General features: G+C 59.1%; 51 protein-coding genes (2 of these 51 cut by a window edge). 22 read left to right on the top strand and 29 right to left on the bottom strand.

Translation table 11 applies throughout. The features are described from left to right. Positions 1-1,044 carry the 5' portion of an epoxide hydrolase family protein gene (locus KGB21_RS04490; RefSeq protein WP_223503845.1) on the bottom strand. It extends 162 nt beyond the left edge of the window, so the window shows 1,044 of its 1,206 coding nt (coding positions 1-1,044); its start codon is at positions 1,042-1,044; its stop codon lies off the left edge, out of view. A 387-nt stretch (positions 1,045-1,431) separates the two neighbouring features. On the opposite strand from KGB21_RS04490, the gene KGB21_RS04485 reads away from it, so the two are divergent. The 5 genes from KGB21_RS04485 (at position 1,432) to arsH (ending at position 5,296) form a co-directional block, all read left to right on the top strand. Next, positions 1,432-2,349, top strand: a complete 918-nt coding sequence (locus tag KGB21_RS04485; protein ID WP_223503843.1) for a LysR substrate-binding domain-containing protein — start codon at positions 1,432-1,434, stop codon at positions 2,347-2,349. A 92-nt stretch (positions 2,350-2,441) separates the two neighbouring features. Further along, positions 2,442-2,789, top strand: coding sequence for a metalloregulator ArsR/SmtB family transcription factor (locus KGB21_RS04480; protein WP_223503842.1), 348 nt, complete (start codon positions 2,442-2,444; stop codon positions 2,787-2,789). Positions 2,790-2,812: 23 nt separating this feature from the next. Further along, positions 2,813-4,096 (top strand): arsenic transporter, encoded by a 1,284-nt coding sequence (locus KGB21_RS04475; RefSeq protein WP_223503840.1) that lies wholly within the window; start codon positions 2,813-2,815, stop codon positions 4,094-4,096. A gap of 25 nt (positions 4,097-4,121) precedes the next feature. Continuing rightward, the gene (locus tag KGB21_RS04470; protein WP_223503837.1) at positions 4,122-4,592 is read left to right on the top strand and encodes an arsenate reductase ArsC; all 471 of its coding nucleotides are present in this window, start codon (positions 4,122-4,124) and stop codon (positions 4,590-4,592) included. 11 nt (positions 4,593-4,603) lie between these two features. After that, positions 4,604-5,296 (top strand): arsenical resistance protein ArsH, encoded by a 693-nt coding sequence (gene arsH / locus KGB21_RS04465; protein ID WP_034150488.1) that lies wholly within the window; start codon positions 4,604-4,606, stop codon positions 5,294-5,296. A gap of 10 nt (positions 5,297-5,306) precedes the next feature. On the opposite strand, the gene KGB21_RS04460 is transcribed toward arsH, so the two are convergent. Continuing rightward, positions 5,307-6,080: an AraC family transcriptional regulator gene (locus tag KGB21_RS04460; protein WP_223503954.1), complete on the bottom strand. Its 774-nt coding sequence runs from the start codon at positions 6,078-6,080 to the stop codon at positions 5,307-5,309. Between the two features lie 118 nt (positions 6,081-6,198). On the opposite strand from KGB21_RS04460, the gene KGB21_RS04455 reads away from it, so the two are divergent. Both KGB21_RS04455 and KGB21_RS04450 read left to right on the top strand, forming a co-directional pair. Continuing rightward, positions 6,199-7,410 carry an MFS transporter gene (locus KGB21_RS04455; RefSeq protein WP_223503835.1) on the top strand — a complete coding sequence of 404 codons (1,212 nt, stop codon included), beginning with the start codon at positions 6,199-6,201 and terminating at the stop codon, positions 7,408-7,410. 196 nt (positions 7,411-7,606) lie between these two features. Continuing rightward, entirely contained in the window at positions 7,607-8,674 is a 1,068-nt protein-coding gene (locus KGB21_RS04450; protein ID WP_034150486.1) for an alpha/beta fold hydrolase, read from the top strand. A 132-nt stretch (positions 8,675-8,806) separates the two neighbouring features. On the opposite strand, the gene KGB21_RS04445 is transcribed toward KGB21_RS04450, so the two are convergent. The 5 genes from KGB21_RS04445 to KGB21_RS04425 all read right to left on the bottom strand — a co-directional run bounded on the left by KGB21_RS04445 (position 8,807) and on the right by KGB21_RS04425 (position 14,886). Beyond that, positions 8,807-10,879 (bottom strand): pyridoxamine 5'-phosphate oxidase family protein, encoded by a 2,073-nt coding sequence (locus tag KGB21_RS04445; protein WP_223503833.1) that lies wholly within the window; start codon positions 10,877-10,879, stop codon positions 8,807-8,809. Between the two features lie 242 nt (positions 10,880-11,121). After that, positions 11,122-12,033 carry a LysR family transcriptional regulator gene (locus tag KGB21_RS04440; RefSeq protein ID WP_223503831.1) on the bottom strand — a complete coding sequence of 304 codons (912 nt, stop codon included), beginning with the start codon at positions 12,031-12,033 and terminating at the stop codon, positions 11,122-11,124. After that, positions 12,033-12,953 carry a LysR family transcriptional regulator gene (locus KGB21_RS04435; protein WP_223503829.1) on the bottom strand — a complete coding sequence of 307 codons (921 nt, stop codon included), beginning with the start codon at positions 12,951-12,953 and terminating at the stop codon, positions 12,033-12,035. Before KGB21_RS04435 ends, KGB21_RS04440 begins: the two co-directional genes overlap by 1 nt. Before the next feature lie 208 nt (positions 12,954-13,161). Next, a complete protein-coding gene (locus KGB21_RS04430; protein ID WP_223503828.1) occupies positions 13,162-13,791 on the bottom strand; it encodes a glutathione S-transferase family protein in 630 nt (209 codons plus the stop codon). Positions 13,792-13,962: 171 nt separating this feature from the next. After that, on the bottom strand, positions 13,963-14,886 hold the full coding sequence (locus KGB21_RS04425) for a LysR family transcriptional regulator (protein WP_223503826.1): 924 nt from the start codon (positions 14,884-14,886) through the stop codon (positions 13,963-13,965). Between the two features lie 148 nt (positions 14,887-15,034). On the opposite strand from KGB21_RS04425, the gene KGB21_RS04420 reads away from it, so the two are divergent. The 4 genes from KGB21_RS04420 (at position 15,035) to KGB21_RS04405 (ending at position 17,623) form a co-directional block, all read left to right on the top strand. Next, positions 15,035-15,703 (top strand): type 1 glutamine amidotransferase domain-containing protein, encoded by a 669-nt coding sequence (locus tag KGB21_RS04420; RefSeq protein ID WP_223503824.1) that lies wholly within the window; start codon positions 15,035-15,037, stop codon positions 15,701-15,703. A gap of 108 nt (positions 15,704-15,811) precedes the next feature. Continuing rightward, the gene (locus KGB21_RS04415) at positions 15,812-16,114 is read left to right on the top strand and encodes a DUF1330 domain-containing protein (RefSeq protein WP_034150478.1); all 303 of its coding nucleotides are present in this window, start codon (positions 15,812-15,814) and stop codon (positions 16,112-16,114) included. A gap of 62 nt (positions 16,115-16,176) precedes the next feature. Beyond that, complete coding sequence (gene yghU / locus KGB21_RS04410) at positions 16,177-17,016, top strand: glutathione-dependent disulfide-bond oxidoreductase (RefSeq protein ID WP_223503822.1); 840 nt, start codon at positions 16,177-16,179, stop codon at positions 17,014-17,016. Between the two features lie 157 nt (positions 17,017-17,173). After that, positions 17,174-17,623: a hypothetical protein gene (locus KGB21_RS04405; protein ID WP_223503820.1), complete on the top strand. Its 450-nt coding sequence runs from the start codon at positions 17,174-17,176 to the stop codon at positions 17,621-17,623. A 100-nt stretch (positions 17,624-17,723) separates the two neighbouring features. Here the strand turns inward: KGB21_RS04405 and msrA are convergent, their stop codons facing one another. The 4 genes from msrA to KGB21_RS04385 are packed head-to-tail and all read right to left on the bottom strand — an operon-like array spanning position 17,724 to position 22,265. Then, positions 17,724-18,191 carry a peptide-methionine (S)-S-oxide reductase MsrA gene (msrA, locus tag KGB21_RS04400; RefSeq protein ID WP_223503818.1) on the bottom strand — a complete coding sequence of 156 codons (468 nt, stop codon included), beginning with the start codon at positions 18,189-18,191 and terminating at the stop codon, positions 17,724-17,726. Further along, positions 18,188-19,108 carry a homocysteine S-methyltransferase family protein gene (locus KGB21_RS04395; RefSeq protein WP_223503817.1) on the bottom strand — a complete coding sequence of 307 codons (921 nt, stop codon included), beginning with the start codon at positions 19,106-19,108 and terminating at the stop codon, positions 18,188-18,190. Before KGB21_RS04395 ends, msrA begins: the two co-directional genes overlap by 4 nt. Then, positions 19,105-20,166, bottom strand: a complete 1,062-nt coding sequence (locus tag KGB21_RS04390) for a glycine betaine ABC transporter substrate-binding protein (protein ID WP_034150473.1) — start codon at positions 20,164-20,166, stop codon at positions 19,105-19,107. The genes KGB21_RS04395 and KGB21_RS04390 overlap by 4 nt, the downstream gene beginning before the upstream one ends. A gap of 2 nt (positions 20,167-20,168) precedes the next feature. After that, positions 20,169-22,265, bottom strand: a complete 2,097-nt coding sequence (locus tag KGB21_RS04385; RefSeq protein ID WP_223503815.1) for an ATP-binding cassette domain-containing protein — start codon at positions 22,263-22,265, stop codon at positions 20,169-20,171. Positions 22,266-22,587: 322 nt separating this feature from the next. Between KGB21_RS04385 and KGB21_RS04380 the strand changes: the two genes are divergently transcribed. Beyond that, a complete protein-coding gene (locus tag KGB21_RS04380) occupies positions 22,588-22,881 on the top strand; it encodes a hypothetical protein (protein ID WP_223503813.1) in 294 nt (97 codons plus the stop codon). Between the two features lie 11 nt (positions 22,882-22,892). Here KGB21_RS04380 and KGB21_RS04375 read toward each other — a convergent pair whose 3' ends face one another. From KGB21_RS04375 to KGB21_RS04355, 5 genes are all read right to left on the bottom strand, one after another. Next, positions 22,893-23,741 (bottom strand): ureidoglycolate lyase, encoded by an 849-nt coding sequence (locus KGB21_RS04375; RefSeq protein ID WP_223503811.1) that lies wholly within the window; start codon positions 23,739-23,741, stop codon positions 22,893-22,895. A 38-nt stretch (positions 23,742-23,779) separates the two neighbouring features. After that, entirely contained in the window at positions 23,780-24,520 is a 741-nt protein-coding gene (locus KGB21_RS04370; RefSeq protein ID WP_223503809.1) for an SDR family oxidoreductase, read from the bottom strand. Next, positions 24,517-25,899 (bottom strand): MFS transporter, encoded by a 1,383-nt coding sequence (locus KGB21_RS04365; RefSeq protein ID WP_034150468.1) that lies wholly within the window; start codon positions 25,897-25,899, stop codon positions 24,517-24,519. Before KGB21_RS04365 ends, KGB21_RS04370 begins: the two co-directional genes overlap by 4 nt. Before the next feature lie 96 nt (positions 25,900-25,995). After that, positions 25,996-27,576 (bottom strand): aldehyde dehydrogenase (NADP(+)), encoded by a 1,581-nt coding sequence (locus KGB21_RS04360; RefSeq protein WP_223503807.1) that lies wholly within the window; start codon positions 27,574-27,576, stop codon positions 25,996-25,998. Between the two features lie 232 nt (positions 27,577-27,808). Next, on the bottom strand, positions 27,809-28,759 hold the full coding sequence (locus tag KGB21_RS04355) for a LysR family transcriptional regulator (RefSeq protein ID WP_223503805.1): 951 nt from the start codon (positions 28,757-28,759) through the stop codon (positions 27,809-27,811). A gap of 114 nt (positions 28,760-28,873) precedes the next feature. Here KGB21_RS04355 and KGB21_RS04350 point away from each other — a divergent pair, with 114 nt between their 5' ends. Continuing rightward, positions 28,874-30,055 (top strand): fumarylacetoacetate hydrolase family protein, encoded by a 1,182-nt coding sequence (locus KGB21_RS04350; RefSeq protein WP_223503804.1) that lies wholly within the window; start codon positions 28,874-28,876, stop codon positions 30,053-30,055. Positions 30,056-30,102: 47 nt separating this feature from the next. Beyond that, a complete protein-coding gene (locus tag KGB21_RS04345) occupies positions 30,103-31,890 on the top strand; it encodes an IlvD/Edd family dehydratase (protein WP_034150463.1) in 1,788 nt (595 codons plus the stop codon). Between the two features lie 90 nt (positions 31,891-31,980). Here KGB21_RS04345 and KGB21_RS04340 read toward each other — a convergent pair whose 3' ends face one another. Continuing rightward, on the bottom strand, positions 31,981-32,979 hold the full coding sequence (locus KGB21_RS04340) for a bile acid:sodium symporter family protein (RefSeq protein WP_223503802.1): 999 nt from the start codon (positions 32,977-32,979) through the stop codon (positions 31,981-31,983). A 217-nt stretch (positions 32,980-33,196) separates the two neighbouring features. Between KGB21_RS04340 and KGB21_RS04335 the strand changes: the two genes are divergently transcribed. The 3 genes from KGB21_RS04335 (at position 33,197) to KGB21_RS04325 (ending at position 35,437) form a co-directional block, all read left to right on the top strand. Continuing rightward, a complete protein-coding gene (locus KGB21_RS04335; protein WP_223503800.1) occupies positions 33,197-34,231 on the top strand; it encodes a sensor domain-containing diguanylate cyclase in 1,035 nt (344 codons plus the stop codon). 131 nt (positions 34,232-34,362) lie between these two features. Next, positions 34,363-34,767 (top strand): hypothetical protein, encoded by a 405-nt coding sequence (locus tag KGB21_RS04330; protein WP_223503798.1) that lies wholly within the window; start codon positions 34,363-34,365, stop codon positions 34,765-34,767. Between the two features lie 88 nt (positions 34,768-34,855). After that, on the top strand, positions 34,856-35,437 hold the full coding sequence (locus KGB21_RS04325) for a hypothetical protein (RefSeq protein WP_223503796.1): 582 nt from the start codon (positions 34,856-34,858) through the stop codon (positions 35,435-35,437). A gap of 178 nt (positions 35,438-35,615) precedes the next feature. Here KGB21_RS04325 and KGB21_RS04320 read toward each other — a convergent pair whose 3' ends face one another. The 3 genes from KGB21_RS04320 to KGB21_RS04310 form a co-directional block, all read right to left on the bottom strand. After that, positions 35,616-35,906, bottom strand: a complete 291-nt coding sequence (locus KGB21_RS04320) for a hypothetical protein (protein WP_223503794.1) — start codon at positions 35,904-35,906, stop codon at positions 35,616-35,618. A gap of 150 nt (positions 35,907-36,056) precedes the next feature. Further along, positions 36,057-36,881 (bottom strand): alpha/beta fold hydrolase, encoded by an 825-nt coding sequence (locus KGB21_RS04315; protein ID WP_223503792.1) that lies wholly within the window; start codon positions 36,879-36,881, stop codon positions 36,057-36,059. 58 nt (positions 36,882-36,939) lie between these two features. Further along, entirely contained in the window at positions 36,940-38,385 is a 1,446-nt protein-coding gene (locus KGB21_RS04310) for a mechanosensitive ion channel family protein (protein WP_223503790.1), read from the bottom strand. Positions 38,386-38,800: 415 nt separating this feature from the next. Here KGB21_RS04310 and phaC point away from each other — a divergent pair, with 415 nt between their 5' ends. Continuing rightward, positions 38,801-40,477 (top strand): class II poly(R)-hydroxyalkanoic acid synthase, encoded by a 1,677-nt coding sequence (gene phaC / locus KGB21_RS04305; RefSeq protein WP_223503789.1) that lies wholly within the window; start codon positions 38,801-38,803, stop codon positions 40,475-40,477. Positions 40,478-40,583: 106 nt separating this feature from the next. Here phaC and KGB21_RS04300 read toward each other — a convergent pair whose 3' ends face one another. Beyond that, entirely contained in the window at positions 40,584-42,443 is a 1,860-nt protein-coding gene (locus KGB21_RS04300; protein ID WP_223503787.1) for an ABC transporter ATP-binding protein, read from the bottom strand. 197 nt (positions 42,444-42,640) lie between these two features. On the opposite strand from KGB21_RS04300, the gene KGB21_RS04295 reads away from it, so the two are divergent. Next, complete coding sequence (locus KGB21_RS04295; RefSeq protein ID WP_223503785.1) at positions 42,641-43,315, top strand: NADPH-dependent F420 reductase; 675 nt, start codon at positions 42,641-42,643, stop codon at positions 43,313-43,315. Positions 43,316-43,363: 48 nt separating this feature from the next. On the opposite strand, the gene KGB21_RS04290 is transcribed toward KGB21_RS04295, so the two are convergent. From KGB21_RS04290 to KGB21_RS04270, 5 genes are all read right to left on the bottom strand, one after another. Further along, on the bottom strand, positions 43,364-45,490 hold the full coding sequence (locus KGB21_RS04290) for a TonB-dependent siderophore receptor (RefSeq protein WP_223503783.1): 2,127 nt from the start codon (positions 45,488-45,490) through the stop codon (positions 43,364-43,366). Positions 45,491-45,642: 152 nt separating this feature from the next. Continuing rightward, entirely contained in the window at positions 45,643-46,614 is a 972-nt protein-coding gene (locus tag KGB21_RS04285; RefSeq protein ID WP_223503782.1) for a threonine dehydratase, read from the bottom strand. Positions 46,615-46,765: 151 nt separating this feature from the next. Further along, the gene (locus tag KGB21_RS04280) at positions 46,766-47,119 is read right to left on the bottom strand and encodes a hypothetical protein (RefSeq protein ID WP_223503780.1); all 354 of its coding nucleotides are present in this window, start codon (positions 47,117-47,119) and stop codon (positions 46,766-46,768) included. Between the two features lie 41 nt (positions 47,120-47,160). Further along, positions 47,161-51,561 (bottom strand): response regulator, encoded by a 4,401-nt coding sequence (locus KGB21_RS04275; RefSeq protein WP_223503778.1) that lies wholly within the window; start codon positions 51,559-51,561, stop codon positions 47,161-47,163. 56 nt (positions 51,562-51,617) lie between these two features. Beyond that, the gene (locus KGB21_RS04270; protein WP_034150449.1) at positions 51,618-52,775 is read right to left on the bottom strand and encodes a two-component system response regulator; all 1,158 of its coding nucleotides are present in this window, start codon (positions 52,773-52,775) and stop codon (positions 51,618-51,620) included. Positions 52,776-52,990: 215 nt separating this feature from the next. Between KGB21_RS04270 and KGB21_RS04265 the strand changes: the two genes are divergently transcribed. Together KGB21_RS04265 and KGB21_RS04260 are read left to right on the top strand one after the other, a co-directional pair. Further along, on the top strand, positions 52,991-53,842 hold the full coding sequence (locus KGB21_RS04265; protein ID WP_223503776.1) for a helix-turn-helix transcriptional regulator: 852 nt from the start codon (positions 52,991-52,993) through the stop codon (positions 53,840-53,842). A gap of 119 nt (positions 53,843-53,961) precedes the next feature. Beyond that, complete coding sequence (locus KGB21_RS04260) at positions 53,962-54,471, top strand: YkgB family protein (RefSeq protein ID WP_223503774.1); 510 nt, start codon at positions 53,962-53,964, stop codon at positions 54,469-54,471. 44 nt (positions 54,472-54,515) lie between these two features. Here the strand turns inward: KGB21_RS04260 and KGB21_RS04255 are convergent, their stop codons facing one another. Both KGB21_RS04255 and KGB21_RS04250 read right to left on the bottom strand, forming a co-directional pair. After that, positions 54,516-55,361 carry a helix-turn-helix transcriptional regulator gene (locus KGB21_RS04255; RefSeq protein ID WP_223503772.1) on the bottom strand — a complete coding sequence of 282 codons (846 nt, stop codon included), beginning with the start codon at positions 55,359-55,361 and terminating at the stop codon, positions 54,516-54,518. A 109-nt stretch (positions 55,362-55,470) separates the two neighbouring features. Further along, positions 55,471-55,929 (bottom strand): DUF6130 family protein, encoded by a 459-nt coding sequence (locus tag KGB21_RS04250; protein ID WP_223503770.1) that lies wholly within the window; start codon positions 55,927-55,929, stop codon positions 55,471-55,473. A 220-nt stretch (positions 55,930-56,149) separates the two neighbouring features. Between KGB21_RS04250 and KGB21_RS04245 the strand changes: the two genes are divergently transcribed. Next, complete coding sequence (locus KGB21_RS04245) at positions 56,150-56,389, top strand: hypothetical protein (protein ID WP_223503768.1); 240 nt, start codon at positions 56,150-56,152, stop codon at positions 56,387-56,389. 97 nt (positions 56,390-56,486) lie between these two features. On the opposite strand, the gene KGB21_RS04240 is transcribed toward KGB21_RS04245, so the two are convergent. Then, on the bottom strand, positions 56,487-57,550 hold the 3' portion of the coding sequence (locus KGB21_RS04240; protein ID WP_223503767.1) for an aminotransferase class V-fold PLP-dependent enzyme. Its footprint extends 70 nt past the window's final position; the window shows 1,064 of its 1,134 coding nt (coding positions 71-1,134); its start codon lies off the right edge, out of view; the stop codon is at positions 56,487-56,489.

The raw sequence follows: 57,550 nt of genomic DNA, 5'->3' as shown, positions 1-57,550 counted from the left end.
CACGCTCACCGCCACCGGAATGTTGACGCCCTTCACCGCGAAGAATGTCGACTTGTTCTCCCAATACAGCCGCCCCGAAGAAACGGCCGTGTTGGTCAGCCAGAACAGCGTGATGTTGTCGAGGACGTCATCCGGCGTGAGGCCTTCCGGTTGTCCGTCAATGGAACGCGCAATCATCTCGTAGCTTTTGGGATCGTGATCCAGCATGAACGCCGCCAACCCAATCGGTGAATCAGTGAGGCCTGTCAGCGACTGAGGTCGATCCCCCATCATGATGGCGTAGCCGATGTGCTTGTAGGTGTTGGCGAGTTGAACCGCCGCCTGCGTCTCTTCCTCGGAGAGCCCACTGGGTATCGGCTCGCCGCAAAACAACGCTGCATCGATTTCAGGCGGGATAACCCCCGGCATGTTCGAATGAATACCGATCAGGCCAGGTGGTGCTTTTACCGCCATCAAATCGACGACGATAGCCCCCCAATCACCCCCTTGTGCCCCATACCGGGTGTATCCGAGTCGCTTCATCAATTCGATGTAGGCATCGGCGATACGATCGGGATTCCAACCGGCCTCGGTCGGTTTCTGCGAGAAGCCGTAACCCGGCATCGATGGAATCACCAGGCTGAACGCGTCGGCAGCATTGCCACCGTGCGCCGTTGGATCGGTGAGTGGCCCGATGACTTTCATCAACTCGATGACCGAACCAGGCCAGCCGTGCGCCATCAGCAGTGGCAAAGCATTTTCGTGTCTGGAGCGGATATGCATGAAATGGATATCCAGACCATCAATATGGGTGATGAAGTTTGGAACGGCGTTTATTTTCGACTCGATGATTCGCCAGTCGTATTTAGTCGCCCAGTGATTGGCCAGTTTCTGGATGGTCGCCAGTTGTACGCCTTGAGATGAATCATTGACTGTTTCTTTGTCCGGCCATCGGGTTGCTTCAATGCGTCTGCGCAACTCGGAAAGTTCTGCCTCTTTGGCGCTGAAATGAAAGGGACGTATTTCAGAAGAAACACTATTTGTTTTATTTGGAGTAATAGGCATAGCGTCAGTCCTGATTGAAAAACCGAGTAATTATTCTTTCGAGATTCAGCTAGAACAAAGGTCTGTAACTAGCTGACGAGATTGATTTTATAAGGGCATTTACGGCGCCGAATAGAACGGAAAAACCGATCACCTTCGGCTTTTCCGCCCGCCAAACTGCGCCGACCGCTGGTCGCTGAGGCGAAACATTGGCTTTGACATCAAGGTGCTATTTCGTTGACTATTTATACATCGCATACGATCTAGTCGATTGCGCTACGAATTAAACCCTTTGGAGATTCAGCCCTTGAGTATCGCAACCCACCACCTAGCGTTTAACGCGGCTCAACACACCGCTCACGGGCACAACGGCAACAACTGGATCATCAGTTCCAGCGACTGTGTTTCATGAAGCTGATTCAGCTCCGGGCCTTCTGCTCGGTGGTCGACAAGGGCAGTTTTCGCTCGGCGGCACGCGCACTGGACGCTGCCCAAAGTACGTTGACAGAGTCGATTAAAAGTCTGGAAAGAGAACTGGGGGTCACCTTGCTGGTGCGCTCCAGTCAAGGCATCAGCCTGACCCTGGCGGGCAAGGTTTTCCTGACCCGGGCACGCTCGATCGTTCTGGATTGCGATCGTGCTGTGCAAGACGTTCGGCAGTGCGATGGCATGCCCGAAGGTCAGATCGCACTGGGTGTCACAGCGGAACCCTTGGCTGCGTGCCTGATGCCGGTCTTCAGCAGTTTTACCCGCCGATTTCCTAACGTAAAACTGCATGTCGCCGGTGGACAGACGAAGAGGCTGATCGAGATGATTCGCGCTGGCCGGCTCGACTTCGTGATGGGTCCGTTGAGTCCCAATGTCTGTGATATCGACTTGCACATCGAGCGGCTTTACCGCTCGAAAACCAGCGTGATTGCGCGCAAGGGGCATCCCTTGGCGGATGCTCGTTCACTGAGTGATTTGGCCGATTGCCAGTGGATCAGTGTCCGGCCGGCCGGGGTGGCAGGTAGCGCAGAGAATCATCTGATCGATCTGTTCAAAGCCCAAGGCTTGCCGCCGCCAAATATCGTGGTCACCACCGAGTCGATGCTGGAAATTCTGCAGATCATTTCCGAGACGGATTACCTGACCGTCGAGCCGAGCAGGCTTCAAGGCATGAAACTGTTTTCCTCATCGCTTATCAACATTCCGATTCAGGAATCGTTGGAGACGAGTGAGGTGTGCCTGATTAGCCGTCGAGTGGCACCGTTCACTCAAGTGACACAAGAACTGACCAGCATGCTGATTTCCTACTCGCGCTTGCGTCACCGAGCCAAGGGATAAATCCCCCAAATCTTCAGCGCTAATATTTTGCCTTGCTCATCACATATGGAAAACCGTATATTCGGATATCCATATGTATCGAAGACACCACCGTGTTGAATCCCGCCGCCGTATTCAAATGCCTATCCGACGAAACCCGCACTCGGGCGACCTTGCTGATCACCCGCGAGGGCGAGTTGTGCGTTTGCGAGCTGGTCTGCGCGCTGGAGGACAGCCAGCCGAAAATCTCCCGCCACCTTGCCCAGCTCCGGGCATGCGGCCTGCTTCTCGATCGTCGCCAGGGTCAGTGGGTTTACTACCGGATCAACCCTGAGTTGCCAGAGTGGGTACGCACCGTTCTTGACACCACGTTGGCCGCCAACAGCGCCTGGCTTGAGGCCAACACGGCTCGACTTCATGCGATGGGCGACCGCCCTCTCAACACCGCCACCTGCTGCTGACCCTACGCCCGCCGAGATTTTTTATGCTTATAGCGTTCGCGATTTTCCTGTTCACCATCGTGTTGGTCATCTGGCAGCCCAAAGGCCTGGGCGTTGGTTGGAGCGCCACCTTGGGCGCCGTTTTGGCACTGATCACCGGTGTCGTGTCGCTCAACGATATTCCACTGGTGTGGAACATCGTCTGGAACGCCACCGCAACGTTCATTGCGCTGATCATCATTAGCCTGCTGCTCGACGAGGCCGGGTTCTTTCAATGGGCCGCATTGCACGTCGCCCGCTGGGCCAAGGGCAATGGCCGTCGACTGTTCGCCTTTACCGTTCTGCTGGGGGCCGCAGTCTCCGCGCTGTTCGCCAACGACGGCGCGGCGCTGATTCTGACGCCCATCGTTATTTCCATTTTGCTCGCCCTGCGTTTTTCTCCTGCGTCGACCCTGGCGTTTGTCATGGCCGCAGGTTTTATCGCCGACACCGCCAGCCTGCCGCTGGTGGTGTCAAATCTGGTCAACATCGTTTCGGCGGATTACTTCAACCTGGGCTTCAACGAGTACGCCTCCATCATGGTGCCGGTCAACTTCGTTGCCGTGGGCGCGACGCTGGCGATGCTGTACTGGTTTTTCCGCCGCGACATCCCGGAGCGTTATTCACTGGACGACCTGCAAGATCCGCGACATGCCGTGCGCGACCGGCTGACCTTTCGCGTCGGCTGGATTGTCCTGGTGTTGTTGCTGGTCGGGTTGTTTGCACTGGAGCCGATGGGCGTTCCGATCAGTGCCATTTCCGCGTTCTGCGCCGCGTTGCTGTTCGCCGTTGCGGCACGGGGCCATGTGATTTCAACCCGGCGCGTACTGCGCGAAGCACCCTGGCAGGTCGTGACTTTCTCGTTGGGCATGTACCTGGTGGTTTACGGGCTGAAAAACGCGGGCCTGACCACCTACCTGACGGAGATCCTCAACCATTTCGCCGACTACGGCATCTGGGGCGCGGCATTGGGCACTGGCTTCCTCACGGCCCTGCTGTCATCCGCCATGAACAACATGCCGACCGTGTTGGTGGGCGCGCTGTCGATTCATGCGAGTGACGCCACCGGCGTGGTGCGCGAGGCCATGATCTACGCCAACGTCATCGGCTCTGATCTCGGCCCGAAAATCACGCCCATCGGCAGCCTGGCAACTCTGCTCTGGCTGCACGTTCTGCAGCGCAAGGGCATCCGCATCACTTGGGGTTACTACTTCAAGGTGGGTGTGATTCTGACCCTGCCCATTTTATTCATCACCTTGTCTGCCCTGGCCTTGCGCCTTGGCCTCTAGCACCTGCCTGGAAAGAGGAGTCGCCATGCGCGTCCTGTTCATGTGTACCGCCAATAGCTGTCGCAGCATTCTGTCCGAAGCGATGTTCAACCATCTCGCACCGCAAGGCTTCCAGGCGATCAGCGCTGGCAGCTTCCCCAAAGGCCAGGTGCTGCCGCGCAGCCTGACGACGCTGCAGGAGGCCGGGATTGCAATTGACGGTTTAAGCAGCAAAGGCAACGAAGCCTTCGAAGCCAACCCGCCGGACATTGTCATCACTGTCTGCGACAAGGCCGCAGGCGAAGCATGCCCGGTGTACTTCGGTCCGGCTTTGAAAGCCCACTGGGGATTGGAGGATCCATCCGAGGTGAAGGGAGATGAGGCAGTCGTCGCCGCAGCCTTTCAAGCAACCCTGGCGCGCATCGAAACACGCTGCCGGGCCTTCCTCGCCCTGCCCTTCAGCCAACTTGATCGTGATGCACTGAAGCGCGAACTCGACCGCATCGGCACGCTATAACGGGAGCCCCCATGACCACCCCATTGCCCAATCTCGACACCTCGCTGACTCAGCCCATCGCCACTGACGACAGCCAACACAAGCCACGCATCCTGTTGCTGTACGGGTCGACCCGCGCACGCTCCTTCAGTCGACTGCTGGTCGAAGAAGCGGCCCGATTGCTCGAACACTTCGGTGCCGAGACACGGATCTTCAATCCATCAGGCCTGCCACTTCCCGATGACGCCCCCGGCGATCACCCGAAAGTCCAGGAACTGCTGGAGCTGATGCAATGGTCCGAGGGCCAGGTCTGGTGTTCACCCGAGCGTCACGGCTCGATGTCTGCCGTATTCAAGGCCCAGATTGACTGGGTACCACTGGCGTTGGGCGCGGTCCGTCCGACACAAGGCAAGACGCTCGCCGTCATGCAGGTCAGCGGCGGCTCGCAATCCTTTAACGTGGTGAATCAGCTGCGTGTTCTGGGACGCTGGATGCGGATGTTCACCATCCCCAATCAATCTTCCGTGCCGAAAGCCTTTCTGGAGTTTGACGAAGGCAATCGCATGAAACCCTCTTCGCTATACGACCGTGTTGTGGACGTCATGGAGGAGCTGGTGAAGTTCACGCTGTTGCTGCGCGATCGCCCGGATCTGGTGGACCGTTATTCGGAACGCAAGGAGTCGGCTGAAGAGCTGACCAAGCGTGTCAATCAAGGGTCGATTTGAAGGACAGTGATCACTTGAAAAAATGACTGGGCGTCTTCCCGAACTGCTTTTTGAACATGGTCGTGAACGCGCTGGGGCTGTCGTAACCCAAGGCTCCGGCAACATCGATGATTTTCTCCCCTACTGCGATGCGCTCCAGCGCCAACAGCAGCCGGGCTTGTTGACGCCACTGGCCGAACGTCATGCCTGTTTCCTTGTGGAACAGGCGCTGGATGGTCTTCTCATCAAGGTTCAGCCGGGCGCTCCAGTCCGCCAGCGTTGAACCGTCACCCGGATCGGTTTGCAGGGTTGAACAAATCGCGCCGATACGCGGATCAGCCGGTTGCGGCAGGTGCAGAGGCAAGGTCGGCAAGAGGGTCAGTTCGTCGACGATCAAGCGCAGAATCCTGGCTTCACGGGTATCGGCATCGATCGGCGCGGCGATGGTCACTGAGGTCTTGATCAGCTCGCTTAGCAGCGCCGAAATGCTCACCGCCCGGGTTTCGCCCGGGAGCTGCGGAAACTGGTCCGGGCGCACGAAAACGCTGCGCATCTTCAACGCACCAACACAGCGAATCGAGTGCACGTGGCCGCTGGGCATCCAAATCCCGCGGCTGGGCGGAACAGTCCACTGGTTCAGCCCCGAATGCACGACCATCACACCCTCAATCGCGTAGATCAACTGATGTTTGGCATGGGAGTGAGGCTCGATGAACCAGTTTTCCGGGTAGTCGGTAGCGCTGCTGCACACCGCCCAGGCCACTTCGTCCATCTCGAGCAGAAATTCTTCCAACGGTTTGATGATGATTCCCTTTTTACGATAGTTGTCGCCCGGATCGCGCGAGACAGGCAATTTTCTGAAATCTAGCATAGCCACCTGTACTCATGCCCAGCCCTTTTTTCACCCGTCCGGATGATCTGCGATGTCCACCAGCACTACCGCTTCAGCAAGCGCTTCAGTTGCCAGCCAGGCCAGCCCCTTGGTCATGCGCGTGATCGGCGCTTGCGCTCTGGCGCACCTGATCAACGACCTGATCCAGGCCGTCCTGCCGTCGATTTACCCGATGCTCAAGGCCAACTACGGTCTGACGTTCACCCAGGTTGGACTGATCACGCTGACCTTCCAGCTCACCGCCTCGCTGCTACAACCATGGATCGGTTATCACACGGACCGTCACCCCAAACCGTGGCTGCTGCCAGCGGGCATGGTGTGTACGCTGATTGGCATTTTAATGCTGGCCTTCGTCGGTTCCTTCCCGGCGATCCTCGTGGCCTCGGCGCTGGTCGGCATTGGTTCCTCGACCTTTCACCCGGAAACTTCCCGGGTTGCCCGCCTGGCATCGGGTGGTCGCTACGGCCTCGCACAGTCGACGTTCCAGGTCGGTGGCAACGCCGGTAGTGCCTTTGGCCCGTTGCTGGCGGCAGCGATCATCATTCCTTACGGCCAAGGCAACGTCGCCTGGTTCGGTCTGTTTGCGGCATTCGCCATCCTGGTTCTGTTCGGTCTCAGCCGTTGGTATCGCCAACACCTGAACCTGTTCAAGCTCAAGCAGGGCAGCAAGGCCACCCATGGTCTCTCCAACCGGCGAGTGACCTTTGCGCTGGTGGTGCTGGCACTGTTGGTCTTCTCCAAATACTTCTACATGACCAGCTTCACCAGCTACTTCACCTTCTATTTGATTGAGAAGTTTGACCTGTCGGTCGCCAGTTCTCAGCTGTACCTGTTTCTGTTTCTTGGCTCTGTCGCCGCAGGCACGTTCTTTGGCGGCCCTATCGGTGACAAGATCGGTCGCAAGAAGGTGATCTGGTTCTCCATCCTCGGCGCAGCACCTTTCACCTTGGCGTTGCCCTACGTCGATCTGTTCTGGACGGGTGTGCTGAGCATGGTCATCGGTTTTGTTCTGGCGTCGGCGTTCTCCGCCATCGTGGTTTTCGCCCAGGAACTGGTGCCGGGCAACGTCGGCATGATCGCCGGCGTGTTCTTCGGTCTGATGTTCGGCTTTGGCGGCATTGGCGCCGCCTTGCTCGGGCATCTGGCGGATATTCACGGCATCGAGTACGTGTACAACCTCTGCTCCTACCTTCCGCTGCTGGGGATACTGACAATCTTGCTGCCGTCTACCAAAGGGGTGTGAAGCTCTGTTCAAGACACGAGAGGCGCAGAATGACTCTGTGTATCACAGTGTATCTGGGCGACACCCCGATACATCGGCTTGCGTCTGGCCGTGCAATTCGACACACGCCAGATACGTCCCCGCGTTCAAATGCAGGCAAGGTTTGAAGGGGATCAACCAGAGCCCCTGACCCATGACATGCAACGGAGACATCCCCATGAAGATGGCAATGCACAAGGACAACACCGGCAAAACTCGCCGCGGTCTGGTCGGTTCTTCACTCCTCGCGCTCACCCTGTTCGGCGTGATCGGTGCGGCCCACGCTCAATCGACCGCAGCCGCGCAGCCAGCCGCGACCAATGCCGGTGTCTCCTATTCGGCGCCCTCTCCGTTCGGCCCGCTCAAGCATGTCAACGCCGGCCTGCTTGACGTGGCGTACGCCGAAACAGGCCCGGCCGATGGCCCGGTGGTGATTCTTCTGCACGGCTGGCCGTACGACATTCACAGCTATGACGAAGTCGCACCGTTGCTGGCGGCCAAGGGTTATCGCGTGCTGATGCCCTATGCACGCGGCTATGGCGACACGCATTTCCTGTCCGAGAAAACCGTGCGTAATGGTCAACCCGCCGCGCTGGCCAGCGACGTCATCGACTTCATGGATGCGCTGAAGATCAAACAAGCTGTGCTGGGTGGCTACGATTGGGGCGCGCGTTCCGCCGATATCGTCTCGGCGCTGTGGCCGGAACGGGTCAAGGCGCTGGTCTCGGTCAGCGGCTATTTGATCGGTAATCAGGCGGCTGGCAAGAACCCGCTGCCACCGAAAGCTGAATTGCAGTGGTGGTATCAGTTTTACTTCGCCACCGACCGTGGTCGCGCCGGGTACGAGAAAAACACCCACGACTTCGCCAAGTTGATCTGGCAACTGGCCTCGCCGAAATGGGCCTTCGATGACGCTACGTTCGACCGCAGCGCCAAGGCCCTGGAAAACCCCGACCATGTGGACATCACCGTGTTCAACTACCGCTGGCGTCTGGGCCTGGTGCAAGGCGAATCCCGATACGAGGCGCTGGAGCAGAAACTCGCGACGGCGCCTTCGATCAGCGTGCCGACCATCACCCTTGAAGGCGATGCCAATGGCGCACCGCACCCGAACCCGGAGGATTACGCCAAACGCTTTACCGGCAAGTACGAGTTCCGGTTGATCAACGGCGGCATCGGCCACAACCTGCCGCAGGAAGATCCGCAGGCGTTTGCCAAAGCGGTGATTGATGCCGATCACCTTTGAGTAGCGTCCCGCGATAAGCGCGTTCACACAGACGGCTCGTTTAACCAACGAGCCGTTTTTTTGTGCGCTTATTGCGGTTCAGCTTCGGTGAACGATCCCGTGCGCACCTCGCCGCTGGTGTCTTCATCCAACTCACAACTCAAGCACCAAGGGCGCATCGCCCTCCTTGGTTTGCGCAGGCACCGCACAACAAATCAGCACTTCCCCTTCTGCCGGCATTTCCGCGGGCAGGTTCAGATAATGCACTTGCCCACTGACCAGCCGGGTACGGCAGGTGCCGCACGATCCACCGCGACAACTGAAGTCCGGGTTCAGGCCACGGCTTTCAGCCAGCTCCAGCAAACTCCCGGCGCCCGGTTCCCAACGCGCCTCTTTGGATGATGCGGCGAACAACACTTTGACCGGGCTGCTGGCCGCCGGCACCTGCTCCACCGCAGGCGTCAGTTGGTCGCGCTGGCGTACCAGCGTCGAAGGGCCGAAGGTTTCCGCATGAATGCGATCATCGCCAATGCGCAACGCACGCAGGCTGTCGTATAGCGCTTGGGTAAATGGCCCGGGACCACACAGGTAAAAGTCGTAATCGTCCAGCGGCAGCAACGACTTGAGCAGTGCGATGTCGATGCGTCCGGCCAACTCGAAGTCTTCACCTTCGCTGGCGTGTTCCTCGGGTTGGCTCAGCAAGCGTAACGCACGAATTTTGTCTTTGGCGCGGGTCGCCAGTTCGTACAGCTCATCTCGAAACCCCAGTTCGGCCAAACTGCGTGCGCTCTGAATGAACCAGGTAGGGCGCGTCCGGCGGATGCGTTCTCCTTCATAAATCACTTCGCGCAACATCGAGAGCAAGGGTGTTACGCCAACACCGGCGGCCAACAGCACCAGCGGTCGACGCTCATCGGCCTGCACCGTGAAGCGTCCCTGAGGAGTACGCGCCTCAATCAAATCCCCGACTTGAATACGCCGATGCAAATGCGCCGAAACGAGCCCGTCACGCTTGACGCTGATGCGAAAAAAACTGTCGGACGGTGCGCTCGACACACTGTAGGTCCTGACCAGCGGAGCCTCCCCTTCAGCGACGCAAATGCGCACTGGCAAGTGTTGCCCTGCCTCGAAGCGCGGCAAACCGGCGCCATCGTCGGGTTCCAGGTAAAACGAGCGAATCGTGCTGCTTTCATCAACAATGCGGGTCACCCGCAACTGTCGCCATTGGTCGCGCAAGGCGTCGGCCTGCAAGCGGCCATCGGCCTGTTCCCAGCTACCCGTCATCAGACTGTTGGGCGAGAAGCCTTCAAACTGCCATCGCAACGCCAACGTCGCGGGACGTCGAATCACCTGATCCACCGTCAACGTCCAGAGCCGTTCTGCGCCCTGAAATGCAGCGATCTCGGGGCCGTCGAGAATGATCTCGGTGCGGCCGGCGACCTGAAGCACATCACCTGATTCGAAATCGACGAACAACAATCCCGCCCGGGGATTGAGCAACAAATTACCCAGGGTATTGAAATGCAGGTTGCCGGCGAAGTCTGGAATCTTCAGCACGTTGCCTTCAATCCTGACGAAACCTGAATTGCCGCCCCGGTGCGAGACGTCCACTGCGCGTTGCGCGGGATCTCCATCCAGGTCCAGGTAACTGGCGATAAAGAAGGTGTCGACCTTGCTGATCGTCGCCTTGGCGGCCTGATCGAGTTGGTCGAGATGCTCGGCCTGAGTGGCTGCCGAAGCGTGCCCGAGGCTGACGGGCTCCACGCTGCGCAGCTGGATATATTGCGGACAGTTGCCGAAACTGTGCACCACCGAAACCGCGCAACCGCCAGGGAAAGCGCGGCTGATGTTGCCGTTCATGCGATTGCGCCTGCGGGTCTTCAGATCGATGCCGAGAATGCCTACGGCAGCCCCTTCTGTCAGCGCGGGCGTGACCGGATCACCTTCGGCGGGCAGACGATCGAGTTGCAATATTCGCGGATCGGGGGAATGGGCAAAACCGGGCGGGCCTTCTATCAGGGTCGCCCAGGGCGTGCCTCGTTCATCGACGGCGCCCAACACCAGATAAGGCAGTTGGCTGTAAAACAATCGATGCTGGTCGGGCATGTAGTCGCGCACGACCCGGCGCCCGTTTATTTCCATGCGATCGGCAACGCCGATGGTTTCCTGCAATTGCCGCTCGCCCGCATGCCAAGGCGATGTGCCGGTCTCGTCCGTCTGATTCATGATCACCTCTAGGCGTCGTAAACAGGTGCACTTCACTCGCCGACTCATCGTTGTGGCGTCGGATTCTGCGGCGTAACCATCAATATATTGCGAAAGCAGATGCTCCCCTTTAACGGCACGGGAGAGAACTACCAAAAAACACAATCCACTGTTTCACTCGCTGAAATGCCGTCGACTGTCGGAGCCTGTTTGATGATGCCTGGAGCACTGCCACGCCCTGATCGAGCACGCGTTGCATTGGCTCAACTGGCATCCGGTCGCATGGCCGGATGCTCGCGCAGGCCGTTAACGACATGGTCAACAAAACTGCGTACCCGCATCGAAGCCTTGCGTCCTTCGCGGTACACCACCTGCACCGGTAGCGCCGGCAACTCAAACGGTTGCAGGACCCGACGCAATCGTCCGCTGTTCAGATAGTCGTACAACGGATAACTCGAACAACGGGTCAGCCCGGCGCCGTGGGCAGTAGCGTCAATGGCCGCCTGGACCGTTGCACAACTGACCCGCGCGGGTGCCTTGATGGCGGTCAGCTCACCCTCCATTTGAAAGTCCCACTGAATACTGTCGCGCCAGGCTTGTGTGGCAACCAGGCGATGATGTTTGAGATCCGTCGGTAAGCTCGGCTCGCCGTGAGTGGCGAGATATTCGGGGCTGCTGCAAACGATCGAGCGTACATGGCCAACCGGCCGTGCAACCAATGACGAGCTGGGCAATTGGCCGATCAGCACTGCCACGTCCAGCCCCTCTTCGTTCATGTTTGGAAAACGATCGTGGTAATGGGCGAATACCCTGACTTCGGGATACGCCTCCATGTAACTGGCCAGCAACGGCGTCATCACATCACCGCTGAACTGCAACGGCAGCAGCACCTTCAGGTTTCCTTGAGCCTCGACGTGCAGACCCTTGGCGGAAGCTTCCGCCTCTTCAACGCCCTTGAGGATGCGCGAGCAATCCGTCATAAACGCAGCACCCGCGTGCGTCAGCGCGACCCCGCGCGTGCTGCGCTGCAAAAGCGCAACACCCAGGCGCGCTTCCAGCCGGGCGATGGCACGCACCACCGTAGGGCCGGACACACCGAGACGACGGGCTGCCGATGCAAGGCTGGGGCGTTCCGACAGCGCAACGAACATCTGCATCTCATGGAAACGATCCATCAGGCCGTGCTCTTGACGGCTGGTTTAAGCGCCGTGTCCTGTGCCAATCGCTCTGCGAGGAAGTCGACGAAAGTGCGCACTTTGGCGGGTACTCGTTGGTTCTTTTGATACACCACCTGAATAGGCAGCGCTGGAGGTTCGAAGGCCTGCAGCACCACTTCCAACCCGCCATCGGCGACGTGGCCTGCCACCTGATAGGACAACACCCGAGTGATCCCCCAACCCAGGCAAGCAATATTGATCGCCGCCTGATTCGCGGTCACTACCAGGCGCGGGTTAACGCGCAAGCTCAAGGCATTGCCATCCTTTACAAATTGCCAATCGCTCAGCAGGTGGCTGGCGGACGACATGACAATGTTGGCCGCGCTCAAATCCCCAGGGTGCTGTGGTCTGCCGTACCGCTCAAAATAAGCGGGGGCTGCGCATATCACCTGACGCACTTCTCCTACCTTGACGGCGTGCTGACTGTTCTCGTGCAGATGACCGATGCGTATCGCCACATCAATGCCTTCGTCTGCCATGCTCACCACGCGGTCGACCAGCAAGGCATTGACGTGCACGGAGGGAAACCGATCCAGATATTCCGCCAGCAGCGGCGCAATGAACAACTCGCCAAACAACACCGGCGCCGTCACCGTCAAATGCCCGCAGGGGATCGAATAACTGCCGGCGGCGGCCTCCTCCGCTTCCTCCACTTCGCCGAGAATACGCCGGCAATCTTCCAGATAACGTTGGCCGGCTTCGGTCAGATGCAAGCTGCGGGTGGTACGCGACAGTAACTGGGTGCCGATCCGCTCCTCCATCCCGGCAATGGCCCGCGTCACGCTTGGCGGCGAGATGTTCAGGCGGCGGGCGGCGGCGGCAAAACCCTCCTCCTCGGCGACGGCCATGAAAATCTGCATTTCCTGAAATCGATCCATTGACGAGCCTTTCTGGGTGAAGAAATGGCGAAGCCCCTGAACGCTTCCGCGCGCAGCAGCATTGGCCAGTATTGTTGGCTATTGCGAATTTCGCACGCACGCCCGACCGACTTCGGAACAGGCGAATGCGATTCGGGAGAAAACGGCGGGGAAAACCGAAGGACTGGAACTTGTCGAATGTGATTACAACAAGCTCCAGCGGATCGAATCAGGCCTCTTGCAAGCCTGTCGCGGTACGTTGCATGCCGACAAAACGCGGCAACGCTTCAATGCGACCGAGCCAGGCACGGACGTTAGGATAATCAGTCAGTGCAACATTGCCCTCAGGGGCGTGGGACACATACGTGTAGGCCGCGACATCGGCAATGGTCGGTTTGTCGCCGGCGAGAAACTGGCTATCTCCCAACTCATGCTCCATGACCTTGAGCAAGCCATGGGCGTTACTGATGGCCTCTTCAGCGTTGTAACCGGCACCGAATACGGTGATCAGTCGAGCCCTGGCGGGTCCCGAATTGATCTGGCCCGCGGCCACCGACAGCCAGCGCTGGACGCTGGCTTGTGCTTCCGGATCGCTCGGCAACCATTGGCCATCGCCGTATTTGGCAGCGAGGTAAGTCAGAATCCCGTTCGAATCCGCCAGAACGGTGCCGTTGTCATCGATCACCGGCACTTGGCCAAAGCGGTTGAGCGCGAGGAATTCAGGCGTCTTGTGTGCGCCTTTCATCAGATCCACAAAGACCAGTTCGGTAGGCAGGCCAAGCAGGGACAGCATCAATTCGACCCGATGTGAGTGACCGGACAGCGGGTGACGATAAAGTTTGATTGCTTGCTGGGACATGACGTACTCCGATTATTTGACGGTTCGACCCGGTAGTCGCGTCGATCGCCTATCTTCTACTCCCGTCCGGAACAGCGGTATTACCAGCTTTTACAATCCAGCATTTCATCTGGTGGAACAGTCAGCGAAACCAGCTCCTACAGGGGGGATGCGTGTGTCGGCAGGGTGAGTTCACGCGTGCTGATCTTGGTCTTTACCGGTCAATTGCGCTGCTGTTTCAACCAGCAACTGCCGAAACCATTGGTGGGCTGGATCATTTCGATAACGCACGTGCCAGGCGATCTCCACCGGAAACGTTCCAAGATCCACGGGGGCCTGCACCACTTTCAGCCTAGGGTCCTTGGCGATTTGGTTGCAGATCAGTCGAGGCAGCGTCGCGCAGTAATCGGTGACCGCGATGATTTCCGGTACCGCCAGAAAGTGGGTAACGGAAATAGCCAGCTCGCGCCGCAGCCCCTGCCGTTCAAGCGCCTGGAACACCCCGGCCCTGAGTCGTCCTGGTGGTTGAACATTGACATGACGCAGCTGCTCGTATTGCTCCCGCGACAGGCTGTCTTCGATGTCCGGGTGATCGATGCGCACGACGCAAGCCAGGCCATCGTCCATCAAATGCTGAAGGATCAAATTGTCGGGCGGATCGATGATGCGGCCCAGCACCATGTCAGTCGTTCCCGAGATCACCCCCGTTTCCACCAGATCATTGCCGAATGGCGTCAGGGACATCTTGATCCCGGGCGCCAGATGTCCAAGCTTGGCGATGATGCTCGGCATGAGCACGATCTCGACGTAACTGTTGGCAGCAACGTTGAACTGCCGGGTAGCCGTGGCCGGATCGAAGTGCTGCCGGCCAACCAGAACTTCATCGAGCCTGCCGAGCGTCTCGATAATCACAGGCGCAATCTCTTCGGCGAACTGGGTCGGTTTGATGCCGTAACGTTCACGGATAAACAGAGGATCTCGTAACGTATCGCGTAGCCGATTCAAAGCGTTCGACAACGCAGGCTGTGTGATGCCTAGACGTAGCGCGGCGCGGGTGACGCTGCGTTCCTCCATGAGCGCAATGAAAACCGGCAAGAGATTGAGGTCGTATCGCATAAGTGCTCACGCGTTGGTTAACGATGCAGCAGTCATAATGCCAGATGAATATCTAAAATAACGTAAGTAAATTTCTCGAATAACTGACCTTGACGCAAAGTTAGGCCAACCAAAAGGTTCTGCCCAATCCCTCGTCAAGGAGTTCGCCATGAGCATCAAACACGTACTGTTCATTCTGACCAACGCTGCCGAAATCGGCCCCAACCAACGCCGCACCGGCTACTTCTTCCCTGAAGTCGCCCACCCTTACGAGGTCTTCGCCGAAGCAGGCGTAGCGGTGGAATACGCCTCGCCACTGGGCGGTACACCGCCGGAAGATGGCTACGATGAAAGCGATCCTTCGCAGCTCGCCTTCCGTAATAGCCTGGCGATCCGCCGCATGGCTAACAGCCGCAAGTTATCGGAAGTGGATGTGCTCGACTACGACGCCATTTTCTTCCCGGGTGGCCTCGGTCCGATGGTGGATATCGCCAATGACTCGGACGTGAAACGTGCTGTCGAACGTGCCTGGAACGGCGGCAAAATCGTGGCAGCTGTCTGCCATGGCCCGGCGGCATTCCTTGGCGTCAAACAGGAAGATGGCAGCCCATTGGTCCGCGGACGCAAGCTGACCTCGTTCTCCAATGATGAAGAGTCTGGCTACGCACAGGCAGATGTGCCGTTCAATCTGGAAGATGCCCTGCGCGCCGAGGGTGCCGAGTATTCGTCGGCCGATGTGTGGCAGGAAAAGGTCGTGGTCGACGGCCGCCTGCTGACTGGCCAGAACCCGGCTTCGGGCGGCCCGCTGGCAAAAGCGATTATCGAGGCGCTGCGCTAATCATCGTCATGGGCGAGCCCGGCCAGATAGCTGTTCGAAGGCATCTGGCCGGGTCTTCAGTCTCGAAAAGCCAGAGACAAAACCTGTACAAACACTGAGGTTTTAAGCATGTCCGCTTATGTTATTTTCATCCGCGAAACGACAACCAACGAAGCAGAAATGCAGCAGTACGCGCAGAAGGCGCCAGCCGCCCGAACGGGCCACGACATCACCCGCCTCGCCTTCTATGGCCAGCTCGAAGTGCTGGAAGGCTCGGCGGCGGAAGGCGTCGCGATCCTGCGTTTTCCCGACATGGCCGCCGCGCGCGCGTGGTACAACAGCCCTGCCTATCAGGAGGCGCGACTGCATCGCATGAAGGGCGCGCAGTACCGGATGTTGCTGGTTGAAGGCAGCGATGTCACACCGGCATAAACACCCAACGCAAACGCCAGCGGTCTGCGCCAACACAGTCAACACACTATGAGGTCCATCTCGTGAGCAAAGCGTCTTATGTTCCTCCCAAGGTCTGGAAAAACAACGCTCCATCCGGTGGCCAATTCGCCAGCATCAACCGCCCTGTTGCCGGCCCGACCCATGAAAAGACGCTGCCAACCGGCAAGCATCCATTGCAGTTGTATTCACTGGCCACGCCCAATGGCGTGAAGGTGACCATCCTGCTGGAGGAACTGCTGGCGCTTGGGCATAGCGACGCCGAGTACGATGCCTGGCTGATCCGCATCGGCGAAGGTGATCAGTTCTCCAGCGGCTTTGTCGAGATCAACCCGAACTCGAAGATCCCGGCGCTGCTGGACCGCAGCGTGGAGCCACCGATCCGTGTCTTCGAGTCCGGTTCGATCCTGCTCTATCTGGCGGAAAAGTTCGGCGCCTTCCTGCCCACCGATCTCGCAGGACGCACCGAAACCCTGAATTGGCTGTTCTGGCAGATGGGTTCGGCACCCTACCTGGGCGGCGGATTCGGGCATTTCTACGCCTACGCGCCGGAGAAACTCGAATACCCGATCGACCGTTTTACGATGGAAACCAAGCGGCAGCTGGACGTCCTCGACCGCCGCCTTGCTGAAAGCCCTTACCTGGCCGGTGAAAATTACACCATCGCCGACATCGCGGTCTGGCCCTGGTACGGCCAATTGGTGCGGGATAACGTGTACTCGGCTGCCGAGTTTCTATCGGCCCACCAATACACCCACGTGCAGCGCTGGGCGGAAGAAATCGCCAAACGGCCTGCGGTCATCCGTGGCCAGCGCGTCAACCGGACGTGGGGCGATGAGGAAAGCCAGGTGCCGGAACGGCATCATGCGGACGACTTAGGCTGATCAACGCATACGTCCGGCTTTACTGTAGGAGCTGCCGCAGGCTGCGATCTTTTGATCTTGATCTTCCACCGGTCCCAAGAAGATCAAAGTCAAAAGATCGCAGCCTGCGGCAGCTCCTACAAGTGCGCGTACATCCCTTCATCACCGGAGGTTGGCAATGAAACTCAAAAACTCACTGGCAGCGCTGATGGTCACCACCAGCCTTTTCGGTTGCACCACGTCTTCCAACCAGAGCGTTAACGTTACGTTGGTGGCCACCCGGCAAAACATCGGTCAGATCGGCAATGTCGTGTTGTCCGAGTGGGACAAACAGACCGGGCTGAGCTTCTTCATCAGTGGTGCGCCCAGTGGAGTGGTACTGCCCTTGCGCCTTTATTCCTTCATCAACAAAGGCAGCTGCCAGCAACCCGGGCCAGTCGCCTACGCCATGAATGATCGAGTCAACACCGAACGCCAACCGATCCGCGGCTGGGCATTCTCAAGAAGCGCACCGGTGCCATTGCAGACCTTGCTTGCCGGTGAATACTCCATCCTCGTGCGCACCACCGCGACCGATGGCAACGTCGATATTTTTTGCGGGGATATCAAGCAGGGCACAAACCTGTAGGAGCCGCCGCAGGCTGCGATCTTTTGGGGCCGCTGCGCAGCCCAGCGGGAGCAAGCTCCCTCGCCACGGTTTAAATGTGAAGTTGAGATTTTACGTGCATTCAAATCGAACAGCTGCTCCCTCCGTGCTTTTCCACATACTGCTGATGATCTTCATCCGCCAGTTGAAACTCACCCAACGGCACGATCACCGTGGCCACGGGTTTGCCCAATTGCCCCGAGGCGTCGAGCTGCTGTTTCGCGGCTTGCGCGTCGTCGGCCTGGCGGGCTGAATTGAAGAACAATGCCGAACGATATTTCACGCCGACATCGGCGCCCTGGCGATCAATCGAGGTGGGATCGTGCAGTGTCCAGAAATGCTCGATCAGGCGGCTGTAGGGAATTTCCCGGGTGTCGAAGTCGACCTGGACCACTTCGATGGACACCGCCTCATCACCGGCCGGGCTGGCAAAGCCGACGCGGCTGTCGAGCACGCCTGGCAAGGCTCTGAATGACGCCTCGGCACCCCAGAAACAACCGGCACCAAACGTCGCCTGTTCAACAAATACGTCTTTTTGCGAATCACTCATACGCTAACAGCCTCTTTTTGCGGCAGCAGATGCTCGTGCAACTGCGCGATATGTTCAGGCCCGATACCACAGCAACCTCCGACGATGCTTGCACCCGCAGCTACCCATGACCTTGACCAGTGCAGATAAGACTCGGGGGTCAGGTCAGCACGGATTTCGAGCAAGGTGCTGTTGGCCTTGGCCTGGGTACTGACGGGTGGAAAGGCATTGGCGTAAACCCCCAGCTCAATACTTTTGCCAAGGCGCTGGATGACCGATTGGGCTTGCGCCAATGCAGCCGTCATGACTTCTGGCTGACTGCAGTTGAAGAGCACTACTTTGGCGCCCAGCCCGGCAGCCACTTGCACCGCATCGGCCACCGGTTCGCCAGAGCGCAGACGTGGCGCTCCGTCGGCCTCATCAAGCAGCGTAAAGGACAGCCACAAAGGCTTGGGATCTACGCCCAAGGCTTCGACGACTGCACGCACTTCCGCGATGGAGCTCTGGGTTTCCGCCAGCCAGACATCCACCTGATCTTGCAGCCCGGCAATCAACTGCCGATGGATTTCGACGCTGCGCTGATGATCGAACAGGTCCGGGCGATAGGAACCCAGGGCCGGCGGTAGTGAGCCGGCCACCGTGACCGGCTCGGAGTTTTCCGAGGCTGCCTGGCGAGCCAGGCGTCCGGCCCGCTCGGCCAGCGAACGGCCCTGTTCGGCAAAGCGCTGATCGCCGATATGAAACGGCACCACCGCGTAGCTGTTGGTGGTGACGATCCGGGCACCGGCGGCAATGAACGCCCGATGCGCTTGCAGCACGAAATCCGGCGATTCGATCAGTGCCAGCGCCGACCATTCCGGTTGCCGGAACGGCGCGCCGATACGTTGCAGCTCCCGCCCCATGCCGCCATCAAGCAAACGCACTGACGATTGGGTCATTGGTTCACGCTCACTTTCTGCGTCGGACCCGCCAGCCACTGATCAACCGTGGCACCGTTCGCCTTGACCCAGGCCTTCGCGGCAACGTCAGCCGGCTGCTTTTCCTTTTCGATCTTCAGAATCAACTCGTTGAGCTGCTTCGGCTCGATGGCGACGTTTTGCAGGAACTCGGCAATTTTCGGTGCGCGCTTCTGCAATGCAACGGAGGCCAGGACGTGGACTTTGGCATCCGGGAACGCGCAGGTGATGCGGCTCTTGTTCAGCCAGTCCGGATCAACCGTCGGGCTGATGAATTTCCAGCAACCGTCGGCCTTGTACAGCGGATCATCTTTTTTGTTGTCCTGGGCGTAACCGTCAAACGCAGGCTCTTCCAGGCGACGCAGGTCGAAAGCGGAGAAAATCCAGTCTGGGGTGTAGGCATAGAACACCACGCCACGCTCAGCCTTGTACGCCGCGGACAACTTGGAATAGGTCACGGAGGCTTCAGTGGAGACCGCCTCGAATTTATCGGCGAACTGGTAATCCTTGGCCTTGATTTGACCGATGTAAGTCGACTCCCAGCCCGCTGGCCCCACCAGCAATTGTGCCTTGCCACCGCCCAGTGGCTCGAACAGCTTGGCCACTTCCGGTTTCTTCAGGTCGTAGACCGATTTGACCCCGTACTTGTCTTGCAGATAGCCCGGGATATAGAAACCTTGCTCACCCGCGTACGGGTGGCTGTTCGGGACCAGTGAGCGGGTGCCACCGGTGACGTACTTGGCCCAGGCGGCGGACTGATTGGGCAACCAGATGTCGGTCAAGACATCCACTGAACCATCGCCTTTCGAGGCGGCGCTGAGCAACACCGGGACATCGCCAGCCAGGTAGGAAACATCGGCGTCCAAGCGACTTTCAAGCACTTCGCCGAGGATGTATTGAATGGCGATGGCACCGGTCCAGTTTTGCTCGCCAATGACGATTTTGTCCTTGGCCATGGCCGCGCCGGAGGCAATCACGGAGGCCAGTAATGCAGTCGTACCCAAGGTGCGCGATAGGCGTGTCTTCACGATAATTCTCACTGTCAGTGGTAGAGGTGGTCTTGCTTGCGCAAGCTCGATTGAATGATTCGATCCGGGATCAGCGCACACAGGACGATCGCGACGCCGGCCAGCACGCCCTCTCCGCCCTTGATGTTGCGCAACGCGGTCATGACGTCGTAACCGAGGCCGCCGGCGCCGATCAGTGCAGCAACGACGACCATCGACAGGCTCATGACGATGGTCTGGTTGATCCCCAACAACAACGAACGGCGAGCCAGCGGCAGCTGCACCTTGATCAGGGTTTGCCATGGGCTGGCACCGTGGGCGACGGCGGCTTCGACCGCATCCTTGGGCACTTCCTGAATGCCCAGCGACGTCAAACGGATCATTGGGGCCAGGGCAAAAATCACCGTCGCGATCACCGCAGGGGTCTTGCCGACGGAAAAGAACGCTACCGCTGGAATCAGGTAGACGAAGGTCGGCAGGGTCTGCATGACGTCCAGCAAGGGCGTGATCAGCCGGCGTACCAGCGGCCGCTTGGCCAGCAAGATGCCGGTGGGAACACCAATGATCAGGGCGATCAGCACCGACGAACCCACCAGTGCCAGCGTGGCGATGGTGCGCTCCCAAAAGCCGAACAGGCCGATGTATAACAAGGCAGCGCTGCTGGTGAGCGCCAACGCCAGGCCCGCAGAGCGCCAGGCCAGAAATACCAGGGCCAGTGCCGAGACCGGCCATGGCAGCCAGCCGAGCACGTTTTCCACCCCTTCAATGACCGTGCGAACGGCAACGATCACACCCACGAACGCCGTTTCGAAGGTGACTTGCGACCAGCCGATAAACTCGTCGATGCTCTGCGCCGTCAACAGCAGCGCCTGCCGGTTGACCGGGAACTGCAACAGCACGTGACCGGTGTCCGGGGTCACGACGCGCCAGATCACCAACGCTTGCGAAACCAGCAGTACGCCCAGCGGCAGCGCCCAACCGGAAACGCCCCGACGCAGCGCATGTCGACTCATCGAGACAGCGGTGAATCGGCTGGCGACCAGCAGGAGCAACGCCGCCACAATCGCCAGCCACGACGAGCCGGCAAAGCCCTGCCCCAAGGCAGCCAATGCCGCAAGTTCTACGGCAAACGTGCCCCAGAACAAGCCGCCCTTACCCCGTGCTGCCAAGGCCGCCGGCCCCAGCAACAGCGCTTGCCACCACGGCAAGCCAGGGGAGGAAGGCTGCTCGCGACGTTCACCTTGTGACGTTTGCAGACCGCTGCTGTTCAAGCTGCGCGGGGCGGTCGAGGCTGGAAGGTGGTCGCGGAAAAAGTCCGCGACTTCAGCATCGGCCGGTTGCTCAAGCAGTTGTTGCGGCGTGCCCAGCTGCACCAGGCGACCCTGGCGCATCACCGCGATGCGGTCAGCCAGGCGAATGGCCTCGGCCGGATCATGGGTGACCAGCAAGGTGCTGATCCCGCGTTCACGGGCGATGGAGAGAAAGTGGCTTTGCAGGTCGCGGCGGATCGTCGGGTCCAGTGCGCTGAACGGCTCGTCCATCAGCAGGATGTCCGGTTCCGTCACCAACGCCCTGGCCAACCCGACCCGTTGCTGCATGCCCCCGGACAGTTCGTGAGGATAGTGCTCGCCCCACCCGTCCAGCCCAACGGCTTTCAACTGAATCGCGGCGGCCGCATGCCGGGCGGATTCCGCTTCGCCGCACAACTCCAGCGGCAACGCGACGTTGTCCAGAACGGTGCGATGGGGCAGCAGGCCGAAATGCTGGAACACCATACCGATGCGTCGCGATCTCAGTGTGCGCAAAGCCTTGCTGCTCAGACCGCTGATGGCCTCACCTTCGATCAGCACTTCGCCGCTGCTGGGCTCGATCAAACGGTTGATGTGTCGCAGCAAGGTTGACTTGCCGCTTCCAGAAGTCCCCATCAGACACATCACTTCACCGCGACGTACCTTCAAGCTGACATTGCTGACCGCAGGTAACGCCGGCGTGCCTTTTTTGCGCAGATAGGTCTTGGTGACATCCCGCAATTCGAGCACCACATCGCCGTCATTTGCGTGATCGTCCGGCTGTAGCGGTCTTTGCCCGGACGCGATCCGGTCCAGTGCCAAAGGGGTTTGTATGACTGTCACAGGAACTCCCGGCCAACGACCCATAAAAGCTTGCTTACGGGTTGGAAAAAGTGAGTCTCGGGCTGTGACCAAAAACGGTTAGCCCGACGCAAAAAAAGCGCCGGACGTGAAGTGCGGCGCTTCTGATGACATAAAGCTAAACGATCTTAAAAAACTTATATAAATACTATTTTGGAATTAGCTTAGGCTTCTGTGGTTGGTAAGAAATGGCTCTGGCATAAGGCTTTGCGCAGGCCCACCGCTCCTGAAGCGGGACACCGTCTACGCTGAGTGCAACGGCAGCACACATTCGCCTCTAGTCGGTTGATACAGGGGAAACGGGATGACCGGAAAAACAGCGTTGCACTGCTCGTCCTGGATCTTCCCTTCTTTGCTTGTCCTCAACCTGGCGCTCACCGCCGGATGTGCAGGCAAGAGCTCCACGTCTCGCTATACCACCGTAGGCTCAAGCTGCTACGCAAAAGCCCTGCCTACGGCTGGTGAAGGCGGCCTGGCCTGGGGCAACACCATGAGCATGGCGCGCAAAAAATCCATGGACAATTGCATGCGCTATGCCGGGCGATCCGGTGGCACGCCGAACACCTGCCAGGTAGTGTTGGCGGAGTGCAGGCATTGATCGCAGGCGCGTCAATCCGCCTGCACGGTCACTTGTTGTTGCTCACCCAAGCCCGCGATGCCCAGGCGCATGGTCTGACCCGCGCGCAGGAATACCGGATTGGGCTTGATACCCAGGCCCACGCCCGGTGGCGTACCGGTGGAAATCACATCGCCCGGTTGCAGGCTCATGCAACGGCTCAGGTAAGCAATCAATTGCGGCACATTGAAGATCAGCGTGCGGGTGTTGCCTTGCTGATAGCGGTGGCCATCAACCTCCAGCCACAGGTCCAGTGAGTGCGGATCGGCGATCTCATCGCGGGTCACCAGCCATGGACCGAGCGGGCCGAAGGTGTCGAAACCCTTGCCCTTGTCCCAGGTGCCACCGCGCTCCAGCTGCCATTCGCGTTCCGACACATCATTGATCACGCAATAGCCGGCGACGTGTTCCATGGCGTTCGCTTCATCGATGTAGCGCCCGCCTTTGCCGATGACCACGCCGAGTTCCACTTCCCAATCCGTCTTGACCGAGCCGCGCGGGATTTCGATGTTGTCGTTGGGGCCGCAGATGGCGCTGGTCCATTTGCTGAAGATGATCGGTTCTTTCGGCACTTCCATGTTCGACTCGGCCGCGTGGTCGGCGTAGTTCAGGCCGATGCAGATGAACTTGCCGACCTGCCCTACACAAGCGCCGATACGTGGCTTGCCGACAACGAGCGGCAGGCTGGCCGGATCAATGGCGGCCAGCGCGGCCAGGCTTTCCGGGCTCAGGACTTGAGCGGCGATATCTGCCACGTGGCCCGAGAGGTCGCGGATCTGATTATCAGCATCCAGCAGGCCGGGCTTCTCCGAACCTTTTTCGCCATAACGCAACAGTTTCATGTGTTTCTCCTGCTCAAACTGAAAGTGCAAACCGGGTTTCAGATGCTCATGCCGCCATCGATGACGTGCACGCCGCCGGTGGTGTAGGTCGACGCATCACTGCCCAGGTACAAGGCCAACTGGGCGATCTCGGCGGCGCTGCCGATTCGACCCATGGGTTGGCGGTCGAGGAACTGCTGATAAACCTTTGCTTCGTCGACGCCCTGTTGTGCGGCCTGCGCGGCAATGCGCTGGCGCAGCGACGGCGACTCCACGGTACCGGGGCAAATCGCGTTGCAGCGAATGCCCTGGCCGATAAAGTCCGCAGCGACAGCCTTGGTCAATCCCACCACTGCGGCTTTGCTTGCAGCATAGGCAAAACGGTTGGGCACCGCTTTGACGCTGGAAACCACCGATGACATGTTGATGATCGAGCCGCCCCCACGTTCCAGCATGCCCGGCAGAAAGGCACGGATCATGCGGTACATGGCCGTGACGTTCAGATCCATCGAGCGTGCCCACGCCGCTTCGTCGCATTCGAGAATATTGCCGCTGTGGACGTAACCGGCGCAGTTGAACAACACGTCCAGTCCACCGATACGTTCACAGGCTTCGCTAATGGCATTGGCCGAGGTCACGTCCAGCGTGAGGGCGGTGATGCCCTCGACGCCTTCAAGCCCCTGGATATTGATGTCAGTGGCAAAGACTTCGGCGCCCGCCTGGGCAAAGGCAATGGCGCTCGCCATGCCAATGCCCTGCCCGGCCGCCGTGACCAGCACCCGTTTGTTTTGCAGGTTCATGCCGTCTCCAGGTTCGCGCTGGTGGTCGCGGTTTTCGGGGTTCTGCCGAGCATCGACGCGGGGATGGCCAGGATCAATCCGCCGCTGACGAACAGGCACAGGGCCAACACGTAGGTGCCGTTATTGATGTTACCGGTGAGGTTTTCCGCGACGGCGGTGATCATCGAGCCGGTGAAACCGGACAGGTTGCCGAAGGCGTTGATCATGCCGATGCCTGCTGCAGCAGCGACGCCCGACAGCACGGTCCCCGGCAAGGTCCAGTAAATCGGCATCAGGCTGAGAATCCCCGAGGCGGATACGCTGAGGAACAGGATAGACAGCACCAGGTTGTCGGCGAAGTAGGCACTGAGCATCAGCCCCAGCCCGCCGATGAACGCAGGAATCGCGGCGTGCATGCGGCGCTCGCCGGTGCGGTTGGAATGCCGTGCGTTGAGCAGCATCGCGACCACCGCCACGGCGTAGGGAATGGCGGTCAGCAAGCCGATGTGCAGGCTATTGGTGATACCGGTGCTTTTGATGATTGATGGCATCCAGAACGCCAGACCGTAGAAGCCGGTGTTGAAGGTCAGCAGGATTAGCACCAACAACCACACTCGCGGGTTGAAGAATACTTCGCTCAGGCGTGACGCCTTGCCCTGGTTATCGGTTTGCAGGTTGGCCTTGAGCAAGGCTTTTTCGGCAGCCGACAGCCATTTGGCGGAGTCGATGTTGTTGGCCAGGCAAACGATTACGACAAACGCCATGATGATTGACGGAATGCCCTCGATGATCAGCATCCACTGCCAGCCCGACATACCCTGCACGCCTTGCATGCTGTTCATCAGCCAGCCGGAGAGGATCCCGCCCAGTGTCAGGCTGATCGGCATGGCCATCAGGAACCCGGACATCACACGGCTTTGCCGATGGGTTGGGAACCAGTAGTTGAGGTACAGAATCACACCCGGGAAGAAGCCGGCTTCGCAGATACCCAGCAGGAAGCGCAGCACGTAGAACATGGTGCTCGATTCGATATGGAAGAACCCTGCCAGCGGCACGGTGAACGCGACGGCCATGGAGATCACGGCCCAGGTCAACATGATCCGGGCAATCCAGAAGCGCGCGCCGTAGCGATGCAGCAGCAGGTTGCTCGGCACTTCAAACAGGAAATAGCCCCAGAAAAACATACTGGCGCCCAAGGCATAGACGGTGTTGCTGAATGAAAGCTCGTTGAGCATGTCGAGCTTGGCAAAGCCGATGTTGACCCGGTCCAGGTACGCCGCCATGTAGCACAGGAGCAGCACGGGAAGGATGCGCCAGATGACTTTGCGGTAAGTGCGGTCTTCAAAATCGAGTTCGCTGGCTTGCGCCTGCGCGGGCAAATGCTCGGATATCGTTTGCATTAAGGTAACCCCTGGGCATGTGGACATGCCTGATTGTTTTTATCGAAGTTGGGTCACGCCGAGTGAGCGATTCACTCGGCGGCGGAGCAATGATGACTACAGTGCCTGGGCGGTTTTTTCTCCGTTGACCAGGCGCGTCAGCCCCAGTGGATTGCTGTTCTTCAGGGCCTCGGGGAGCAAGGCATCGGGGAAGTTCTGGTAGCACACCGGGCGCAGGAAACGATCGATGGCCAAGGTGCCCACCGAAGTACCACGGGCATCAGACGTGGCCGGCCAAGGGCCGCCGTGGACCATCGCGTCGCAGACTTCCACACCGGTGGGATAGCCGTTGACCAATACGCGTCCGACTTTTTGTTCAAGCACGGCCACCAGGTCGGCGGATTGCTCCAGTTCGGCCGTTTCGCCGATCAGGGTCGCGGTCAGTTGCCCGCGCAAACCTTGCAGTGCAGCTAACAATTGCGCTCGATCCGCCACCTCAACCACCACGGTGGCCGGGCCGAAAATTTCCTCTTGCAGCAACTCATCGCCGGTCAACAGCAAGCTGACGTCGGCCTGGAACAATTGCGCCCGGGCTTGATCGCCCTGCTGCTTCTGTCCCGCCAAGTGCATGAGCCGCGGATGCGCCAGCAAGGCTTCGCAACCGTGCACATAACTGCGCAGGCCGCCGGCATTGAGCATGGTTTGCGCCGGTTGATCGGCGATCAAAGCAGCGAGTGCCTTCACGAAGTGGCTGAACGCTGGTGAGCGAATACCGATGACCAGGCCGGGGTTGGTGCAGAACTGACCCGCGCCCATGACCACCGACGCGGCCAGTTCGCTGGCGATACGCTCGCCGCGGACGTGCAGGGCTTCGGGCAGGACCAGCACCGGGTTGATGCTGCTCATCTCGGCGAACACCGGGATCGGCTGCGGGCGAGCGGCGGCCATGTCGCACAACGCCCTGCCGCCCTTCAGCGAACCGGTAAAACCGACCGCTTGAATCAGCGGATGCTTGACCAACGCCTCACCGACGCCGGCACCGAAGATCATGTTGAACACGCCGGCCGGCATCGCGGTTTTTTCGGCGGCGCGAATGATCGCTTCGGCCACTCGCTCTGCGGTTGCCATATGGCCGCTGTGGGCCTTGAACACCACCGGGCAGCCAGCCGCGAGCGCGGCGGCGGTATCGCCACCGGCGGTAGAAAAGGCCAACGGAAAGTTACTGGCACCGAACACGGCCACCGGGCCGACGCCCAAGCGGCATTGGCGCAGATCGCCCCGAGGCAGGGGTTGGCGCGCGGGTAGCGGCAAATCGATGCGCGCACCGTAGAAATCACCGCGGCGCAGGGTCTGGGCAAACAGGCGCATCTGGCCGCTGGTGCGGGCTCGTTCACCCTGGATGCGCGCCGCAGGCAAAGCGGTTTCCTGGCAGACCAGGGCGACGAAATCATCACCCAGTGCATCAAGTTCAGCAGCGATCGCGTCGAGGAATTCGGCACGGCGTGCGGCGGGCAGGTTGCGGTAGATCGGGCTGGCTTGATCGGCAGCCGTGGCAGCGGCGTCCACTTCCTCGACCGTTGCCTGAATGAAGGCCGTAGGCAGTGCTTCTCCAGTTGTCGCATCAACGCTGTGCAGCACCACCGATCCGGCGGCGCTGCGGCCACCGGCGATGAAATTGTGTCCGGACAGTTGGGGCATGACAGTCTCCTGACCGTGATTGGAAGCTGGTCGATACTCTACTGTCGCGAACCGATTCTTTCCCAATGGCATTTTTGGATTAACCGATAACGAACCGTTATCGAGAAAGCTACGCGTTTTTTGACCTGTAGGAGCCGGCTTGCTGGCGATGGCGCCCGATAATTCGACACAGAAGGCACATTAGAGACCGCTATCGCCAGCAAGCCGGCTCCTACAGATTTCGGCGCGCATTTCAGCCAGCCAAATCGCGAGCCAGCCGGGCGTTTTCCTTGAGTATCTCGGCAAATTCCAAAGCCGCGCCAACCAGGTGCTCGCCTTTGCGCGTGAGGATGCCGTAGTCCTGCGGCACCAGATGCAACGGTGTATCCAGCGTCTTCAGCTGACCGCTCTCAAGCAGCGGATTGACCATGGCATTGGGCAGCATCCCGATCATCGGCCCGCGCCGCAAAACCTGAAGGAAGGTCTGCATGGAAATGGTATCGACCGTGTTCCTTGGCATCCTCACCCCCGCTTCGGCGAACGCCAGTTCCATGCGCCCGCGAATCGGCGTGCCGACCGGGTAGAGAATCCACGGCAGATCCACCAATTGCTGTAAAGAAGTCGGCCCGGCGTCAGCCAGTGGATGGCTGCTGTTGACCACGATGCAAAACGGCTCCGGCGCCAAAGGCTGGAAGTCATAGCGCTGCTGCTGGCTTTGCTCGGTGAAACGGGCGACCGCCAGATCGAGCTTTTTCTCTTCAAGCATTTCCATCAGGTGATTACTGGTTTGCTCCACCACCTCAATCGACAGCAAGGGCCAGCGTTGCTTGATCTGCAATATGGCCTCGGGCAAGGCCACCGCCGTGGCGGCGAAAATCCCGCCGATCTTCAGATGACCATGACCCCCTTCGCGCAGGCTGCTGATCTGCTCGACGAACGAGCGGGCATCGTTCAGGGCGATCTGCGCGTAGCGCAACACGTGCTCGCCCAGCGCCGTAGGCGGCATGCTCCGGGGTTGCCGTTCGAACAGCGCGAAGCCGAGCAGGCTTTCGATTTCCTTGAGCATCTTGCTGATGGCCGGTTGGCTTAGGTTCATCTGCTGCGCCGCCAGGTGCATGTTGCGCGTGCGCCCCAGGGTGTCGATCAGCAGCAGATGGCGGAATTTGAGCCAGCCACAGAAGCTGGAGAAGGACAGATCGGACATGGGCATTCCTTTGGGCGGCAATAACCAGACGTTATCGAATACTGAATATATCTCATTGGAGTTTATCGACTGCCCGCCCTAGCGTGAAGGCTTTACGAACCAGGAAGATTCGCCATGTCGCTACTGCTTACTCCCGAAAACACCCTGCCGGTCGACGGCGTAGCCGGTACCTTGATTGGCCGCGCCTGGGTTCCCGGCCAGATCGCCGGGCCTTCGCCCATCGTCCTGCGCGCTGACGGCGTGTTCGACCTGTCGGAGCGTTTCGCGACCTTGAGTGATTTGCTGGAATCAGAGGCGCCACTGTCGGCGGTGCGCGAGACGCCCGGCATCTTCCTTTGCAGCATCGAAGCCCTGCTGGCCAACAGCGGTTCCAATTCTGATCCCGCCAAACCTTATCTGCTGCCGCCCTTGGACCTGCAAGTGATCAAGGCCGCTGGCGTGACCTTCGCCGCCAGCATGATCGAGCGCGTGATCGAGGAACAAGCCGGCGGTGACGCGGCCAAGGCCGAAGCCGTGCGCGCTACCGTGCAAGCCGTGATCGGTGACAACCTGCGCTCGATCGTTCCAGGCTCCGAACAAGCCATGCGCTTGAAAGCCTTGCTGATCGAACAAGGCATGTGGTCGCAATACCTCGAAGTCGGCATTGGCCCGGACGCAGAAATCTTCACCAAGGCACCGGTTCTCGCCGCCGTCGGCAGTGGCAGCCGCATTGGCATTCATCCCGGCTCGCAATGGAACAACCCGGAACCGGAAGTGGTGCTGGCCGTGAACAGCCGTGGCCAGATCCATGGCGCGACCCTGGGCAATGACGTCAACCTGCGGGATTTCGAAGGCCGCAGTGCGCTGTTGTTGAGCAAGGCCAAGGACAACAATGCGTCCTGCGCGATCGGGCCGTTCATTCGCCTGTTCGACGAGCACTTCAGCCTGGACGATGTGCGCGCTTGCGTGGTCGACCTGGAAGTCCTGGGCGAGGACGGTTACCGGATGCAGGGCTCCAGCTCCATGAGCCAGATCAGCCGTGATCCGCAAGACCTGGCCGGCCAGACGCTCAACGCCAATCACCAATACCCTGATGGTTTCCTGCTGTTTCTCGGTACTCTGTTCGCCCCCACCGAGGATCGCGATCATGCCGGCAGTGGTTTCACCCACAAATTAGGCGACCGGGTCAGCATCAGCAGCCCGTTGCTCGGCAGCCTGCACAACCAGGTGACCCACAGCTCCGAGGCCGCGCCCTGGACCTTTGGCGTCAGTGCCTTGCTGCGCAACCTGGCGTCCCGGGGACTGCTCGCCCGCTGAAGACACGCCGGATTGTCGATTCATCCAATTACAAGAGAGACCCGACCATGAGTGACACCCCAAAGCGCCGCCTGCGCAGTGAGCAATGGTTCAACGACCCTGCCCACGCGGACATGACTGCCCTGTACGTCGAACGCTACATGAACTACGGGATGACCCGCGAAGAGCTGCAATCGGGCCGCCCGATCATCGGCATCGCCCAGACCGGCAGCGACCTGACCCCGTGCAACCGCCATCACCTGGAACTGGCGCAGCGGGTCAAGGCCGGCATTCGTGACGCCGGCGGCATTCCCATGGAATTCCCTGTCCACCCGATTGCCGAACAGTCCCGTCGGCCGACGGCCGCGCTGGACCGCAACCTGGCGTACCTGGGCCTGGTGGAGATCCTCCACGGCTATCCACTGGACGGCGTCGTACTCACTACCGGTTGCGACAAAACCACCCCGGCCTGCCTGATGGCTGCTGCGACCACCGACCTGCCTTCCATTGTGCTGTCCGGCGGGCCGATGCTCGACGGCCACCACAAGGGTGAGCTGATCGGCTCCGGCACCGTGCTCTGGCATGCGCGCAATCTGATGGCCGCCGGTGAAATCGATTACGAAGGCTTCATGGAAATGACCACCGCGGCGTCGCCCTCGGTCGGTCACTGCAACACCATGGGCACCGCCCTTTCGATGAACGCCTTGGCCGAAGCCTTGGGCATGTCGCTACCGGGTTGCGCGAGTATTCCGGCGCCCTATCGTGAGCGCGGGCAAATGGCCTACGCCACCGGCAAGCGTATTTGCGAACTGGTGATGCAGGATGTTCGACCCTCGCAAATCATGACCCGCGAGGCGTTCGAGAACGCCATCGCCGTCGCCTCGGCTTTGGGCGCATCGAGCAACTGCCCTCCTCACCTGATCGCCATCGCCCGGCACATGGGCGTCGAGCTGAGCCTCGATGACTGGCAGCGCATTGGTGAAGACGTACCGCTGCTGGTCAACTGTATGCCGGCGGGCAAGTACCTGGGCGAAGGCTTCCACCGCGCGGGCGGCGTGCCGTCGGTGATGCATGAACTGCAAAAAGCCGGGCGCCTGCACGAAGACTGCGCCACGGTCAGCGGCAAGACCATCGGCGAAATCGTCAGCAGCAGCCTGACCAGCAACGCCGACGTGATCTATCCCTTCGAGACGCCGCTCAAACATCGCGCTGGTTTCATCGTGCTCAGCGGCAACTTCTTCGATAGCGCGATCATGAAAATGTCGGTGGTCGGTGAAGCGTTTCGCAAGACCTATCTGTCTGAACCCGGTGCGGAAAACAGCTTCGAAGCACGGGCCATCGTGTTCGAAGGTCCGGAGGACTATCACGCGCGCATCGACGACCCGTCGCTGGATATCGACGAGCGTTGCATCCTGGTGATTCGTGGCGCGGGCACCGTGGGCTACCCGGGCAGCGCGGAAGTGGTGAACATGGCGCCTCCGGCGGCGCTGATCAAGCAAGGCATCGATTCCCTGCCGTGCCTGGGCGACGGTCGCCAGAGCGGCACCTCCGCCAGCCCGTCGATCCTCAACATGTCGCCGGAAGCGGCCGTGGGGGGTGGTTTGGCGTTGCTGAAAACCAACGACCGTCTGCGTGTCGACCTCAACGCACGTTCGGTCAACCTGTTGGTGGATGAAGCCGAAATGGAGCGCCGCCGCGCCGAGTGGACGCCGAATATCCCCGCCTCGCAAACCCCGTGGCAGGAGCTGTACCGGCAACTAGTGGGGCAGCTGTCCACTGGCGGCTGCCTGGAACCGGCCACCTTGCACATGCGGGTTATTGCGCGCAGTGGCGGTGAGCCGCGGCATTCGCACTGATGGTCGCTCACTACTCAGCAAGCGCTTGTCAGTACCGAGCACAGCAAGACTGATTTGAGCCGGGATTCAAATCCCGGCTCCTCTCAAGCCTCAAGGATCGACTTGCCCCATCAGTTCGGCCACCGACTCCTTGCGATTTGCATAGCGCTGAGCGAGGACCGCACAGACCATCAGCTGAATCTGATGGAACAGCATCAACGGCAGGATCAATACGCCGATGGTGCTGCCGGCGAACAGAACCTGAGCCATCGGCACGCCGGTGGCCAGGCTTTTCTTCGAACCGCAGAACAAAATGGTGATGCGGTCTTCCTGATTGAAACCAAACGCTTTGCCCAACACCGTAGAAGCCACCAACACCAGCCCCAGCACCACACAGCAAGCGACCACCAGTCCGGCCAGATCCCGCAACGGAATCTGATGCCAGATGCCTTCGTTCACCGCTTCGCTGAAAGCCCCGTAGACCACCAACAGAATCGAACCCTGATCCACAAACTTCAGCCAGCTCTTGTTGCGCCCTACCCAAGCGCCGATCCAGCGCCGCGCTATTTGTCCGGCAATGAACGGCAGCAACAGTTGCACGCTGATTTTCAATATCGCATCGACGGTCGAGCCGCCGTCGCCGTGCACGTTCAGCAGTAACGTCACCAGCAGTGGCGTGAGAAAAATCCCGAACAGACTGGAGGCCGCCGCACTGCAAATCGCTGCCGGAATATTGCCGCGCGCCAGAGAGGTAAAGGCAATCGCCGACTGCACCGTGGCGGGCAGCGCGCAGAGGTAAAGCATGCCCATGTACAGATCGGCACCAATCATCGGTGACAACACAGGCTTGAGCGCCAGGCCGAGCAGCGGGAACAGCACAAAGGTCAGACTGAACACCAACAAATGCAGGCGCCAATGACCGGCACCGGCGATGATCGACTCGCGCGACAGCTTGGCGCCATGCAGAAAAAACAGCAGGGCAATGGCGCTGTTGGTCAGCCAGCCAAAGCCCACCGCGACCTGACCGCTGGCGGGCAGCAAACTGGCGAGAGCCACGACACCGATCAGGGTCAGGGTGAAGTTGTCGGGTAAAAAACGAGGGCGAGTCATCAGGATCATCCAGGATTGCCGGGAACGTGACGACGACTGTAACGCGGTGGGTGATTGCCGACTAACGCTAATAAGCCAGTGGATGTCGGCTAAAGGACAGATAACGGCAGCCCTGTGGATTTATCGATCAATCAGTTTGCAGGAGCCCTGCCCTGTTCAGTAATCCGCTGACTAGTCGATAATTGAAACACTACCTTTTAGATATCGGCACGCCCAAATGGATCAGATTCTTTCTCTTCTCTCCGATACCCTTCCAAAAGCCAAAACCCTGGAGCAGCTGACGCGTCCCTTGCTGGCCCTGCTCAGCAAGGTAACCGGTATGGAGTCGACCTATCTGACGACCATTAATACCGACGAGGGAGTCCAGCGTGTCGAGTTCGCGCGCAACGTCGGTGACATGGTGATTCCTGAAGGGCTGGTCGTGCCTTGGACAGATACTCTGTGCAAGCGGGCGCTGGACGAGAATCGCATGTACTCGGATAACGTGGCCGAATGTTGGAGCGATTCGGAGGCCGCCGCGGCCCTGGGCATCAGGACTTACGTGAGCGCGCCCATCAGATCCCAGGATGGGCAAGTGCTGGGTACGGTATGCGCCGCCAGCTCGGATCGGGTGGCCCGTTCTCCTGAAGTGGAACCGTTGCTGATGCTGCTGTCAGGGTTGCTCGGATATTCTCTTGAACGTGGGCTGCTGGTTGAGCGACTCCAGGCTGCCAACGCCGAGTTGACCAAGCTGGCCCTGACCGATCCACTCACCGGCCTGTCCAACCGGCGCGCGATACTAAACGATGCCGCGCGCCTGTTCGCCCTGGCCCAGCGGGAGCACAAATACATACTCATGGGTGTCATCGATCTGGATGGGTTCAAGCTCATCAACGATACCCGCGGCCACCTGGCTGGAGACCAGCTACTGCGCAGCGTGGCCGCCCAATTGCAGCATGGCCTTAGAACCAGCGACATCATCGGGCGTACTGGCGGTGATGAGTTCATCGTGATCGCCTTGGGCACACCCTCCCAACACTCGGACCTGGCAGAAGACATGCGACATGCCGCCGAACTGCTTCAAGATCGCCTGTCCCAAGCGACGATTGGGCGATATGAGCTGGGCCACGATCTGGGTGATATTCAATATACCGGCGCGAGCGTCGGGGTGGTGGCAGTGATCCCGGGCAGCATGACTGTGGACGAGGCTACAAAACTGGCAGACCGCGAGATGTATAAGGTGAAACAGCAGCGAAATCGTCAACGGGTATAGGACAAGGTCAGCTATGGGGCGAGTCGCGTCTCGTCGCAATGACTGAACACAGGTAGCAAAAGATCAGAAATCCGCTATTACGTAGTAATCGCCAATTCATTCATTGCAGATCGTCACAGGAACGCCCCACGATGCGAAATCCACTTCAGCACTCGAGAGTTCGTTTTGGTTTTTTACTGGGTGTTATCTCAGTGGGGCTGACCGCTTGCACCAGCGACGAGAGCATGACTGCACCTAAAGAAATTACTCGCCCTCCTATCGACGACAGCGAAACGTCTTCTGTGCGTGTCACTACGAGTTGGCTGCAACACTCATTTAGCCAAACCGGCTGCATGGAGCACGCAAGAGCGGCTCTTACAAAAGCGAGATATTTTGTAGAGACAGGAGACAGATCAGTCTATGGGTTGCGTGAAGGTATGACTTTTTCGATTCGCTGCGACTACGAAGGCGTTGCTTTTTTCGCAGTGGCTTATCGCAACAGGCCGAGTACGCAAACCCAGGATCGGATCCTGAATCAAATCACCAGGCTATTTTAAGGACTTCAGGCAAGAGGTTTAGCGGCTCGCTCGCGAATTTTCCACTGCTATGCTGATAGCATCTGTTTCTAACCCAGAGACGAGTAGCATGGCAACACAAGGCAACCATTCCCCGTTCATGCTCAAGGCCATGGCCTGCTCGGCAGGAATTTTCCTTGTCGCCGGGGCTGTTATAAATCTACTCGACACGTACCTTGACCTGACGTTGTTGGCAGATGCAACGGGCTGGCTGCTAAGTTTTTGGGATTGGCTTTTGCTGGAATCGCCAGTGCCGAATTGGTCGCTACTGATGATTATCGCGATTTTAATCAGCACTCTGTCTGTTGCGATTTACTACGCACGCATGACTGATGGAGCTTACGGCGAGTTACACGAAATAGAACGAAAAGTTTACAAAAAGAACAACCCTCACTTTCCACAGCTGACAGATAACCAGACGCTATTGATGGAAGCTTTGGCCTATCATGCGAACTTCAGAAAAGTGGCTAACTTAAACTCAATTTGCAAGCTTGTCTCACTCAGCACGTTAGAAGTCGAAGCCGGCCTAAAACAACTCCAAGCCAAACGGCTGGTGAGGCAAAAAGTGACAAGGGGTACCTTCGGCGCCACGATTTTTGAACTGACCCTGGCAGGAAAGGACTATGCGTTAGAGCGACTTGAGCTAACGTAGTATAAAAAGCCTGAAGGTACTTTCCTGATTAACATGGCTCCCCCCTCCGGGCGACATGTTTCACCTTTTCAGAACAACCAGTGGACGTGACCACATCAGTAGTCACGCCATGCCTTCTTGGGTTGGAAGGAAAGCAGCGCAGCGCTGGTTTTTTCGCTTGCAGCTGCAATTCCTTTATTCAATTCCTGCGCCGGTCTAGACACTCACGGCGCAAGGCAAGGTTATTGATCTCCATGCAACTGACCGAGTGATCGTCATCGTAATCCTTGTTTTTGGCCTTGGCCTTGGCTTTGCCGCAATTGCCATTGTCATTGCAATTGCCTTTGCCTTTCTGATCGTTGTTGTTTTTTAAGCAGTTTCTGACGTCACTTGCACTGCCCGCATCGTCACAATCCGAACCGGCAAAGGACACCGTTGGCAATGCCAGGGATAAAAGGAATGTGAACACCGCGGCGGTTACGATTCGCATAATCAAACTCCCGAGTAGATAACTTATTACCCTGCAGCTACTGCCTTGAGCCGCTCGGACTGACTATAGCAGGCCCCGCAAAAGCGGCTCGTCAGAAGCCCGTTTTGAATCGCCCTGCCCGCTCGCTCGCTCGCCCGCAGCCATATCGGATTACAGCAGGTGTGGCTTGAACATGCTGTTGGTGATCATCGGCGCGGGCACTTCATCCGGGTGCTGCTGGCAGAGGAATTCGCGTATCGCTTCGGCAGTTCGCCTGGCGCTGGTCACCACGAAAAAATGCCCCTCGCCCTGCAAGACGTGCAGTTCGGCACGGCGAATGGTGCGGCGCAGGATGTGCGCGTTGTACAGCCGCACCAGGGTGTCGCGTTCGCCGGTGAGGATCAGCGTGCGCTGGCGCAAACGGAACAGCCGCAGCAGGCTGGTCCAGCCGACCAGGGCGGTGAGCTGGTGGTAATAGGTTCGCGGGTTGGCCGTGAGCATGCCGTTCACCACACCGAAGCGCAGCAGCGTCTGTATCGAATGGCGCGAGCCTTCTTGCTTGCGCAATTTGGCGTTTTTGCTCCTGCCAAAAAAATCCAGGATGTCCGCGGGCTTCACCAGCATCGCCGGGCCGGCCGACGTCGCCGCGAGGATCAGCCGGCGCACCATGCTCGGGTAACGCAGGGCAAATTCTTGCGCCAATGCACCACCCCAACTCACGCCGAACACATCGACCTGGTCAATTCCCAATTGCTTGAGCATCTCGGCGATCAGGTCGGCATGGCGCGGCAGGCGCATCGGCCAGCGGGGCACTTGCGATTTGCCGACCCCGGGCACGTCCAGTGTAATGGTCCTGTAGTCCTCCAGTTCATTGCGCAGGGGATCGAAGGTACGGATCAAACCACCCAGGCCGTTGAGCATCAGCAGCGGTGAACCTTGGCCGCGGATTGAAACGTTCAACTGCAAGTCTTTAACGGTTAATTTTTGCGTTGTCATGGTTTCCCCCTTGGTCTGCCCCCAGCTAAGACAACGTCTGGCGTGCAGATGATCCCTCTCACACCCGGCTGCGCAACCACTGCAGGAAACCTTTTTTCTCGATGGCCTTTGGCTCTTCCTGAGTCATCGTATGGGCGATCTGCAAGCGGAAATCCAGCAACGCCTTCATCGCTTGGCACATCTCGTGGCGAGCCTCCATGCACGGCTGGAGATAATCCCGTTCGATCCGGTAAAGATTGCAAAAAGTCAGTGCGGCGAACTCCGCCGGCAGCGCCGTTCCCGAGACGATCCCGCCTTCGCCGATGACCTCCCCCGGCCCCATGCGCCCGGCTTCGAATTTGACGTCAGCACGGAACAAGGCCACCGTCACCACGCCGGACTCAATGATGTACAACTCCGAGCTGACCTGCCCGCCCGCCAGTATGATTTCGCCGGGATTGAAGGATTGCAGGGTCATGTTCTGGCTGACGTGGTCCTTGTCTTCCTCACTCAAGTTACCCGAGAAAATGCTGGTGTGGTCCAGCAAGGCCCTGGCTCGCGACAGCCGCGCGGGCGCACTCTGTTCGATGGTCGAGATCCAGCTGACACCGGCCGCCAGCAAATGCCGGTACGCCAGATCGTACATCTGATTGCGCACCGTGCGCTTCTGATCCATCGACACCACGAAGCCGCTGACTTCGTACTCCACGCCATTGCTGCCGGTACTTTTGATCGTCACCTTGGGTGCCGGTTTGGTCAGCAGAATGCGGCACCCCTGGGCCGCACGCTCAAGTGCATCGAACACCTTGTTCGGACGCACCTGCGGGCTGATCAACAAACTGATCGAAACGCCGAACATGTCACTGGGCCGACTGAAGTTGGTGATCTTGGCTTTGGCTGCCATCGAGTTCGGGATCACGATCATGCTGCCTTGGGAGGTTTGCAGGAACGTGGCACGCCAATCGATATCGGTCACCCGGCCTTCGGTGCCGTCGATGGCGATCCAGTCATCGATTTGATAGGGCTTGGTGGTGTTCAGGACGATTCCGGAAAATACGTCGCTGAGTGTGCTTTGCAGGGCCAGACCGACGATGATCGCCAAGGCACCGGACGTCGCCAGAACGCCCTTGACCGGAAGGTTGAGCACATAAGCCAGCGCGGCGATCACCGCGACCAGGAAAATCACCGCGCCGAGCAAGTCCTGGAGTAACCGGCCGGCGTGCCCAACCCGATACATCATCACGGAGCCGATCATCACCGTGAGCGTACGCGCGCCGAACAGCCACCAGATGATCTGCAGCACCGTGTGCGCAAATTGCAGCGGCGCATCATCGATCAAGGGCGCCGGCTCCCATGGGCTCAAGCCTTCGTGGAACAACAGCACGCTGTACAACGAAAAAATGACCAGACGCGCGAGCACTTTCCAGTTGTACCGGTGGGAACCGACCACGCGCCACATCACCATATCGATCAGGATCAAGGCCAGGCCCCATATCAATGGACGTTCAGAGAACAAGGACAGCATCAAGCACCTCCAGCGCAGTTCAATGACCGGAAGATCGCCTTTATTCGGCGCACCACCGCAGCGCCCACCGGGAGCGACGCCGAATTCAAGCCTGTTGACGCAAAAGTATGGCTGCCAATCGGCAAACCGATAGGTCCCGCCAATCGGGAAGTTTCATGCCCGGATAGCGATGCGCTTTTGCGATGCACCTTGTTGGTCCTGTGCGATGCCCGATCAAAGGTCGTGGATTGTCATGAATTGAAAAAGCATTGTCGCCAAATGAAATGTTTGCCGTCCCCCCGTCTATTAACTTCTCAAAATCTGCGCGGCGAGCCCTGCCTTCCTGCGGCTGGCTCAGCCGCCACAATGTCCGTTCGCTTGCCCGCAGCCATACAACTTCCGGGCGCCCGTTTTGGGTGTCCTATCGGGTGTCACAATGAACAAGAAAAATAAAGACCTCTCCCAGCAAGCTGCCATGCACACGTTGAGCCTGAATCCGGTGTTCAGTCCTCGACGGCGCGACCTGCTCGGCACCGCCCGCATGGTCCTGCAACAAGTGTTGAAGCAACCCGTGCATAGCGCTCGGCATATGGTTGCATTCGGCGTTGAGCTAAAAAATGTTCTACTCGACCGCTCGCAGCTCAAGCCAGCGGCGGGAGACAAGCGTTTTGACGAACATACCTGGCAGCGCAACCCGCTATACCGTCGCTACATGAAGACTTACCTGGCCTGGTGCCAGGAAATGAACGACTGGATCAGCACCAGCAACCTCAGCGAACAGGACGCTCAGCGTGGTCAGTTCGTCATTAGCCTGCTGACCGAGGCGATGGCACCGACCAACACCTTGGCCAACCCATTAGCACTCAAGCGCTTGCTTGAAACCGGCGGCAGGAGCGTTCTGGATGGTCTCTCGCAGTTGACCCGGGACCTGATTGAAAACGGCGGCATGCCCAGTCAGGTGGACAAGACGGCTTTCGAGGTGGGCCACAATCTGGGCATCACCGAAGGCGCGGTGGTGTTTCGCAATGAGGTGCTGGAGTTGATCCAGTACAAGCCCCGTACCGAGCAGGTACAGGCGCGTCCGTTGTTGGTGGTGCCGCCACAGATCAACAAGTTCTACCTGTTTGATCTGACGCCGGAGAAGAGCCTGATCCGTTTTCTCCTCGACAGCGGTATCCAGACCTTCGCTATCAGCTGGCGCAATCCGGGCAAGGCACAGCGTGAATGGGGTCTGTCCAGCTACGTAGAAGCGCTGAAGGAAGCGATCGACGCGGTTCTTGCGATCACCCGCAGCCCTGACCTGAACACCTTCGGAGCCTGTTCCGGGGGCTGCACCCTGTCCTCGCTGTTGGGCCACTACGCGGCCCTGGACGAGAAGAAGGTCAATGCCTTTACCCTGGCGGTCAGTATGTTGGACATACGCCCCGACACCCAGGTCAGTCTATTCGCCGATGAGAAGTCTCTAGAGGCCGCCAAGCGCCGCTCCTATCAGACTGGCGTGCTGAAGGGTCGCGAACTGGCCAAAGTCTTCGCCTGGATGCGCCCCAATGACTTGATCTGGAACTACTGGATCAACAACTACCTGCTCGGCAACGAGCCGCCGGCATTCGATGTCCTCTACTGGAACAACGACACCACCAACCTGCCCGCCACGCTGCATGGCGAATTCATTGACATGTACCAGACCAATCCGCTCGCCCGCGCCGGTGCCATGGAGGTTTGCGGCACACCGATAGACCTCGGTCAGGTCACCAGTGACTTCTACTGCATCGCCGGCCGAACCGACCACATCACGCCGTGGGACGCCTGTTACCGCTCCATGCAACTGTTCGGCGGTCAGGGCGAGTTCGTGGTGTCCAACAGCGGGCATGTCCAAAGCATCCTCAACCCGCCAGGCAACCCCAAGGCGCGCTTCATGACCGGCAACGATTTGCCCGCCGAGGCTCAGGAGTGGATGCAGGCTGCGAGTGAACAGGCAGGCTCCTGGTGGCCCCACTGGTTGGCCTGGTTGCAGGCACGCTCGGGCGATCACAAAAAGGCTCCGGCTAAACTGGGCAACAAGGCCTATGCCGCTGCTGAGGCTGCGCCGGGTACCTACGTGCACTTGCGCTGAACCTGCAATCATCGGACGGGCGCCTGTAGCGGGCGCCCCATCCATTCCTGGTTTTCAGCCCAATGACAGCAGGACGTCGTACCCCCTTGCCGCGCCCCCTTCATGCTCACGCCTGATCAACCGCCTCGACCACTCCCTGATCCTCCCCCAGAAACCCACCGCTTTGATGCTGCCACAGCCGCGCATAGATGCCGTTCTTCCCAAGCAATTCGCTGTGAGTGCCCTGTTCGATGATGCGTCCATCATCCATGACGATGAGCCGGTCCATGGCGGCAATCGTGGACAGCCGGTGGGCGATGGCGATCACGGTCTTGCCCTGCATCATTTCATCAAGGCTTTCCTGAATGGCCACTTCCACTTCCGAGTCCAGTGCGCTGGTGGCCTCGTCAAGCAACAGGATCGGCGCATTCTTGAGCATCACCCGGGCAATCGCGACGCGTTGGCGCTGGCCGCCTGACAGCTTGATACCGCGCTCACCCACAAGGGTGTCATAGCCGGTGTGGCCTTGCCGGTCGCTCAGTTGGCTGATGAACTCATCGGCCTGGGCATTGGCCGCGGCGCTGCGGATTTGCGCGTCGGTTGCATCCGGACGGCCGTAGGCGATGTTGTCGCGAATGGAACGGTGCAGCAGCGAGGTATCCTGCGTGACCATGCCGATGGCGCTGCGCAGGCTGTCTTGAGTCACCTTTGCGATGTTTTGGCCGTCGATGCGAATCTCCCCGCTGTCGACGTCATAGAAACGCAGCAGCAAGTTGATCAGCGTGGATTTGCCCGCGCCGGAGCGCCCTACCAGGCCGATTTTTTCGCCCGGGCGAATGTTCAGGCTCAGGCCATCGAGCACCTGACGTTCGCCACCGTAGTTGAAACTCACATTATCGAAGGTCACCGCTCCGCCGGAGGTCACCAGGACGCCCGCGTTCGGCGCATCCTGCACCTTCGGGCCGCGGGTCAGGGTGGCCATGCCATCCTGCACGGTGCCGATGCTCTCGAACAGCGAGGTCATTTGCCACATGATCCAGTTCGACATGCCATTGATACGCAATGCCATGGCGGTGATGGCCGCCACGGCACCTGCGCCGACCTGACCCTGGTGCCATAGCCACAGGGCAAAGCCACCTGCAGCCATGATCAACCCCACCACCAATGCCTGGTTGACGATTTCGAACTGGCTGACCAGGCGCATCTGGCGAAAACCGGTTTGCTTGAAGTCTTCCATCGCCGCGCGCGCGAAGTGCGCTTCACGATTGGAGTGGGAGAACAGCTTCACCGTCGTGATGTTGGTGTAGGCGTCCGAGATACGCCCGGTCATCATCGACCGCGCATTGGCCTGTTCCTGGCCGACTTTCCCCAGACGGGGCACGAAGTACCACATGGCCAGACCGAACAAGACGGCCCAGGCAATAAAAGGCAGCATCAGTTTCAGAGCGAAGCCGCCGGCCAGTGCGATGATCGCAATGAAATACACGCCGATCCCGGGCACGATCTCGATCAGGGTGAACAGCACGTCGCGCACCGCCAGCGCCGTCTGCATCACCTTGGTAGTGACTCGGCCGGAAAATTCATCGGAGAAAAACGAAAGGCTTTGCCGCAGCATCAGGCGATGGAAGTCCCAGCGCAGCCGCAATGGCAAGTTAATCGCCAATATCTGGTGCTGCACCATGGTGCGCAACGCCACCAGGCCGATACTGGTCACCATGACGATGCCCATGCCCCACAACACGCGACTTTCCTGCGCAGCCGCTTCACCGCCTGCCTGCCAGGTCGAGAGCAAGTCCACAACCTGTCCGAGGAAGGAAAACAGCCAGGCTTCGTAAATCGACACACCAGCACCGAGCAGCGCCAGCGCTAGGATGTAACCGCGGGCACCCCGCGTACAGGCCCAAAGAAAGCGAGCCAGGCCGTCGGGTGGCGGTGGTACCTCGTCAGGGGGAAAGGGGTCGAGCCTTCGTTCAAACGCACGAAGCATGGTGTTCTCCAAAACGATCAAGTTGCGCAGATTCTGCCATTGAACGGTGGCTTTGCGGGTTTTGCGAAGCTGGGGTCAGGTAAGAGGCCCCCCGGACCCTTGCTGCAAGACGAGCTGACGGCATTGCACACCCGAAGAACGCGCTAGGCTGTACTGCGGTGATGACAACACCGCTTTCCAACGCAGGAGCACAACGCATGTACGCAATCATCTTTTTGACGTTCGCTGGCATGGCTCTGTGCACTGGTCAGGCTATGGCGGACACGCTAAAGATCAGTGTGATCGGCGCAGGAAACGTCGGCGGTACGCTTGGCACGCTATGGGTGAAGGCCGGACATTCGGTGATGTTTTCGTCACGCCACCCCGAGGCGCTTACGGAACTGGTCAGGGCTGCCGGCCCCAACGCTCAGGCGGGCTCGGTAAGCGATGCAGCGGCATGGGGTGATGTGATCGTGCTGAGTGTTCCCTACGGTGCAATGCCGGCACTGTCCGAACAACTGAAGGGCAAACTGACCGGCAAAGTGGTGTTCAGCACCAGCAATCCGTTCAGCGGTCGTGACGGCGACGTAGGGCGCAAGGCGCTGGATCTGGGAGTCGCCTTGGCGGACCAGCAATATTTGCCTGGGGTGCACCTGGTGCGAGCGTTTAACGCCATAGGGTACGCATCAATGAAAGACCAATCTGGCAAAAGCAAGGCGATCCCCACTTTCGCCGACGACACCCAGGCCCGAGAGCTGGGTGCCCGTTTGGTGCGAGATGCCGGATTTGTGCCGGTGCTTATCCCGCTGGTGCGCGCCAATGAAGGTTTGCCGGGCGGCCCGCTCAGCGGCGTGTTGAGCGAGGCCGAACTCAAGCGCAGATTGGGCCTTTAACAAGTTCTGCCTTGTCGCCACTGGATTCAAACCAAAGCCACGGGTTCGCTAGAGGGTATAAGAAATTCCAACCTGTACCGTTCTCGGCGCCCCTGGATAGGCGTAAACGTTGCCGAACGCCCCTTCCTCGTAGTCTTCGTCAGTCAGGTTTTTCACGTCCAGATTGAGCCTGATCTTGTCATTTACCTTGTAATAGCCAAGCAGGTCGACAACCGTGTAGCTCCCCATTGAAAACGCGGTATTGGCGGTCTGCCCTGCACGCTCATCAACGTACTTGAGCCCTGTACCGAGCCCGAGCCCCTTGAGCGCACCGTCCTGGAATTCGTAGACATTGAGCAGGCTGAAACTGTTCTGCGGAATGTTCATCAAGCGGGTGCCGGACTTGATCACGTTGTCCTTGGTCACTTCGGCATCGACATACGCGTAGCCGCCAATCACCCGCCATTGCGGGGTCAGGTTGCCGGCGACATTCAGGTCGAAACCACGGCTACGAACTTCGCCTGCCGCCACGCTGAAGGTCGAGTCCACCGGATCGGTGGTGAGCACATTGCGCTTTTCGATCTGGTAGATCGCCGCGTCGACGCTCAACTGACTGTCCAGTGCTTCCCACTTGATACCCAGCTCATACGATTTGCCCTTTTCCGGGTCAAAACCACCGCCTTGCCGGCTGGCACCCGTATTGGGCTTGAACGAGCGAGCCGTATCGGCGTAGATCGCCACGTTGTCGGTGAGGTCATAGGTCACCCCTATGCGCGGGGTCACGGCATTGTCGCTGGCATCCCAGCTTCTACCGCCCGGTACGAAGGTTTCGTACTCATGCTCGAAGCGCTCGAAACGAGCCCCGGCGAGGACTCTCAAACGTTCGGTCAATGCCACCTGATCCTGGACGAAAGCGGCGTAGGTCCTGAGGTTTTCCTTGTCATTGGTCGGGGTTCGGGTCAAGGCTGGACGAGGCTGGCCATACACCGGATCGAAGATATCAATCGGATAGGCACTCACCGCGCCACTGGAACGCTGAATGATCGACTTGTAGTCGTAATCCTCGTACTCGACTCCGGTCAGCAAGGTGTGATCGAAACCGCCAGCGGTGAAATGCCCGGTGAGGTTGAGCTGAGTGTCCTTGTCCGTCCACTCCAGCTTGCGATAGTTGAAGTTGCGGCCCAGGGTGCGTCCGTCGGCCGCGACACCATTGGCCTCAACGGCATTACCTTCAAGGGTGCCGTCGAGCCACTGGAAACCACCGCCCAAGGTCCAGTTATCGCTCAGCAGGTGTTCGAAACGCAACTGCGCCATGTTGTTGTCGTTGTGCAATTTACCGACGTCTTTTTCACCAAAGAACGTGTCACGCGACGCAGTGCCAATCTGATTCGGATAGCGTGTCAGGCCACGATCCAGCGGGTGATTATTACGCATGAAATCGCCCTCGAAGATCACCTTGGTGTCATCGTTGGCCTGCCAGGAAATAACCGGAGTCACGCCATAGCGTTCGGTTTCAACATGATCGCGGAAGGTATCACCGCCCTCTCCCACCACGTTCAGGCGATAGGCCAGGCGACCTTCTTCATCCAGCGGGCCGGAGGCGTCCAGCGTGCCACGCTTCATCCCCTGGTCATCGAGCTGGCTACCCAGCGTGACCGTGGGCACGGCCAAAGGTTGTTTGGAAATGACGTTGAATGTGCCCCCTGGATCACCTCGTCCATAGAGCATGGTCGCCGGCCCTCGCAGCACTTCGAGCCGCTCGATGGTGTTCGCATCAGGCATGTTCGGATAACCACGGTTGATCGGAAATCCGTTGCGATAGAACTCGCCGGTGGTAAATCCACGCACTGTGAAAGTGGTCAGGCCCTGGCCACCGAAATTGTTCGCCCGCCCCACCCCTCCGGCGTAGTCGAGCGCGTCCTGCAACCGGGTAGCACTGATGTCCTCCACGACATCCTTGGGCACCACCGTGATGGATTGTGGTGTTTCGTGGATCGACGTGTCGGTTCGCGTTGCACTGGCCGAACGCGTCGCGCGATACCCATCCACCGGCCCCAATGCCGTTTCAAAGTCAGCGGTGCCCACGATGTCGGTCGCTTGCAGCTCCAGACTGGATTTATCGGTTGTCACTTGCTCCGCCCAGGAAGAAGCGGAAAACGCCTGAAGCACACAGACAGAAACCAAAGTACGACGCATCGAGGAAACCTTGAGAAAATAGCCAAATGGGACGGCATTCGTGCCAATAAATAGCGGCGCATGGTAAACCACGCCATTGGCTTTTGATACCTATTCGCATTTGTATTTTCTGGACAGTGCCGGGTTCAACACGTCGTGCTTCGCAGGTTTTCTCAGACTTGGCAGGACGGAGCAATCACCTTTGCATACACCGACCGATCAACATTCCCCCCGGACAGGATCACCCCTACCCTTTTTCCCGTCATCGATTCACGCTCCTGGATAAGTGCCGCCAGGGCCGCCGCACCCGCCCCTTCAGCCAGGTTGTGGGTATCGGTGTAATACACGCGCATGGCCTCGGCAATTTCCTCCTCGCTGACCGATACGATTCGAGCCGCAGCCGACCCGTAGATGGCAAAGGCCTCGGGAATCGGTTTGCGCACGGCAAGGCCATCCGCGAAAGTATTCGCCGTGGCGGTTTCGAGGATTTCTCCCGCTTCAAACGACAACTTGGCGGCCGCAGCCTCCGTGGAAACCACGCCCACCACACGGGTTTTCAAACCCAACGCATCGCGAGCGGCGATCACTGCGCAAATCCCCGAGCCACAGCCAATCGGCACGTACACGGTATCCAGATCCGGTGCGGCCATGAACAGTTCCAGCGCGTAAGTGGCCACACCTTTGACCAGTTCGACATGGAATGGCGGCACCAGATAGAGATCATGCACCTGCGCCAGGCGCGCGGCCTCTTCACGGGCTTCATCAAAATCACGGCCGTACTCGACCACTTCACCGCCAAAGCCGCGCATGGCTTTGTTCTTTTCTACCGAGTTACCTTCCGGTACGACGATCAACGCCCTTAAGCTCAGCGCGGCGGCTGCCAGCGCCAGGCTCTGACCATGGTTGCCGCGGGTGGCGGTGACAATGCCCTTGGCGTCCGGGTGCTCACGTTTGAGCCAGTGCATGAAGGTAATGCCACCACGCACTTTGAAAGCACCGGTCGGTGTATGGTTTTCGTGCTTGACCCACACCGTGCAACCCAGCCGCTCGGCCAACAAAGGCCAGGCGTACTGGGCGGTGGCAGGCATTACCTGGTACACGTGGCGGGCCGCTTGTTCGATATCTTCGCGCGTCAGTGGGTGCATGAGTCGTCTCCTGGTTTTGGCCCAGTCTAGACATACACTCACCCCACCGGCTTTCAAAAAACTGACCTGACTGTCTCGCCCCCTCGATGGAAAATGACAGCTAAGCTTCCTTCTGTATTCGGGCTTATTGAGCGGACCGCGTTCTGCTTTGTCAGACCATCACAACAGTCTCGGAGGGGAGCCAGTGAAACGCCTCGTCATACTCATCGCGATCTCTTTCCTTACCACTGCTTGTCAGAGCAATGACGGCATCACCCGACTTGACAACTGTGCCTGCTATAAATCGAATGAGGCAAAGCATTTGCAGGCCTCCCAAATAGCCTGGAAAGACCCCGAAAAGTTGCAGGAACAATTCTCCCACTGCGTTTGCCGAGCCTTGATTGACCTGAAGCAAGCCGATGATCCCGGTAAATTTTTCACGCCCGGAACCGAGATTAAATGAAACGTGGGGCGTACACGCCGAAGCCTGATCGCTTTCGGCCAGAAGCAGGCGTAGGTCACTCACGCCTGCCACGGCCTCGACGCCTTATTGTGGCAACGAGATCATCAGGACAGTTGCTCCAGTAATTCCAGAGCCTGATCGAAATCGAAGCACTCGGCTTGCTGGACAACCCGATGTAACTGCTCCACTGCCCGCGGGCCTGACGCCAGCTCCTGCAGTTTGTGCAAGGCTGTCAATGCCTGGCCGTCACTCTCGGCCAACAGATAACGGACGTGATCCAGCTGAGCATGCCATTCGCTGTTCAGAGGCGGTGCATCTGATGAATCGACGGTCAATGTCGGTTCGGTCAGTACCGCCAATCCTTCAAGCACCGTTGTCAGGCAGCGCTCAACTTCTGCCAATCGATCGGCCAGGTCCTGCTCCGACACTCCGCTCAGACACCCCTGTTCCAAGGCGCTGGCTGCGTTCGCGACACCCAAGGCGCCGATATTGCCCGCCGTACCGCGCAAGGTATGAACCACCCTGACTGCCGCCGAAGAATCGCCTAGACCGCGTGCCGCCAGGAACTCAGTACAAAAGGCCTGCTGGCTGGATTGAAACTTGCGCAGCAGGCGCAGGTAGAGCTCGACCTTGCCCATGCAGGTGCCCAGGCCTGCGTTCAAATCTATACCGGGAAGGCTGGCCGGCAGGCCTGGCGCAGTCACGGGGATGATTGGCGAAACTTCCGCCGAAGGAGCGCCACGACCAGGTCGCGGATGTATCCACTTGGCCAACGTGGCGAACATGTCTTCGACGTTCAAGGGCTTGGAAATGTGATCGTTCATGCCGCAGCCAAGCGCCCGTTCGCGGTCCCCCGCCATGGCGTCGGCCGTCATGGCTATCACCGGCAAATCGGCCCAACGTGACTGTTCGCGAATCTTGCGGGTAGCGGTATAACCGTCCATCACCGGCATCTGACAGTCCATCAACACACCATCGATGTCCGCGTCACGCTCCAGTTGCTCAAGCGCCTCTGCACCATGGACGGCGAGGCACAACTCAACCCCGGCGCTCTCCAGCAGCTCACACGCCAACTCCCGGTTCAGTTCGTTATCCTCCACCAGCAACAGTCGTGCGCCACGCAGGCTGGCCATGGCACTGGCACTCTGGCCCAATCGCTCGCTGGCCCGGGTATCCGTTTGAGGCGACTTGCCGAGTACGGCGCCAAGCGCTTCAAGCAAGGTAGACGGCGTTACCGGTTTGGTCAGCACCAACGGCAATTGAATGCCATGTCGACTGGCCTCTTCGTGCGCCTCCTCGCGACCGAACGCGGTGACCATGATCACCGACGGTGTTTGCGCCAGTTTGGCGGCGTGCATCTGTCGCACCGTCTCCACCCCGTCCATACCCGGCATGCGCCAATCCATCAGCACCAGGTCATAAGGTAGCGCCCTGGATTCGGCCTCCACCAGCATGGCCAATGCGCCACGCCCACTTTGCGCGACGTCCACCTCCACGCCAAAACTGCGCGCCATGCAGGACAGAATCTCCCGCGCACTGGCGTTGTCGTCGACCACCAGGACACGGCAGCCCGCCAGTTCGTCGGCAGTCACCATGCGCCGTAAATGAACGTCATGCTGCACGCCCAGGCTCACTTCAAAATGGAAAGTCGACCCGTAGCCCGGCTCGCTCTCCACCCAAATGTCCCCGCCCATCAATTCCACCAGGTGCCGGGAGATGGCCAGGCCCAAGCCGGTGCCGCCGTATTTGCGGGTAGTGGAGCTATCCGCCTGACTGAACGGCTGAAACAACCGCGAACATTGCTCGGCGCTCATGCCGATTCCGCTGTCACGCACCCAGAAATGCAGTTGGGCGTTCTCTCCTGCGGTGCCGCGCAGCTCTACACCGAGCACAATCTCGCCCTGCTCGGTGAACTTCGTCGCATTGTTTCCCAGGTTGATCAGCACCTGACCCAGACGCAACGGGTCGCCGATCAATGCGGTCGGCAATTCGGCAGCCGTGCTGAACAGCAGTTCCAGGCCTTTGTCCTCGGCTTTCAGGCCGATCATGCTGGAAAAACCGTCGAGCACGTCCTCAAGGCGGAAAGGAATGTGCTCGAGGTTCATCTTGCCGGCCTCGATCCTCGAGAAGTCGAGGATATCGTTGATGATCCCCAACAGGTTTTCCGCCGAGCGATGGACCTTTTCGATGTAGTTGCGCTGGCGATGGTTGAGCTCGGTTCGCAATGCCAAATGGCTCATGCCAATGATGGCGTTCATCGGCGTGCGGATCTCGTGGCTCATGGTGGCCAGGAAGTCGCTCTTGGCCCGGGTCGCCTCTTCTGCAGCCTCCCGTGCGCGCTGCACCTCGGCTTCGGCGAGCTTGCGATCAGTGATATCGAAGTACCAATTGGCAGCCATGCCCCGCTCGCCCAGCGTCATCGTGATGGCCGACACCAGGACGTCGAAACGATCGCCTTCAGCACGCTGCATGCAAGCCTCGAAGTTCAGCACCTCACCTTGCGACTCCGCTGCGAGGAAACGCTGATGAGCCTGCGGGTCGACCCAGAACTGCGCCGGGTCGGTACGTTCGAGGTCAGCGAGGCGGGTCCCGAACAAACTGTCGAACTGCGGGTTGCAGTAGGTCGGACGGCCATCGCCATCCCGGATCACCATGGCCACCGGACTGCTGTCGAGGACTGCACGTAACTGCGCTTCATTGGCCTTCAACGCCGCCTGCAACTGTCGGCGCTCACTCACATCACGCACCGACGCGCACACGCATATTTCGCCGCCTTCCAGACTCGGCAAACGCGACAGGCTGATCTCGGCCGAGAACAGGCTACCGTCCTTGCGCACGCCTTGCAGGTCGTCCAGATTGGCGCCCATCTGTCGCGTGTCGCCGTGGGCAAGGAACCCGTTACGCAGCGCCACGTGGCGCCCTCGGCTCGCCGACGGCACCAGGCGTTCGATCGGTTCTCCGAGCAGTTCTCCGGCGGCATAACCAAACAGCTGATCCAGTTGGCGATTGGTACGCAGGATGTGCCCCTCGGCATCCACCACCAACATGCCGTCCGGCGCCGCTTCGATAATCCCGCGATACCAGGCCTCGGTCGCACGCAACGCCGATTGCTGGGTTTCGAGTGCCTGGGCTTGTTCCTCCAATTGCAGCGCCTGTTCCGCCACTTCATTGGCCTGGCGACGGGTCTCTGCCAAGAGCGTCTTGACCGCTTCATTACGCTCCATGATCGCCATCGCGGCCGCCAGACGCGGGGTGGCTTCATGCAACAGCAGCAATTCACGCTCGTTCAGTGGCTCCAGTCCGGCCAGCTCGAGTACCCCAAGCAACCGTTCACCATGCACGATGGGTTGCAGCAGCAGGCAATTGGCCGGAATCTCGCCCAGGGGCGAATGCAAACGCCAGAAATTCTCCGGCAGCGCGTGAAACTGCCTTGGTTGGCGATCCACCGCGCACTGCCCCAGCAGGCCATCGCCGAACATGACTTGTGCCTCAGGTGGTCGCTCGGCATCGGTGGCATAGCGGCCCATCAGCAGCAGTTTGGCGGACTCCTCGTGTGCGCTGTAAAGCACCCCTTGGCAGATTCCGTGCAGGCTTGCCATGTGCTGCAGGAACACGTGCGCCAGTTCGTCTGGTGTATCGGCCTGCTGTAAATCCACCTGCAATTGCGCGGTATGCGCCTTGATCCAGCGCTGGCGCTCCAGTTGCTGGGACTCGGTCTGCAGTTTGGCGATGGCGCGTGCCAGATCACCCGTTTCGTTATTCAGGTCGGTGTGAGGAATCGGCTGATCGAGCTGCCCGGCGGCCAAATGATCCACCGCCACCCGCACCCGGTTGAGCGGATTGCGGATCGACTGGCTGGCCAGCCAGGACAGCAGCAGCGCCAGCGACAAACCGCCGAACAACAGCACGTAAGTCAGCAAGGTGCTGTGTTCGGCGAAGTCGGCAATATCCTTGGCCGTGTCGCGAATCGAGGCGCTCTTGATCTGGGCGATCGTGCTCAAGAGCGCATCGGCCTGCTGATCGAGATGCTGAAACTCGCTGCTATTGAGCAGCAACATCGCCTGCCCCTGTCGGCCTTGATCAATCAGTTGAAAAGCCTGATCGTTATCTGCCTGCAACTTTTGCAGCAGTATATCCAACTCGGCGAGACGCGCCAGATTCTCCGGGCGCCTGAGGGTCACTTTGGCTTGAGCCAGAGCCCGCTGTAAGCGATCCTGGGTCTCACGCAGGCGCTGCAGGGACTCGACACGGAATTGCGCGCTGTTGGTTCCCACCGCCCGCTGCAGGGCTTGCACCATATGAGGCAGTTGCACCCGCGCCTCATACAGGTGCTCCATGCCGACCAGTTCCTGGAGATAGAGGTTCTGCATGTCCTGCTTCAGCGATTGCTGAGTGCGCAGGCTTTGCACGCCGAGTACCAGTACCAACAGCAGCAGCGCGGCGAATCCCAGGATCAGTTTGTGCAGCAGCGAGAGACGCTCAAGCAGGGTGCGTAATCGGGCCATGACCTATCCTTGTGAACCTGATGAATACACGGTTAAAACGGGCTCGCAGCCCTGGCTCAGGTAGCTTGTCCAACACGTTCCAGGGCCGCCAGCTTGCCGGCCATGTCCTGATCGGTATCGGCAAAACGCTCGGCAATGGCCTGGAACTGATCAACGCAGACCAGGAAGGCATCACAGATGTCCGGGTCGAAGTGCGTACCGCGCCCCTGCCGAATAATCTCGACAGCCTGTTCGTGGGGCATCCCCGCTTTGTAGACCCGCCGGCTGATCAGTGCGTCATAGACGTCAGCCACCGCCATCAACCGGGCACTGATGGGGATGTCGTCAGCCGCCAGCCCCTGCGGATACCCGCTGCCGTCCCATTTTTCCTGGTGGCTATAGGCAATCTCCTTGGCCAGGCTGAGGAAATCGGCGCGAATGCCAAGCGCATCCTCGGCATGCTGGATGGCATCGCGTCCCAGCGTGGTATGCGTCTTCATGATCTCGAACTCCTCCTCGGTGAATCGCCCAGGCTTTAGGAGGATATGGTCGGGAATGCCGATTTTTCCGATGTCGTGCAGCGGTGCCGACTTGAACAGCAACTGGATGGTCTCTTCGCTGAGAAAGTGACTGAATCGGGGATGGTCACGCAGATGCTCGGCCAGCACCTTGATGTAATGCTGGGTTCGCCGGATATGGTTGCCCGTTTCGTTATCGCGGGTCTCCGCCAGTGAAGCCATGGCCTGGATCGCCACGTCCTGGATCGCCGTCACCTCGCGAGTGCGACGCGCCACTTCCTGCTCGAGATAGTCGTTGTGATCGCGCAGGAAGTCCGCCGCCGCCTTGAGCTTGAGCTGGGTATCCACCCGCGCCAGAACCAGAGCCGGCCTGATAGGTTTGGTGATGTAGTCGACAGCACCCAGTTCCAGGCCATGGATCTCGTCTTCAGTACCGGCCATGGCCGTCAGAAAGATGATTGGAATGTCGCGCGTACGCGGGTCGCGCTTGAGTTGAATCGCCACTTCATGGCCGGACAGTCCGGGCATCATGACATCAAGCAGAATCAGGTCCGGTAACGTGCCGCCCTGTAGTAATCGCAAAGCCTTCTCACCGCTATTGGCGACCTTGACCCGGTAGTGATCCTTTAGCAGATCATTCATCAGCAGCAGGTTATCGGGTGTGTCATCCACCACCAGCAGGGTGGGCGGACTGTAATGACTCTGTTCGGTATTCATCGCGGGCGGCTCCCTTGCCAGACACTGACGACCCAAGGCGACATTTCCACCCTAGCGTGCGCTAGATTAGCTGTACGACGTCAAACTGCCAAACAACCTTTGGGGTCAGGCACAAGCACAAGTGACAAGACAGCCCAACGGCTCTGCACGGAAAAACCCACACCATCCTTGCGTTCAGAAAACTGACCTGACTTTTTCACCCCCTCTTCATTACTATGCTGCTCATGAGCCATCGAAACCGCCTCCTGCCCCCGCTCCAGCCTGAACCGGTCCGTCGAATCGAGGCCGGGCCTTGGGCGATCGAGCTGCTACCCGGCGCTGCTTATGCGACCCGCTATGTGGCGACCCAGTCGGCGATTGGCTTTGCCTTCGACAGCCAACGAGGACTGCACGCTATTGGCAGCGATCGCGTCCACCCCTTCGACGCCCTGCCCAACGGACTGGCGTTCGTCCCCGTTGGCTGTGACGTGTTGTCCGAGTCACCCAAGGGCGGTGAGTACCTGCGGGTGATTCGCACCGACGGTGTTGCGCTGGCTGGGGACCATGCGTTCAACAATCGTATTGATCCGCAAGCCATTACCCTTGCGCTGCGCATGCGCGCCGCGCTGTTACAGGCTTCGGTGGAAGACGATTGGGAGACCTGGGCACTCGCCCTGGCTGAGCGGGCAACGGACAACCCAGCGTTGTCGGTGCCCGTCCAGGGTTCGATAACCGGTAGCCGGATGCGCCTGCTCGATGAGTTTATCGAGGCTGGCCTCGATGGCCCGCTGGGCATACCGGCGATGGCCGGGTTGCTGGGATTGTCCGAAGGATATTTCATCCGGGCATTCAAGAACGCCACAGGCAAAAGCCCCCACAGTTACCTGATCGATCGACGTCTCGCCAAGGCCCGCGCACTGATGCGCGATTCGACCGCCAGCCTTGCGCAGATCGCCCTCACCTGCGGATTCAACTCTCAGGCGCATATGGCAACGACTTTCAGGCAGCGCCTTGGGGTGAGTCCGGCACAGCTGCGTGAATCTGCCTGTTCTTTCAATCCTGCCATCAGTCAAGACGATCTGCACTGAACGCAATACGTTCAGACGGCACGAGCGTGGAATCCAAGGCAACACTGTCTCCACTCCCAACGCACACCGCGCCGGGTTGCTGATTAGCGTTCCTCACCACACTCCTGGAAGCCTTGATCATGAAAACCTTAAGCATTGAGAAACACAGAACCAACAACGCACAAAACCCTTCTACGCTCGGAATCAAAACCATGGCGTTGGGCACCTACGGTGCCTACTTTGCGCTCGCGGCCATTTACTTCTGGTTCGGCGGGATGAAGTTCACACACTACGAAGCCGTCGGGCTGGTTCCGCTGGTGAGCAACAGCCCTTTCCTGGGTTGGGTTTATGAAATTTTCAGTGTCGACACCTTCTCCAGTCTGCTCGGCATTCTGGAGGTCTCGATCGGTGTACTGATTGCAGGTCGCCTGCTATCTCCAAAGCTTTCATTGATTGGGGGTGCGCTGTCTGCAGGATTGTTCTTCACGACCTTGAGCTTCATGTTCTCGACCCCCGGCGTAATTGAATCCGGCCTCGGTTTTCCCGCCATTACGGTCGCGCCGGGCCAGTTTCTACTTAAAGACATCGGGTTGCTTGCTGCGTCGATATTTGTGGCCGGCCATTCGCTGACTGAGTTGGAACGCCGTTAACCGATGATTGACCAACCGGGATGGCTTGAAGCAGTTCGATGCTTTCAGGCCATCGACCCATCATCTTCTCCTGCCAGGTCTTTCATCCAGTCCCGAGGGCTGTAGCCTGTCTTGCGCCGAAACGCACGAGCAAGTGCCGAAGGACTTTCATAGCCTACCTCGGCGGCGATCAGCGTAATCGAACGCCCTTCCCGCAGACGCTTCTGCGCCAGGCTGATACGCCAACTCAACAGATAATCGGCTGGCGTCTGCCCGATAACGGCCCGAAAATGCACGGCGTAGGCCGCGCGAGACATGTTCGACTCGCTCGCCAGCTCCGCAATTGACCAGGCTCGCTGCGGCGCGTTGTGAATCTGTACCAAGGAGCGCGCCAGCCGCGAATCGGCCAGTCCTGCCATCATTCCCGTTCGCAACTGATGATGGTCCAGCAGGTGCCGGAACAACAAAATGATCAATAATTCGAACAACCGGTCCAACGCGGCCTCTCTGCCACAATGTCCGCCTGCCGCCTCGCCGAACATCCACTTCAGCGTATCGGCCAGCATTGGCAGCTCATCCAGGGACAGCACCAGGCAGTCGGGCAAGGAAGCCGATAACGGGTTATCAACCCCGCCTTCAAACTCCATTGACGCACACAACAGTTGAGCGCCCTCTGACTCACCGGCAAACAGTTGATGCCGGCTGGGGCGTGGCATAAAAATCAGGCTGGGCCGGGTCAGCAGCACATCCTTGCGATCGGGTCCCTGCAACGTGACGCTGCCTGCCTGCAACAGATGGATATAACCACGCCGTTCAGTGTCATCGTAAGACGCCAGGCCGCAAAGTCGGCCGTTATAAAACAGGTTTGCGCGCACGCCGAACTGCGACAACAGGGTAGACAAGCGATCCATGGGCAATCTCTTGGCGAGATAGAGTCGCTCAGATCCTATCACCGTCGGTTTACTACTTTTTGATCAGTCACGCTTCGCCCATCTCCGCTCTCGCTCCTCGCAGTTATCGTCACGGTGTGGCGCCCGCTGGTTTCTTCTCCGGGACTGTAAAACTCACGACCGTACTGGTGAGGATTTTGTGAGTCGGGTCGGCCACTTCAAGAAGAACCCTGTGAGTGCCGGGCGTCAGTCCGACCAGGATAATCGGGTCTTCACTGGTGTGTGCCCATGTACCCTTCCAGTCTTCAACGGTAACGTGAAGATGACCGAGTCGTGGTGACACGTCGGCAGCCGCTTTACCAAAAACCGGCATGATCCTGGCGCGCTCTGTTCGATATTGAATAATGACGACGCCGCGGGCCAGCGGCTCGGCCAGTGGCGGATAGGCCACGAGCGTAGGCACCGACTCGGACTCCAACGGGAGTATTGCCGGTGGCTCATGGGTTTCTGCAGCAACCGTTTGGCCGGACGCTGCTATGCAAAAAACACCCAAGGCAATGACCAACATATCTCCGAGAGCGACGGGCATGGGATTTGTCTCCCCGTTATTTAACTCAAGGCTAGTTCAAACCGTGGCATTGTCGACGCTCAGACATACCTGCTTTCAGACCTCAGTACATATCGGTGCGCCGATCTCAACGCATCAAAAAGAATTTGAACCGCTGTTGGACGCGCTCGCCTAATGATCAGCTTGTGGACATTCGCACAGGCGATGTGCCAATACCGGCATACTCCGAGAGGTGGTCAACGTGGCTAAAGACGAGAAGAAAAGCAAAGGTGCAGCTTCGAACGCCAGCAAGGATTTGAAAGACAAAAAGTCATCATCGGCGAAGAAATCAGCTGCGGCCTCGGCTCTTTCGAAATCTTCCGAAAAGAAAGACAAGAAGAAAGATGCCGAACCAAAGAAATCTGCAAAAAAAGCTGATAGCAAGCCAGAAAAGGCCAAGAAATCAGACAAGGCAGAAAAGCCGGCGAAAAAGAAAAAGTGACACCTGCTATCCGCTAGGGCTTTACGCCCTAGCTTCGGCTGACCCTGCACCAAACGTTTCCACCCTGGCGAGGACGTGCTGCGGGCAAGATGAGGGCTTAGCTCACCATCACCTCGTCCAGTGCCTGCTCAAGGGTGTTGACCGTGCGCTCGATATTCTGCAGCTTTTCGAGTCCGAACAGACCGATGCGGAAGGTCTGGAAGTCGGCCGGCTCGTCGCATTGCAACGGCACTCCGGCGGCGATCTGTAGACCGTGGTTGGCAAATTTCTTACCGCTCTTGATGTCGGCATCATCGGTGTAGCTCACCACTACGCCAGGGGCCTGAAAGCCGGCTGCGGCCACGCTTTTAAAGCCTTTGCCGGTCAACATGGCGCGTACCCGATCGCCCAGAACCTGTTGTTCGCCGCGGACCTTGTCGAAACCGTAGGCTTGCGTCTCGTTCATCACGTCGTTAAATCGCGCGAGGGAATCGCTGGGCATGGTCGCGTGGTAGGCATGTCCGCCCTGTTCGTAGGCCTGCATGATCTGCAGCCACTTCTTCAGGTCGCAAGCGAAGCTGCTGCTCTGCGTCTGCTCGATGCGCTCGAGGGCCAAAGCACTTAGCATCACCAGGGCGCAGCAAGGGGAAGCGCTCCAGCCTTTCTGCGGTGCGCTGATCAGCAGGTCGACTGCGCATTTCTGCATATCAACCCACAGCGTGCCAGAGGCGATGCAGTCCAGCACGAACAAGCCACCCACCGCATGCACGGCGTCGCCGACGGCCCGCAGGTAGTCGTCGGGCAGGATAATCCCTGATGAGGTTTCAACATGGGGGGCGAAGACAATCTGCGGCTTATGCGCCGCAATGGCTGCCAGCACTTCGTCCAGAGGAGGTGGAGTGTAGGCAGCCTGGCGACCCGTTTCGACCGGTCGGGCCTTAAGCACCGTGGTGGCCGACGGGATGTTGCCCATCTCCAGGATCTGGCTCCAGCGATAACTGAACCAGCCGTTGCGTATCACCAGGCATTGCTGGTCGGTGGCAAACTGTCGCGCCACCGCTTCCATGCCGAAGGTGCCGCTGCCCGGAACCACCGCAACACCCTGGGCGTTGTAAACCTGTTTCAGGGTGCTGGAAATGTTCTTCATCACGCCTTGAAACGACTGCGACATGTGGTTGAGCG

The sequence above is a fragment of the Pseudomonas sp. GL-RE-29 genome (assembly GCF_019947275.1).
Classification (GTDB): domain Bacteria; phylum Pseudomonadota; class Gammaproteobacteria; order Pseudomonadales; family Pseudomonadaceae; genus Aquipseudomonas; species Aquipseudomonas fluorescens_A.
The sequence above is the reverse complement of the archived record's forward strand: the minus strand, read 5'-3'. Positions and strand labels throughout refer to the sequence as shown.

Coding starts and splice junctions, on each gene's coding strand:
- KGB21_RS04485 (WP_223503843.1), top strand. CDS start 1,432: ATGAAGCTGATTCAGCTCCGGGCCTTCTGCTCGGTGGTCGACAAGGGC.
- KGB21_RS04265 (WP_223503776.1), top strand. CDS start 52,991: ATGCTGCTCATGAGCCATCGAAACCGCCTCCTGCCCCCGCTCCAGCCT.
- arsH (WP_034150488.1), top strand. CDS start 4,604: ATGACCACCCCATTGCCCAATCTCGACACCTCGCTGACTCAGCCCATC.
- KGB21_RS04370 (WP_223503809.1), bottom strand. CDS start 24,520: ATGAACCTGCAAAACAAACGGGTGCTGGTCACGGCGGCCGGGCAGGGC.
- KGB21_RS04445 (WP_223503833.1), bottom strand. CDS start 10,879: ATGAATCAGACGGACGAGACCGGCACATCGCCTTGGCATGCGGGCGAG.
- KGB21_RS04420 (WP_223503824.1), top strand. CDS start 15,035: ATGAGCATCAAACACGTACTGTTCATTCTGACCAACGCTGCCGAAATC.
- KGB21_RS04430 (WP_223503828.1), bottom strand. CDS start 13,791: ATGTCCCAGCAAGCAATCAAACTTTATCGTCACCCGCTGTCCGGTCAC.
- KGB21_RS04345 (WP_034150463.1), top strand. CDS start 30,103: ATGAGTGACACCCCAAAGCGCCGCCTGCGCAGTGAGCAATGGTTCAAC.
- KGB21_RS04330 (WP_223503798.1), top strand. CDS start 34,363: ATGCGAAATCCACTTCAGCACTCGAGAGTTCGTTTTGGTTTTTTACTG.
- KGB21_RS04455 (WP_223503835.1), top strand. CDS start 6,199: ATGTCCACCAGCACTACCGCTTCAGCAAGCGCTTCAGTTGCCAGCCAG.
- KGB21_RS04470 (WP_223503837.1), top strand. CDS start 4,122: ATGCGCGTCCTGTTCATGTGTACCGCCAATAGCTGTCGCAGCATTCTG.
- phaC (WP_223503789.1), top strand. CDS start 38,801: ATGAACAAGAAAAATAAAGACCTCTCCCAGCAAGCTGCCATGCACACG.
- KGB21_RS04295 (WP_223503785.1), top strand. CDS start 42,641: ATGTACGCAATCATCTTTTTGACGTTCGCTGGCATGGCTCTGTGCACT.
- KGB21_RS04395 (WP_223503817.1), bottom strand. CDS start 19,108: ATGACCCAATCGTCAGTGCGTTTGCTTGATGGCGGCATGGGGCGGGAG.
- KGB21_RS04415 (WP_034150478.1), top strand. CDS start 15,812: ATGTCCGCTTATGTTATTTTCATCCGCGAAACGACAACCAACGAAGCA.
- KGB21_RS04310 (WP_223503790.1), bottom strand. CDS start 38,385: ATGCTGTCCTTGTTCTCTGAACGTCCATTGATATGGGGCCTGGCCTTG.
- KGB21_RS04275 (WP_223503778.1), bottom strand. CDS start 51,561: ATGGCCCGATTACGCACCCTGCTTGAGCGTCTCTCGCTGCTGCACAAA.
- KGB21_RS04450 (WP_034150486.1), top strand. CDS start 7,607: ATGAAGATGGCAATGCACAAGGACAACACCGGCAAAACTCGCCGCGGT.
- KGB21_RS04375 (WP_223503811.1), bottom strand. CDS start 23,741: ATGAAACTGTTGCGTTATGGCGAAAAAGGTTCGGAGAAGCCCGGCCTG.
- KGB21_RS04350 (WP_223503804.1), top strand. CDS start 28,874: ATGTCGCTACTGCTTACTCCCGAAAACACCCTGCCGGTCGACGGCGTA.
- KGB21_RS04435 (WP_223503829.1), bottom strand. CDS start 12,953: ATGGATCGATTTCAGGAAATGCAGATTTTCATGGCCGTCGCCGAGGAG.
- msrA (WP_223503818.1), bottom strand. CDS start 18,191: ATGAGTGATTCGCAAAAAGACGTATTTGTTGAACAGGCGACGTTTGGT.
- KGB21_RS04440 (WP_223503831.1), bottom strand. CDS start 12,033: ATGGATCGTTTCCATGAGATGCAGATGTTCGTTGCGCTGTCGGAACGC.
- KGB21_RS04315 (WP_223503792.1), bottom strand. CDS start 36,881: ATGACAACGCAAAAATTAACCGTTAAAGACTTGCAGTTGAACGTTTCA.
- KGB21_RS04250 (WP_223503770.1), bottom strand. CDS start 55,929: ATGCCCGTCGCTCTCGGAGATATGTTGGTCATTGCCTTGGGTGTTTTT.
- KGB21_RS04300 (WP_223503787.1), bottom strand. CDS start 42,443: ATGCTTCGTGCGTTTGAACGAAGGCTCGACCCCTTTCCCCCTGACGAG.
- KGB21_RS04475 (WP_223503840.1), top strand. CDS start 2,813: ATGCTTATAGCGTTCGCGATTTTCCTGTTCACCATCGTGTTGGTCATC.
- KGB21_RS04360 (WP_223503807.1), bottom strand. CDS start 27,576: ATGCCCCAACTGTCCGGACACAATTTCATCGCCGGTGGCCGCAGCGCC.
- KGB21_RS04260 (WP_223503774.1), top strand. CDS start 53,962: ATGAAAACCTTAAGCATTGAGAAACACAGAACCAACAACGCACAAAAC.
- KGB21_RS04270 (WP_034150449.1), bottom strand. CDS start 52,775: ATGAATACCGAACAGAGTCATTACAGTCCGCCCACCCTGCTGGTGGTG.
- KGB21_RS04365 (WP_034150468.1), bottom strand. CDS start 25,899: ATGCAAACGATATCCGAGCATTTGCCCGCGCAGGCGCAAGCCAGCGAA.
- KGB21_RS04405 (WP_223503820.1), top strand. CDS start 17,174: ATGAAACTCAAAAACTCACTGGCAGCGCTGATGGTCACCACCAGCCTT.
- KGB21_RS04335 (WP_223503800.1), top strand. CDS start 33,197: ATGGATCAGATTCTTTCTCTTCTCTCCGATACCCTTCCAAAAGCCAAA.
- KGB21_RS04355 (WP_223503805.1), bottom strand. CDS start 28,759: ATGTCCGATCTGTCCTTCTCCAGCTTCTGTGGCTGGCTCAAATTCCGC.
- KGB21_RS04425 (WP_223503826.1), bottom strand. CDS start 14,886: ATGCGATACGACCTCAATCTCTTGCCGGTTTTCATTGCGCTCATGGAG.
- KGB21_RS04290 (WP_223503783.1), bottom strand. CDS start 45,490: ATGCGTCGTACTTTGGTTTCTGTCTGTGTGCTTCAGGCGTTTTCCGCT.
- KGB21_RS04340 (WP_223503802.1), bottom strand. CDS start 32,979: ATGACTCGCCCTCGTTTTTTACCCGACAACTTCACCCTGACCCTGATC.
- KGB21_RS04325 (WP_223503796.1), top strand. CDS start 34,856: ATGGCAACACAAGGCAACCATTCCCCGTTCATGCTCAAGGCCATGGCC.
- KGB21_RS04285 (WP_223503782.1), bottom strand. CDS start 46,614: ATGCACCCACTGACGCGCGAAGATATCGAACAAGCGGCCCGCCACGTG.
- KGB21_RS04255 (WP_223503772.1), bottom strand. CDS start 55,361: ATGGATCGCTTGTCTACCCTGTTGTCGCAGTTCGGCGTGCGCGCAAAC.
- KGB21_RS04380 (WP_223503813.1), top strand. CDS start 22,588: ATGACCGGAAAAACAGCGTTGCACTGCTCGTCCTGGATCTTCCCTTCT.
- KGB21_RS04320 (WP_223503794.1), bottom strand. CDS start 35,906: ATGCGAATCGTAACCGCCGCGGTGTTCACATTCCTTTTATCCCTGGCA.